The sequence below is a fragment of the Mesorhizobium sp. WSM3860 genome (assembly GCF_002294995.1).
Taxonomy (GTDB): Bacteria; Pseudomonadota; Alphaproteobacteria; order Rhizobiales; family Rhizobiaceae; genus Mesorhizobium.
In genome coordinates this window covers 1-55,854 of sequence record NZ_NSGF01000003.1, presented here as the reverse complement: position 1 = coordinate 55,854, position 55,854 = coordinate 1, and the positions used below count along the sequence as shown (strand labels likewise).

At 63.5% G+C, this 55,854-nt stretch carries 54 protein-coding genes (1 of these 54 only partly in view); 15 read left to right on the top strand and 39 right to left on the bottom strand.

Going from position 1 to position 55,854, the window contains the following annotated elements:
• From CK220_RS06745 to CK220_RS06730, 4 genes are all read right to left on the bottom strand, one after another.
• On the bottom strand, positions 1-556 hold the 5' portion of the coding sequence (locus tag CK220_RS06745; RefSeq protein WP_095810804.1) for an aldose 1-epimerase family protein. The gene continues 320 nt to the left of window position 1, outside the view; only the first 556 of its 876 coding nucleotides appear in the window; it begins with the start codon at positions 554-556; the stop codon falls past the left edge of the window.
• Between the two features lie 201 nt (positions 557-757).
• Entirely contained in the window at positions 758-1,474 is a 717-nt protein-coding gene (locus CK220_RS06740; protein ID WP_095810803.1) for a Bax inhibitor-1/YccA family protein, read from the bottom strand.
• Between the two features lie 38 nt (positions 1,475-1,512).
• Complete coding sequence (locus tag CK220_RS06735) at positions 1,513-2,286, bottom strand: anti-sigma factor (RefSeq protein ID WP_095810802.1); 774 nt, start codon at positions 2,284-2,286, stop codon at positions 1,513-1,515.
• The gene (locus tag CK220_RS06730; protein ID WP_245429012.1) at positions 2,283-2,804 is read right to left on the bottom strand and encodes a sigma-70 family RNA polymerase sigma factor; all 522 of its coding nucleotides are present in this window, start codon (positions 2,802-2,804) and stop codon (positions 2,283-2,285) included. Before CK220_RS06730 ends, CK220_RS06735 begins: the two co-directional genes overlap by 4 nt.
• Before the next feature lie 186 nt (positions 2,805-2,990).
• On the opposite strand from CK220_RS06730, the gene CK220_RS06725 reads away from it, so the two are divergent.
• Both CK220_RS06725 and mazG read left to right on the top strand, forming a co-directional pair.
• Complete coding sequence (locus tag CK220_RS06725) at positions 2,991-4,172, top strand: amino acid aminotransferase (RefSeq protein ID WP_095811144.1); 1,182 nt, start codon at positions 2,991-2,993, stop codon at positions 4,170-4,172.
• Positions 4,173-4,254: 82 nt separating this feature from the next.
• Positions 4,255-5,079, top strand: a complete 825-nt coding sequence (gene mazG, locus CK220_RS06720; protein ID WP_095810800.1) for a nucleoside triphosphate pyrophosphohydrolase — start codon at positions 4,255-4,257, stop codon at positions 5,077-5,079.
• Positions 5,080-5,087: 8 nt separating this feature from the next.
• Here mazG and hflX read toward each other — a convergent pair whose 3' ends face one another.
• The 8 genes from hflX to dusB all read right to left on the bottom strand — a co-directional run bounded on the left by hflX (position 5,088) and on the right by dusB (position 15,273).
• Positions 5,088-6,476: a GTPase HflX gene (gene hflX, locus CK220_RS06715; RefSeq protein WP_095810799.1), complete on the bottom strand. Its 1,389-nt coding sequence runs from the start codon at positions 6,474-6,476 to the stop codon at positions 5,088-5,090.
• Entirely contained in the window at positions 6,477-6,722 is a 246-nt protein-coding gene (gene hfq, locus CK220_RS06710) for an RNA chaperone Hfq (RefSeq protein WP_066989720.1), read from the bottom strand.
• A gap of 143 nt (positions 6,723-6,865) precedes the next feature.
• Positions 6,866-7,729, bottom strand: a complete 864-nt coding sequence (locus tag CK220_RS06705) for a D-amino-acid transaminase (RefSeq protein ID WP_095810798.1) — start codon at positions 7,727-7,729, stop codon at positions 6,866-6,868.
• A 158-nt stretch (positions 7,730-7,887) separates the two neighbouring features.
• On the bottom strand, positions 7,888-9,249 hold the full coding sequence (locus tag CK220_RS06700; RefSeq protein WP_095810797.1) for a sigma-54 dependent transcriptional regulator: 1,362 nt from the start codon (positions 9,247-9,249) through the stop codon (positions 7,888-7,890).
• The gene (locus tag CK220_RS06695; protein ID WP_095810796.1) at positions 9,239-11,530 is read right to left on the bottom strand and encodes a PAS domain-containing sensor histidine kinase; all 2,292 of its coding nucleotides are present in this window, start codon (positions 11,528-11,530) and stop codon (positions 9,239-9,241) included. The genes CK220_RS06700 and CK220_RS06695 overlap by 11 nt, the downstream gene beginning before the upstream one ends.
• A 118-nt stretch (positions 11,531-11,648) precedes the next feature.
• Complete coding sequence (ntrC, locus tag CK220_RS06690; RefSeq protein ID WP_066989709.1) at positions 11,649-13,109, bottom strand: nitrogen regulation protein NR(I); 1,461 nt, start codon at positions 13,107-13,109, stop codon at positions 11,649-11,651.
• Positions 13,106-14,248, bottom strand: coding sequence for a nitrogen regulation protein NR(II) (locus CK220_RS06685; protein WP_095810795.1), 1,143 nt, complete (start codon positions 14,246-14,248; stop codon positions 13,106-13,108). The genes ntrC and CK220_RS06685 overlap by 4 nt, the downstream gene beginning before the upstream one ends.
• Complete coding sequence (dusB, locus tag CK220_RS06680) at positions 14,245-15,273, bottom strand: tRNA dihydrouridine synthase DusB (RefSeq protein ID WP_095810794.1); 1,029 nt, start codon at positions 15,271-15,273, stop codon at positions 14,245-14,247. The genes CK220_RS06685 and dusB overlap by 4 nt, the downstream gene beginning before the upstream one ends.
• 139 nt (positions 15,274-15,412) lie before the next feature.
• Between dusB and CK220_RS06675 the strand changes: the two genes are divergently transcribed.
• On the top strand, positions 15,413-16,630 hold the full coding sequence (locus tag CK220_RS06675; RefSeq protein ID WP_095810793.1) for a bifunctional 2-C-methyl-D-erythritol 4-phosphate cytidylyltransferase/2-C-methyl-D-erythritol 2,4-cyclodiphosphate synthase: 1,218 nt from the start codon (positions 15,413-15,415) through the stop codon (positions 16,628-16,630).
• Positions 16,627-17,109 carry a CinA family protein gene (locus CK220_RS06670; protein WP_095810792.1) on the top strand — a complete coding sequence of 161 codons (483 nt, stop codon included), beginning with the start codon at positions 16,627-16,629 and terminating at the stop codon, positions 17,107-17,109. The genes CK220_RS06675 and CK220_RS06670 overlap by 4 nt, the downstream gene beginning before the upstream one ends.
• A 12-nt stretch (positions 17,110-17,121) precedes the next feature.
• Here the strand turns inward: CK220_RS06670 and CK220_RS06665 are convergent, their stop codons facing one another.
• The 16 genes from CK220_RS06665 to CK220_RS31805 form a co-directional block, all read right to left on the bottom strand.
• Positions 17,122-17,577, bottom strand: a complete 456-nt coding sequence (locus CK220_RS06665) for a type II toxin-antitoxin system RatA family toxin (protein WP_095810791.1) — start codon at positions 17,575-17,577, stop codon at positions 17,122-17,124.
• 7 nt (positions 17,578-17,584) lie between these two features.
• On the bottom strand, positions 17,585-18,550 hold the full coding sequence (gene lipA, locus CK220_RS06660; RefSeq protein WP_095811143.1) for a lipoyl synthase: 966 nt from the start codon (positions 18,548-18,550) through the stop codon (positions 17,585-17,587).
• A 130-nt stretch (positions 18,551-18,680) separates the two neighbouring features.
• Positions 18,681-18,938 carry a GlsB/YeaQ/YmgE family stress response membrane protein gene (locus CK220_RS06655; RefSeq protein WP_067321367.1) on the bottom strand — a complete coding sequence of 86 codons (258 nt, stop codon included), beginning with the start codon at positions 18,936-18,938 and terminating at the stop codon, positions 18,681-18,683.
• Positions 18,939-19,040: 102 nt separating this feature from the next.
• Positions 19,041-20,489, bottom strand: a complete 1,449-nt coding sequence (gene lpdA, locus CK220_RS06650) for a dihydrolipoyl dehydrogenase (RefSeq protein WP_095810790.1) — start codon at positions 20,487-20,489, stop codon at positions 19,041-19,043.
• A 27-nt stretch (positions 20,490-20,516) separates the two neighbouring features.
• Complete coding sequence (locus CK220_RS06645) at positions 20,517-21,155, bottom strand: SGNH/GDSL hydrolase family protein (protein WP_095810789.1); 639 nt, start codon at positions 21,153-21,155, stop codon at positions 20,517-20,519.
• Positions 21,152-21,574, bottom strand: coding sequence for a hypothetical protein (locus tag CK220_RS06640; protein ID WP_095810788.1), 423 nt, complete (start codon positions 21,572-21,574; stop codon positions 21,152-21,154). Before CK220_RS06640 ends, CK220_RS06645 begins: the two co-directional genes overlap by 4 nt.
• Before the next feature lie 15 nt (positions 21,575-21,589).
• Entirely contained in the window at positions 21,590-22,963 is a 1,374-nt protein-coding gene (locus CK220_RS06635) for a pyruvate dehydrogenase complex dihydrolipoamide acetyltransferase (RefSeq protein WP_095810787.1), read from the bottom strand.
• An 18-nt stretch (positions 22,964-22,981) separates the two neighbouring features.
• A complete protein-coding gene (locus CK220_RS06630; RefSeq protein ID WP_095810786.1) occupies positions 22,982-24,400 on the bottom strand; it encodes a pyruvate dehydrogenase complex E1 component subunit beta in 1,419 nt (472 codons plus the stop codon).
• Between the two features lie 13 nt (positions 24,401-24,413).
• Positions 24,414-25,460: a pyruvate dehydrogenase (acetyl-transferring) E1 component subunit alpha gene (pdhA, locus tag CK220_RS06625; RefSeq protein ID WP_095810785.1), complete on the bottom strand. Its 1,047-nt coding sequence runs from the start codon at positions 25,458-25,460 to the stop codon at positions 24,414-24,416.
• A gap of 176 nt (positions 25,461-25,636) precedes the next feature.
• Positions 25,637-25,960, bottom strand: a complete 324-nt coding sequence (locus tag CK220_RS06620) for a septum formation initiator family protein (RefSeq protein WP_095810784.1) — start codon at positions 25,958-25,960, stop codon at positions 25,637-25,639.
• A gap of 158 nt (positions 25,961-26,118) precedes the next feature.
• Positions 26,119-27,393: a phosphopyruvate hydratase gene (gene eno, locus CK220_RS06615; RefSeq protein ID WP_095810783.1), complete on the bottom strand. Its 1,275-nt coding sequence runs from the start codon at positions 27,391-27,393 to the stop codon at positions 26,119-26,121.
• A 390-nt stretch (positions 27,394-27,783) separates the two neighbouring features.
• On the bottom strand, positions 27,784-28,149 hold the full coding sequence (locus CK220_RS06610; protein WP_066989666.1) for a PRC-barrel domain-containing protein: 366 nt from the start codon (positions 28,147-28,149) through the stop codon (positions 27,784-27,786).
• Between the two features lie 78 nt (positions 28,150-28,227).
• Entirely contained in the window at positions 28,228-29,070 is an 843-nt protein-coding gene (gene kdsA / locus CK220_RS06605) for a 3-deoxy-8-phosphooctulonate synthase (protein WP_095810782.1), read from the bottom strand.
• Positions 29,067-29,942 carry a VOC family protein gene (locus CK220_RS06600; RefSeq protein WP_095810781.1) on the bottom strand — a complete coding sequence of 292 codons (876 nt, stop codon included), beginning with the start codon at positions 29,940-29,942 and terminating at the stop codon, positions 29,067-29,069. Before CK220_RS06600 ends, kdsA begins: the two co-directional genes overlap by 4 nt.
• A 70-nt stretch (positions 29,943-30,012) precedes the next feature.
• Positions 30,013-30,303, bottom strand: coding sequence for a Dabb family protein (locus CK220_RS06595; RefSeq protein WP_095810780.1), 291 nt, complete (start codon positions 30,301-30,303; stop codon positions 30,013-30,015).
• Positions 30,304-30,407: 104 nt separating this feature from the next.
• Positions 30,408-30,548, bottom strand: a complete 141-nt coding sequence (locus CK220_RS31805; RefSeq protein ID WP_176479007.1) for a hypothetical protein — start codon at positions 30,546-30,548, stop codon at positions 30,408-30,410.
• Positions 30,549-30,797: 249 nt separating this feature from the next.
• Here CK220_RS31805 and CK220_RS06590 point away from each other — a divergent pair, with 249 nt between their 5' ends.
• Positions 30,798-31,088 carry a hypothetical protein gene (locus tag CK220_RS06590; protein ID WP_141245099.1) on the top strand — a complete coding sequence of 97 codons (291 nt, stop codon included), beginning with the start codon at positions 30,798-30,800 and terminating at the stop codon, positions 31,086-31,088.
• A 29-nt stretch (positions 31,089-31,117) separates the two neighbouring features.
• Here the strand turns inward: CK220_RS06590 and CK220_RS06585 are convergent, their stop codons facing one another.
• On the bottom strand, positions 31,118-33,091 hold the full coding sequence (locus CK220_RS06585; RefSeq protein ID WP_095810778.1) for a bifunctional 2',3'-cyclic-nucleotide 2'-phosphodiesterase/3'-nucleotidase: 1,974 nt from the start codon (positions 33,089-33,091) through the stop codon (positions 31,118-31,120).
• A 126-nt stretch (positions 33,092-33,217) separates the two neighbouring features.
• Positions 33,218-34,483, bottom strand: coding sequence for an NAD(P)/FAD-dependent oxidoreductase (locus CK220_RS06580; RefSeq protein ID WP_095811142.1), 1,266 nt, complete (start codon positions 34,481-34,483; stop codon positions 33,218-33,220).
• A gap of 174 nt (positions 34,484-34,657) precedes the next feature.
• Here CK220_RS06580 and CK220_RS06575 point away from each other — a divergent pair, with 174 nt between their 5' ends.
• On the top strand, positions 34,658-35,317 hold the full coding sequence (locus tag CK220_RS06575) for a 5-formyltetrahydrofolate cyclo-ligase (RefSeq protein WP_095810777.1): 660 nt from the start codon (positions 34,658-34,660) through the stop codon (positions 35,315-35,317).
• A gap of 90 nt (positions 35,318-35,407) precedes the next feature.
• On the opposite strand, the gene CK220_RS06570 is transcribed toward CK220_RS06575, so the two are convergent.
• Complete coding sequence (locus CK220_RS06570; protein WP_059188527.1) at positions 35,408-35,881, bottom strand: Lrp/AsnC family transcriptional regulator; 474 nt, start codon at positions 35,879-35,881, stop codon at positions 35,408-35,410.
• Positions 35,882-36,093: 212 nt separating this feature from the next.
• Between CK220_RS06570 and ald the strand changes: the two genes are divergently transcribed.
• Complete coding sequence (ald, locus tag CK220_RS06565) at positions 36,094-37,209, top strand: alanine dehydrogenase (RefSeq protein ID WP_095810776.1); 1,116 nt, start codon at positions 36,094-36,096, stop codon at positions 37,207-37,209.
• Positions 37,210-37,688: 479 nt separating this feature from the next.
• Here ald and CK220_RS06560 read toward each other — a convergent pair whose 3' ends face one another.
• Entirely contained in the window at positions 37,689-38,156 is a 468-nt protein-coding gene (locus tag CK220_RS06560) for a DUF1203 domain-containing protein (protein ID WP_095810775.1), read from the bottom strand.
• A gap of 256 nt (positions 38,157-38,412) precedes the next feature.
• Here CK220_RS06560 and CK220_RS31325 point away from each other — a divergent pair, with 256 nt between their 5' ends.
• Complete coding sequence (locus CK220_RS31325; RefSeq protein WP_176479008.1) at positions 38,413-38,838, top strand: hypothetical protein; 426 nt, start codon at positions 38,413-38,415, stop codon at positions 38,836-38,838.
• Here CK220_RS31325 and CK220_RS06550 read toward each other — a convergent pair.
• Genes CK220_RS06550 through CK220_RS06535 form a run of 4 tightly spaced genes read right to left on the bottom strand, consistent with a single transcriptional unit; the run spans position 38,742 to position 41,986 of the window.
• Complete coding sequence (locus tag CK220_RS06550; RefSeq protein ID WP_095811141.1) at positions 38,742-39,305, bottom strand: GNAT family N-acetyltransferase; 564 nt, start codon at positions 39,303-39,305, stop codon at positions 38,742-38,744. The genes CK220_RS31325 and CK220_RS06550 overlap by 97 nt on opposite strands.
• Positions 39,306-39,310: 5 nt before the next feature.
• Entirely contained in the window at positions 39,311-40,162 is an 852-nt protein-coding gene (gene sseA, locus CK220_RS06545; protein WP_095810773.1) for a 3-mercaptopyruvate sulfurtransferase, read from the bottom strand.
• 46 nt (positions 40,163-40,208) lie between these two features.
• Complete coding sequence (locus CK220_RS06540; RefSeq protein WP_095810772.1) at positions 40,209-40,952, bottom strand: alanyl-tRNA editing protein; 744 nt, start codon at positions 40,950-40,952, stop codon at positions 40,209-40,211.
• Complete coding sequence (locus tag CK220_RS06535; RefSeq protein ID WP_095810771.1) at positions 40,952-41,986, bottom strand: cysteine synthase A; 1,035 nt, start codon at positions 41,984-41,986, stop codon at positions 40,952-40,954. Before CK220_RS06535 ends, CK220_RS06540 begins: the two co-directional genes overlap by 1 nt.
• 194 nt (positions 41,987-42,180) lie before the next feature.
• Here CK220_RS06535 and CK220_RS06530 point away from each other — a divergent pair, with 194 nt between their 5' ends.
• Positions 42,181-43,026: an SDR family oxidoreductase gene (locus tag CK220_RS06530; protein ID WP_095810770.1), complete on the top strand. Its 846-nt coding sequence runs from the start codon at positions 42,181-42,183 to the stop codon at positions 43,024-43,026.
• 165 nt (positions 43,027-43,191) lie between these two features.
• Positions 43,192-44,181 (top strand): alpha/beta fold hydrolase, encoded by a 990-nt coding sequence (locus CK220_RS06525; RefSeq protein WP_095810769.1) that lies wholly within the window; start codon positions 43,192-43,194, stop codon positions 44,179-44,181.
• Between the two features lie 62 nt (positions 44,182-44,243).
• On the opposite strand, the gene CK220_RS06520 is transcribed toward CK220_RS06525, so the two are convergent.
• Positions 44,244-45,692, bottom strand: a complete 1,449-nt coding sequence (locus CK220_RS06520; protein ID WP_095810768.1) for a DEAD/DEAH box helicase — start codon at positions 45,690-45,692, stop codon at positions 44,244-44,246.
• 396 nt (positions 45,693-46,088) lie between these two features.
• Between CK220_RS06520 and CK220_RS06515 the strand changes: the two genes are divergently transcribed.
• The 3 genes from CK220_RS06515 to waaF all read left to right on the top strand — a co-directional run bounded on the left by CK220_RS06515 (position 46,089) and on the right by waaF (position 49,909).
• The gene (locus CK220_RS06515; RefSeq protein WP_095810767.1) at positions 46,089-47,621 is read left to right on the top strand and encodes an acyl-CoA carboxylase subunit beta; all 1,533 of its coding nucleotides are present in this window, start codon (positions 46,089-46,091) and stop codon (positions 47,619-47,621) included.
• A gap of 449 nt (positions 47,622-48,070) precedes the next feature.
• Complete coding sequence (locus tag CK220_RS06510; RefSeq protein ID WP_245429009.1) at positions 48,071-48,847, top strand: glycosyltransferase; 777 nt, start codon at positions 48,071-48,073, stop codon at positions 48,845-48,847.
• A 12-nt stretch (positions 48,848-48,859) separates the two neighbouring features.
• A complete protein-coding gene (waaF, locus tag CK220_RS06505; RefSeq protein WP_245429006.1) occupies positions 48,860-49,909 on the top strand; it encodes a lipopolysaccharide heptosyltransferase II in 1,050 nt (349 codons plus the stop codon).
• Positions 49,910-49,930: 21 nt separating this feature from the next.
• Here the strand turns inward: waaF and CK220_RS06500 are convergent, their stop codons facing one another.
• Positions 49,931-51,937: a hypothetical protein gene (locus tag CK220_RS06500; protein ID WP_095810765.1), complete on the bottom strand. Its 2,007-nt coding sequence runs from the start codon at positions 51,935-51,937 to the stop codon at positions 49,931-49,933.
• Entirely contained in the window at positions 51,934-53,460 is a 1,527-nt protein-coding gene (locus tag CK220_RS06495) for an NAD(P)H-hydrate dehydratase (RefSeq protein ID WP_095811139.1), read from the bottom strand. The genes CK220_RS06500 and CK220_RS06495 overlap by 4 nt, the downstream gene beginning before the upstream one ends.
• A gap of 344 nt (positions 53,461-53,804) precedes the next feature.
• Between CK220_RS06495 and CK220_RS06490 the strand changes: the two genes are divergently transcribed.
• Both CK220_RS06490 and glnA read left to right on the top strand, forming a co-directional pair.
• Positions 53,805-54,143, top strand: a complete 339-nt coding sequence (locus CK220_RS06490) for a P-II family nitrogen regulator (RefSeq protein ID WP_006205430.1) — start codon at positions 53,805-53,807, stop codon at positions 54,141-54,143.
• A gap of 60 nt (positions 54,144-54,203) precedes the next feature.
• Positions 54,204-55,613 (top strand): type I glutamate--ammonia ligase, encoded by a 1,410-nt coding sequence (gene glnA / locus CK220_RS06485; protein WP_095810764.1) that lies wholly within the window; start codon positions 54,204-54,206, stop codon positions 55,611-55,613.
• Positions 55,614-55,854 lie beyond the last annotated feature (241 nt).

Sequence of the window (55,854 nt, the reverse complement as noted above, 5' to 3'; positions counted from 1 at the left end):
GCGTCGGCTGCGGCGTCGGCAGCATGAGTCCATCCTTAAGGCGTCGTATCGGCGCCGGCTCGTCGTCGGCAAAAGTCAGCGTGTAGGCTTCCTTGGGCAGTTCCGGCAATAGCGGCCAGTTGAAGGCCGGGTGGGCGCCGATCGAGGCCGGCAGCATCTCATCGCCTGTGTTGGCGACCTCGAAGGTGACGCCAAGCTGGCGGGCACCTAGGTTGTAGCTTACGGCCAGCCGAAAGGCGAATGGGTAGCGGGTGCGGGTCTCGGTGTCATCGCTCAGGACCAGCGTGCAGGAGGAAGGCCCCTGCTCCGCCCAGGCAAAGCGCCTGTCGCGGGCGAAGCCATGCTGCGTCATCGGATAGGCTTTGCCGCCATGGCGCAACCGGTCGCCTTTCAGCCGACCGACGATCGGAAACAGCACCGGCGAATGACGCCGCCATTCAGGCCCCGCCTGCCACAGAAGTTCCGTGCCTTCGGCATCGCGCAAGGAAACCAGCTCGGCCCCCTGCCCGACGATGGTCGCCGAGATGCCGTCACCGTGAAGCGTCAGCTGTTCCATGCGTCCTCGCGACTTGCTGGTCGGGCCGGAAGGCTAGCAAAAGGCTTCGCCTGAACTCAAGGGCAGCAGGCGGTGCGCCCCCCTCAAGCGCCGTGAACGACCGACAGCGCTGCCACGCCAGACGCGATGCCGAAAGAAAAACCGTGGCCAGCGGTTTACCGTCGGCCACGGTTCGAAGCTGTTGCCTGCTACGGTCCGGACTTATTCACGCTCGCCGGTGAAATTCAGCAGCAACTGGAAGATGTTGATGAAGTTCAGATAGAGCGAGAAGGCGCCGAAGACGGCGAGCTTCTGTTGGGATTCCGCGTCGAAGTTCTCGGCATACTGCTCCTTGATCGTCTGCGTGTCCCAGGCGGTCAGGCCGATGAAGACGGCGATGCCGATCACGGAGATGGCGAACTGCAGCGCGGTCGAGCCGAGGAACAGGTTGACGAGGCTGGCGATCACCACGCCGATCAGGCCCATGATCAGGAAGGACGAGAACTGCGTCAGGTCGCGCCTGGTCGTGTAGCCGTAGAGGCTGGTGGCGCCGAACATGGTGGCGGCGATGAAGAAGGTGCGCGCGATGCTGGTGCCGGTGAACACCAGGAACACGGAAGCGAGCGACAGGCCCATGACCGCGCAGAAGGCCCAGAACATCGCCTGCGCGCTAGCGGCGGACATCGTCTGCATCTTGAAGGACAAGAGCATGACGAAGGCGAGCGGCGCCAGCATCACCACCCATTTCAGCGGGCTGGAGAAGATCGGGACATAGAGCGCCGGCGTCGAGGCCACAAAGAGGGCGACGAGGCCAGTCACCACGAGCCCGAAGCCCATATAGTTGTAGACGCGCAGCATGTGCCGGCGCAGGCCCTCGTCATAGACGGCACCGGCCTGGACGCCGGTGCCCATTCGGTATCCGAGATTAGGGCTGTTCATCGGGGTTCTCCTTGGTTTGGTCGGTTCGATTGGCTGTTTCAGTAGAGCGTCCGGGCGAGCTTTTCGGCGGCCCGGTCGAGATCGCCGGCATCGCCTTGTCCGACGACGGCGTAAGCGACCTCGCCGATCTGGAAATAGGCGGACGAGATATCGCCCGAAGGCGCGACGGCGGGCTTCACTACGTCGAAGGTGCCTGGCCTGATCGCAAACAGCGACACCAGCCCGAGGTCCTTCGTTTCGAGTGCCATCTCGACGCTCGGCCCGAACCGCGACGGATAGATCTGGACATCGCGGATCCGCCAGTCGTCGGGCAATGACGGCATGACGATCGCGGTCGCGGCGCGGATCTCGTCGGCATTGTAATTTGGCGCTTCGGCCTGGGACGGCATCGTCTCACGCACCAGCGTCGTCCGGTGCGCGCTCACCGCCTCCTCGACATAGGCGGGCGGCTGCGTCGAGGCGACCACCTCGCTGACAGCGATCGGGCCGAAGACGCCGTTCGCAAGCCACCCTGCCGCCACCAGCACGGCGGCGGCCGCGGCGCGCTGCAGCACGGAAAAGGCACGGTCCCTGGCAAGCGCCCTCTCCAGCCGCCGCGCCGCCTCGGTCGTCGCTGGGCGCGCCACTGCGCCTGGCCCGGCCAGCGCCACGCGCAACTCGTCGCGCGTTCTGAGATCCGACATCACACGCGCAGCCACTTCGGGACGAGCGGACAGGAACGCCTCGACCTCGATGCGGCGGGCGACGTCGAGCTGATCGTCGACATAGGCGTCGAGATCGGCATCGGTGACCGGATCGACGATAGCGGTCATGATTCACCTCCCACGATCCTCAGGTGATTTTTGCCGCGCGCCGCGGCGCCCTCCTCCATCTCGCGCAGCGCCGCACGAGCGCGGCCGATGCGCGACATCAGGGTTCCAAGCGGGACGCCGCTGACCTCGGCGGCCTCTGCGTAGCTCAGCCCTTCGATGGCGACGAGATGCAGCGCGGAGCGCTGCTCTTCCGGCAGAAAAAGGAAGGCTTCGCGCACCTGCGAAAGGCGCACCGAATGGTCCTGGGACGCCGGTGCGCTCTGATCGGCGAGATGACCGGCCTGCTCGATGCGCGCTGTCTCCGACCGCCGCGAGCGCATGCGGTCGATGAAGATGTTGTGCAGGATCGCAAGCAGCCAGGCGCGCGGGTTGCCGCCCGAGCGGAAGGTGGCGCGCCGCTCATAGGCGCGCACCAGGGCATCATGGACCAGATCCTCGGCATCGGCGCTGTCGCGCGTCAGCGAGCGCGCGTAACGCCGCAGCGATCCCAACTGCCGGGCGATATCGAAGCGTGCCATCGACCGTTTCATGCCCTGTTTACGGAGCATGTGGGGATTTTAATCCCTGGCCGCCGTTTCTTTTTGCGATTCCACGGACGTTGCGCCGGCCTCGGGTGAGCGAGCAACCGAGCGGCATACGGAGGAAACCGCTGGCGAAGCGCGGCCGATTTGCGTATCACTCCGCCGCCATTGGAGCCCTATTCGATGTTCGAGACCCTGCAGCCCGCGCCCGCCGACAAGATCCTCGCCTTGATCGGCCTTTACCGCGCCGACACGCGCCCCGGCAAAGTCGACGGGGTCGGCGTCTACAAGGACCGCGACGGCAGGACGCCGGTGATGCGCGCCGTGCGCGAGGCCGAAAAGCGGCTGCTCGCGGGCCAGGACACCAAGACTTATCTCGGCCTCGCCGGCGACACCGGCTTCAACGCCGCCATGATCAAGCTTGCCTTCGGCGAGAAGGCCGATCATTCGCGCATCCGCGCAGCGCAGGCGCCGGGTGGATCGGGCGCGCTCAGACTGGTGGCCGAGCTTCTACAGCGCACGCGCCCGGGCGCGACGGTGTGGCTTTCCGATCCGACCTGGCCGAACCACCTGCCGGTGATGCGCGGCGCCGGCCTACAGGTGCGCGACTATCCTTATTTCGACGCTGTTTCCGGCGCTGTCCGTTTCGACGACATGCTGGCGGCGCTCAAGGCCGCCAATAGCGGGGATGTCGTGCTGCTGCATGGCTGCTGCCATAACCCGACAGGCGCCAATCTGGATGCTGCGCAATGGGCCAGGGTTGCCGACGTTTTGCTGGAGCGCGGCCTGCTGCCTTTCGTCGACATTGCTTATCAGGGCTTTGGCGAAGGGCTCGACGCCGATGCCGCTGGCCTGCGACTGCTCGCCGGCAAGGTTCCGGAGATGGTCGTCGCCTCGAGCTGCTCGAAAAGTTTCGCCGTCTATCGCGACCGCGTCGGTGCCGCCATGATCATCGCCAAGGACAGCGCACAGGCCGACGTGGCGATGAGCCAGATGCTGGCGGCGGCGCGAGCGCTCTATTCGATGCCGCCGGACCATGGCGCGGCGGCCGTGCGCATGGTGCTGGAAGAGGCCGATCTGAAGAAGGACTGGGAGACGGAACTCGAGGAGATGCGGCTGCGCATGCTCAGGCTGCGAGTCGCCTTCGCCGAGGCGTTGCGTCGGCAATCCAATTCCGATCGCTTCGATTTCGTCGCCAGCCACCGCGGCATGTTCTCCCGCCTGGGGCTAACCGAAGCGCAGGTTGAGCGGCTGCGCACCGAGCACGCCGTCTATATGGTGGGGGACAGCCGCATCAATGTGGCCGGTCTGCCTGAGGACGGCATGGACGAGCTCGCCAAGGCGATCGTTTCGGTGCTCGACTGACCGCCGGCGCAACTGTGGACAATGGGCTTTTGCCAGGCGGCGGGATTGGTCGCCCGCCGCTGCGCGCGCTAGGGTTTGTTGCATGAAACCCTCCAAAGACATCTCCCGGCTGATCGAGATCATGGCGGCGCTGAGAGCGCCGAAGACCGGCTGCCCCTGGGACATCGAGCAGAATTTTTCAACCATCGCCCCCTACACGATCGAGGAAGCCTATGAAGTGGCGGATGCGATCGCGCGCGGCGACTTCGACGATCTGCGCGAGGAACTGGGCGACCTTCTGCTGCAGGTCGTCTACCACGCGCAGATGGCGCAGGAGGTTGGCGAGTTCGCGTTCGGCGACGTTGTCGAGGCCATAACTACCAAGATGATCCGCCGTCACCCGCATGTCTTCGGCGACGAGAAGGCGCGCAGCGCCGGCATGGCCAAGGGCATGTGGGAGAAGATCAAGGCGGTGGAGAAGGCAGAGAAGCGCAACGCCCGCATCGCGCGCGGCTTCGACCCGGAAGATCACGGCAAGGGCTATCTCGACAGCGTGCCGGTTGCGCTGCCTGCATTGACCCGCGCGTTGAAGCTGCAGGAGAAGGCTGCGCGTGTCGGCTTCGACTGGAGCGAGGCAGCACCCATCCTCGACAAGATAGAGGAAGAGATCGGCGAGCTGCGCGAGGCGCTGGCCACGGGCGACGCGGCACCCATCAAGGACGAGTTCGGCGACATGCTGTTTGCCGTCGTCAATCTCGGTCGCCATTTGAAACTTGATGCCGAAGCCGCGCTGAGCGGCACCAACGAGAAGTTCCGCTCGCGCTTCCATTATGTCGAGCGGGAGCTGGAGGCTTCCGGCAGGTCGTTGGAACAGGCGACTTTGGACGAGATGGAAACCCTCTGGCAGCAGGCCAAAAACGCGAGATAAGCAGCGGTCTAGCCGTGGTTCCTGCGGTTCAGCCGGCTCTCGATCTCCTGGCGGGCGCTGTGCGTGGCCGTCAGTGAGATGGTGACGCTGCCGTCCTCATTGTCGCTCCGAGAAACGACATCGCCATTGCGGTAGAGCCAGTCGACCTGGCCGAGCTCAGCGGGGCTCAGCGTCACCGTCATCGTTTCCAGCTCACCCGACACTCTGGCCTCGATGAGCGCCTTCAGCGCATCGATCCCCTCGCCGGTCGCTGCCGATATCGCGATCGGCGGCGCCTTGCCGCCGGCGCTCTCGGCAAGCAGGCGCTCGCGGTTGCCTTCGTCGAGCAGATCGATCTTGTTCCATACCTCGATCACGCGCCTGGTGTCGGCGGCATCGACGCCGAGATCGCCAAGGATGCGCTCGACATCCTCGGCCTGCGCTGCCGTATCCGGATCCGAGATATCGCGCAGATGCAGCACGAGATCGGCCTCGACGACCTCTTCCAGCGTTGCCCGGAAGGCTGCGACCAGATGCGTCGGCAAGTCCGAGATGAAGCCGACCGTGTCCGACAAGATGATCGGCGTGCCGTGCGGCAGGCGCACGCGGCGCAGCGTCGGGTCGAGCGTGGCGAAAAGCATGTCCTCCGCCAGCACCCCTGCCCCGGTCAGCCGGTTGAACAGCGTCGACTTTCCGGCATTGGTGTAGCCGACGATCGCAACAACCGGAAATGGCACCTTCTTGCGTTTTGCGCGGTGCAGGTCGCGGGTGCGGCGAACCGTTTCCAGCTCATGTTTCAGCTTGGTGATCTTATCCTGCAGGATGCGCCGGTCGGATTCGATCTGCGTTTCGCCGGGACCGCCCAGGAAACCCGCGCCGCCGCGCTGCCGTTCGAGATGGGTCCAGCTGCGCACCAGCCGACCCTTCTGGTAGTTGAGATGCGCCAGCTCGACCTGGAGGGTGCCTTCCTTGGTCCTGGCGCGCTCGCCGAAGATCTCGAGGATAAGCCCGGTGCGGTCGAGCACCTTGGCGTTCAGTTCCTTCTCGAGATTGCGCTGCTGCACCGGCGTGAGCGGATGGTCGACGATGACCAACTCCGCCTTGCGTTCCTTCACGATGTCGGCGAATTCCGCCACCTTGCCGCTGCCGAGCAGCGTTGCCGGGCGAGGATCGGTGACCGTCACCACCGCGGTGTGGACCGGCTCGAGATCGATGGCGCTGGCAAGCCCGACCGCCTCGTAGTGGCGGGCATCCGCCGAGCGGCTCAGGCGCGGACGGCTCGAATCATCATCGCCGCGCGGCTGGCGCGCAAGCACCGGCACAATGACAACGGCCCGGGTCGGATCCTTGGCTCCCGGCCCGAGTTGATGTCCTTGTTTCCCGCGAACTCTGCGGTCCGCGTCCTGCTCACGTGCCAATCAGGCGCCCTGGCCTTCCTCGCCATCAAACATCTGAACCGGCTGGCTCGGCATGATCGTGGAAATGGCGTGCTTGTAGACGAGCTGTGAATGCCCGTCGCGCCGCAACAACACACAAAAATTGTCGAACGAAGTGACCACGCCGGTCAGCTTCACACCGTTGATGAGGAAGATGGTAAGTGGATTTTTGCTCTTGCGAACTGAATTCAGGAACAGGTCCTGAAGGTTTTGCGATCGTTCCGCCATTGTTTTTGTCTTTCGCCGATCCCCTTCGGTCTGCAGGCCAATGCGCCAAATTACGCGGCGCCTGTCAAGCGCGCAAACCCCCTCTTGCCGCCTAAACGACAAGCAGAACGAGATAGTTGAGGTTTATTCCACCTTTGCGGTTATCAGGCTGGACTTTTTTCCGCAATGTCAAAAAATGCCTGCCGCAACGAAAGTGTCATGGAGCCGGGGTGGCCGTTCGCGATCGGCGCGCCGTCGATTTCGACCACCGGCATGGCGATCGTGGTCGCGGAACTGATGAAAGCCTCGCGCGCTGTCTTGGCTTCGGCGACCGAAAACCCGCGCTCCTCGATCTTCAGACCGAGCTTTTCGGCGACGTCGAACAGTGTCGTGCGGGTGATGCCGCGCAGGATGCCGTGCTCGGCGGGCCGCGTCACCAGAACGCCGTCGCGGGTGACGATCCAGGCATTGGACGAGCCGCCTTCCTTGACCGTGCCGTCGGCATCGACGAACCAGGCCTCCTGGGCGCCGGCTTCCTTGGCCTTCTGCTTGGCGAGCACATTGGGCAGAAGGCCGGTGCTCTTGATGTCGACGCGGTCCCAGCGATTCTCCGGGACGGTGATGACCTTGATGCCGGTCTCAACCCGCTTGGCGGCAGCAGAGGGGTCGGCCTTCCTGGCGGTTATGACCAACGATGGCCGGGTGCCGGCTGCCGGAAAGACGAATTCACGGCTGGCGACGCCGCGCGTCACCTGAAGATAGACCAGGCCGTTGACGACGTGATTGCGGCGCACCACCTCGCGCAGCAGCATCGGCAGGACGCCTTCCGAGACGGGCCATGCGATCGACAATTCCTTCAGCGAGCGCTTGAGCCGGGCCAGATGGCGCGGCATGTCGACGATAAAGCCGCGCGCCACCTCGCAGACCTCATAGACGCCGTCGGCGAACTGGTAGCCGCGATCCTCGATATGGACGCGGGCTTCGGCATGGGCGACGTAGCGCCCGTTGACATAGGCAATGCGCGGCATGGGCTACCTCACGGAAATGTCCGGCTTTCTTAAGCGATTCCGCCGCTGCCGTAATGAACAATCGCGTGGGCCAACCGCCTCTGTGGGGCTACCCAATTGTCGCAAGACTAGGGCGGAGCCGCCGAGCCTAACCGCTGCGCACTTTTCCTGAATTGCTTTTATACGCCGAGCGACTTCAGCTTGCGGTGCAAGGCGGACCGCTCCATGCCGATGAACTCGGCCGTCTTGGAGATGTTGCCGCCGAAGCGGTTGATCTGGGCGATCAGATAGTCCTTCTCGAATTGCTCGCGCGCCTCGCGCAGCGGCAGCGCCATGATGTGCTGGTCCGACTGGTTGGGCGTTCGCGGCATGACGTCGCCGATCTCGGAGGGCAGAAGGTCAGCGGTGATCGGCGCGTCGACGTCGCCGCCTCGCGCCAGGATCATCAGCCGCTCGACATTGTTGCGCAGCTGGCGCACGTTCCCCGGCCAGTTGTGCGCCTGCAGCACGGCCAGCGCGTCGTCGCCGATGCGGCGCGGCTTGATACCGGCCTGGCGCGCGATCTGCTTCATGAAGTTGTCGACGAGATACGGAATATCCTCTCGCCGTTCGGCGAGACCCGGCACCATGACGGGGACCACCGCCAAGCGATGATAGAGGTCCTCGCGGAAGCGGCCATCGGAAATCATGGCCTCCAGGTTTTGCGCTGTCGAGGAGATGATGCGGACGTCGACCTTGACCCGCTTGGTGCCCCCTACCCGCTCGAACTGCTGCTCGACCAGCACGCGCAGGATCTTGTTCTGCGTCTCACGCGGCATGTCGGCGACCTCGTCGATGTAGAGGATGCCGCGATGCGCCTCCTCCAGCGCGCCGACCTTGCGTTCGGTGCCGTTCGATTCGGTGCCGAACAGCTCGATCTCCATGCGTTCCGGCGTGATGGTGGCGGCGCTCAGCGTAACGAACGGCCCGTTCTTGCGCGCCGACAGCGCGTGGATGGCGCGCGCCGCCAGTTCCTTGCCGGAGCCGGACGGACCGATGATCATGATGCGGCTGTTGGTCGGCGCGACGCGCTCGATGGTCTGCCGCAACTGGCTCATCGCCGACGACATGCCGATCAGGTCGAAGGTCTCGCCGCTGCGCAGCTTGAGGTCGGAGACCTCGCGCCGCAGTTTGGAGGTTTCCAGCGCGCGCTCGGCGATCAGGATGAGACGGTCGGCCTTGAACGGCTTCTCGATGAAATCATAGGCGCCGCGCCGGATGGCCGACACCGCCGTCTCGATGTTGCCGTGGCCTGAGATCATAACCACCGGCATGTTCGGATGCATCGTCTTGATCTCGTCCAGCAGCGCCAGACCGTCGAGGCGCGAGCCCTGCAGCCAGATATCGAGGAAAATCAGCCGTGGCGCGCGATCGGCAATCGCCGCCAGCGCGCTGTCGGCATCGTGTGCCGTGCGGGTTTCGTGACCTTCGTCGCTCAGGATACCGGCGACCAGTTCGCGGATGTCTTCCTCGTCATCGACGATGAGAATGTCAGACGCCATTACCGACCTTTTCAGTTTCTCGTTCGTGTTCGTTGCGGCCTTCGCCGCGTGGCGGCGCGGCGACGACCGCCGCCGGCGGCAGGATGATCGAGATCATCGCGCCCCGGCCGCCGTGGAAATCGGGCGGCGCGTCGTGCAATTCGAGCCGGCCGCCATGGTCCTCCACGATCTTCTTGACGATAGCGAGGCCAAGGCCGGTGCCTTTTTCGCGCGTCGTCATGTAGGGCTCGAGCAGTCTCTGCCGATTCTCGCGCGGCAGCCCTTTGCCGTTGTCGATAACATCGATCCTTATGGCGCCATCTTGGCGCCCGGCTTGAATCCGGATTGTGCCGTCGGAACGGTCTTGCGCATCAAGTCCGTCGATGGCCTCGGCGGCGTTCTTGATGACGTTGCCGAAGGCCTGCGCCATCAGGCGACTGTCGAACGTTCCCTTGAGCGGCTCGTTGCCGAAATCGCGCTGGAAAGCAATGTCGGAGCGGCTGACTTCCACCAGGAACGAAGCTTCGCGCAGCGACTCGCGCAGGTCTATCACCTTCATCTCCGGCTTCGGCATGCGGGCGAAGGCCGAGAATTCGTCGACCATGCGGCCGATGTCCTCAACCTGCCGGATGATGGTGTCGGTGCACTGATCGAAGACTTCGCGGTCCTCGGTGATGACCTTGCCGTAACGGCGCCTGATGCGCTCGGCCGAGAGCTGGATGGGCGTCAGCGGATTCTTGATCTCATGGGCAATGCGCCTTGCCACATCCGCCCAGGCCGAAGACCGCTGCGCCTGCACGAGGTCGGTGATGTCGTCGATGGTGACGACATAGGATTTTTCTTCCGAGCCGTCGTCTCCGGCCTCGACGGTGACCTGGACATTGAAAGTCCGTTCCATGCCGGCGCGGAAGAAAGTCACCTGCTCGCGATAGACCGGCTTGCCGGATTGACGCCCGATCTCGAAGACGCGGCCGACATGCGGCAGGATGGCGGACAGGTTCTGTCCAAGCGCGGCACTCGCCGAGATCGCCAGCATCGTTTCGGCCGAGCGATTGGCGATGGTGATGACGCCGTAGGGGTCGACGCCGATGACGCCGGCGGTCACGCCGGCCAGCACCGCCTCCGAAAAGCGCCGCCGCTCATCGATCAGGTCTTTGGCCGACAGCAGCTCGTTGCGCTGCGATTTGAGCTCGAGGATCATGTTGTTGAAGGTGTCGCCGAGCGAAGCGACGTCGCCGTCGGATTGACGCACGGGGACGGCGACGTCGAGATTGCCGGTGGCCACCTCGTCGGCCGCGCCGATCAGCTGGCGGATCGGCCGGACAATGCGATCCGCCACGGCGATACCGGTCCAGATCGCCGACAGGATGACGATCAGGGTCAGCGACAGATAGGGCAGCGCGAACGCGACCTGCGAAGTGCGACGGTTCTCTTCCAGTCCGCGATACTCGTCGGTGTTCGACCGAACGATCTGCCGGGCCTTGATAACGTCTGGGTCCACGAGCCGGATCGTGTAGAGGTAAAGACCTTCGATCTCGCGCAACTTGACGATGGCGCCCATGATGTTGCGGGTGCGCGGCTCGATCAGCACCGGCTTGCCGTCGGCGGCCGTGTTGACCGCGCCGGGCGGCGGCTCCGGCATGGCGAAGTCGGCGTCGGTCTTGGCGCTCATGACGAAGGAGCCGTCAGGCTTGATCAGCGCCGCATGCGCCAATCCGCGGCCAACGGCCTCCTTATTCATGAGGTCGAGGAAGCCGGTGCGGTCGAGCCCGTAGAGCGTGCGCGAGGCATCGAGGTCGTAGGCCATCGACAGGGTCGTGCCCTGCAGGTTGCGGGCATTTTCCTGGACATACGCATCGGCGATCGACAGCGACGAATTGACGATCGTTTTGGTACGGATCTCGAACCAGCGGTCGAGGCCGATATCGAGCGTGATCGAGGCGATGATCGCGACCATGATCGCCGGGATGGCGGCGACCAGCGCAAACATGGCGACGATGCGCACATGCAGCCGCGATGCTGCACGGCCGTGCCTGCGCGCCATGACGATGCGGCGGATCTCGCGGCTGATCAGGGCGATCAGGAAGAGGACGAAGACGGCGTTGAGCGCGATCAGCGCCCAGGTGGCGTTTGCATTCGGCGCGATCGGGGTTGCGCCGACCAGGATCGCAAACGAGATCGCTGCGGTGATCATGGCGCCGACGATGGCGACCACGCCGGGCAGCGCCAGCAGCCGGCGACCGTCGCGAACGCCGGCCCGGCTGAAAAGCGGTTGGTTCAGTGTCGGAGCCTCAGCAGCCATATCGCCGTCTAGAGTCGGTCATTGCGTCGGATGTATGCAACGCATTGTGGCGATTATGCAACAAGTGTGGCCGGGACGGAAATCTTTCCCCGACTTAACCCCAAAAGTGAAGACAAATTCAGGGCTGCCTGGCGGCCTTGTAGACGTTTACGCCAAGCTCGCGGATCTTCTTGCGCAGCGTGTTGCGGTTCAGGCCCAGAAGCTCGGCCGCCTTGATCTGGTTGCCGCGCGTCGCGGTCATCGAAGCCAGCACGAGCGGATATTCGACCTCGGCGAGGATGCGCTGGTAGAGCCCGGACGGCGGCAGGTCGCCGGCGAAGGACGCGAAATATCGCTGCAGGAAATGCTCGACCGCCTGGCCGATCGACAGATCGTCGGGGATCAGCGCGCCGCCGTCCGGCACGACAGACCGCTCGCCGGTCTTCAGTTCGGCCTCGATGATCTCGGCCGAAATCTCGTCCTGCGAATAGAGCGCGGCGAGCCGGCGCACCAGATTTTCCAGCTCGCGCACATTGCCGGGCCAGGGATAGCGCTTCATCAGCTCGATGCCGCCGGCGGAAATGCGCTTGGTCTGCAGTCCTTCGCTGGCGCCCTGCTTGAAGAAGTGCCGGACAAGGTCAGGCACGTCTTCAGAACGCTCTCGCAACGCCGGGAGTCGCAGCGGCACGACGTTCAGGCGGTAGAACAGGTCCTCGCGGAACAGGCCCTGGTTGATCAGGGTCCGCAAATCCTTGTTGGTGGCGGCGACGATGCGCACGTCGGTCTTGATCGGCGTGCGGCCGCCTACGGTCGTGTATTCGCCCTGCTGCAGCACGCGCAGCAGGCGCGTCTGCGCCTCCATCGGCATGTCGCCGATCTCGTCGAGGAACAGCGTGCCGCCTTCGGCCTGCTCGAAGCGGCCGGTGGAGCGGTTCTGCGCGCCGGTGAAGGCGCCCTTCTCATGGCCGAACAGTTCCGATTCGATCAGGTCGCGCGGGATCGCGGCCATGTTGATGGCCACGAAAGGCCCGCCGCGGCGGCGGCCATATTCGTGCAGCGCGCGCGCCACCAGCTCCTTGCCGGTGCCGGATTCGCCGCTGATCATCACCGTCAGGTCGGTCTGCATCATGCGGGCCAGCATGCGGTAGATGTCCTGCATGGCGGCCGAGCGGCCCACCAGTGGCATCGTCTCCGGCTGGTCGTCGGCGCGCGAATCCAGCTTCGGCCGCTTCGGCTCGGCAAGCGCGCGGTTGACGATGTTGAGCAGCTCGGTGAGGTCGAACGGCTTCGGCAGATATTCGTAGGCGCCGGTCTCGGAGGCGCGGATGGCGGTCATGAACGTGTTCTGCGCGCTCATGACGATGACCGGCAGTTCCGGCCGCGCCTTCTTGATGCGCGGCAGCATGTCGAAGGCGTTCTCGTCCGGCATCACCACGTCGGTGATGACGAGATCGCCCTCCCCGGCAGCCACCCAGCGCCACAGCGTCGAGGCGTTCGAGGTCACGCGCACCTCATGGCCGACGCGCGACAGCGCCTGGTTGAGCACGGTGCGGATCGCCGCATCGTCGTCGGCGACGAGGATATTGCCGCGAACGGTCATTTGCGGTCTCCTTCAGCTTCGTCGCCGGCGTTGGGCGAAGTCTCCTTCCAGGCCGGCATCAGGACGCGGAAAGTGGTTCCACGCTGCGTCGAATCGCATTCGATGATGCCGCCGTGCTCGCCGACAATCTTGGCCACCAGCGCCAGCCCGAGGCCCGAGCCGTTCGGCTTGGTGGTGATGAACGGATCGAAGAGGATCGGCAGGATGTCCTCGGAAACACCGGGGCCGTTGTCGTGCACGCAGAATTCCAGCGGCAGCGAGACGCGGTCTTGCGTTCCCGGTACGGAAACGCGGATGCCGGGCCGGAAAGCGGTCGACAGCACGATCTCGCCCTGCGGGTCGGCGCCGATCGCCTCGGCGGCGTTCTTGACCAGGTTGAGGAACACCTGGATCAGCTGGTCGCGGTTGGCATAGACTGGAGGAAGCGATGGATCATATTCCTCCAAGATTTTGATTTTTCTTGCAAAGCCGTTCTTGGCGATCGCTTTCACATGGTCCAGAACGACATGGATGTTGACGGGAAATCGCTCGATCGGGCGCTCGTCGGAAAACACCTCCATGCGGTCGACCAGCGAGACGATGCGGTCGGTCTCGTCGGTGATCAACCGGGTGAGCGCGCGGTCCTCATCGGAGGCCGAGAGCTCGAGCAGTTGCGCCGCGCCGCGGATACCGGAAAGCGGGTTCTTGATCTCATGCGCCAGCATGGCAGCCAGGCCGGTGACGGAACGGGCGGCACCCCGATGCGTCATCTGGCGGTCGATCTTGTCGGCCATCGACCGTTCCTGGAACATCACAACGACCGAGCCGGGAAACTCAGGCACCGGGGCGACGTATAGGTCGACCATCTTCTCGATGCCGAGGCGCGGGGAAGACACGTCGACACGGTATTCGTTGACCGGCGCGTGGCGCTCGCGCACCTGGTCGACCAGAGTGAGCAGCGGACTGCCGAACGGGACCAGCTTGGACAACGTGTTGCGGGCAAGCATGGTCGCGCTGGAGCGGAAGAAATCCTCTGCATCCGCGTTGGCGAAAGTGATGAAGCCGTCGGCATCGACCATGATCACCGGGCGGCGGATGGTGTTTAGCACGATATTGGCGGCATCCGCCGTGTCGACCGGCTGTTGGAGGTTCGCACTCATGCCGCGCTCCGCAATTCTGGCGATGCCGCGCTTTCGGTGAAGGCTTGACGCAGCCCGGCGATGACTTCAGCCGGTTCGAAGGAAGTGAGGATGTGCTTGCGCCGCTCCGCCGAAACACCGGTCGCGTGCCTGTCCAGATACCAGCCGATATGCTTGCGCGCCTGGCGCAGCCCGCTTTCGACGCCGTAGAGCGAGAGCATGTTCTCGTAATGCGCAACCACGTAGTCCGCGAGCTTCTCCGGCGTTTCGGGAATATCGGGTGCAGACATGCCAGCAGCGGCTGCCGCGATGCTGCCGGCGGTCCACGGCGCGCCATAGTGGGCGCGGCCGATCATCACCGCGTCGGCGCCCGACTGATCAAGGATCGTCGCCGCCGCTTCCGGCGAGCCGACATCGCCATTGGCCACCACCGGGATCGAGACCGCTTCCTTGACGCGCGCAATGGCGCGCCAATCGGCTTTGCCCTGATAGAACTGACAGCGCGTGCGGCCGTGCACGGTCACCATGCGCACGCCGGCCTGCTCGGCGCGGCGCGCCAGCATCGGCGCGTTGAGCGCGCTTTCGTCCCAGCCAAGCCGCATCTTGACCGTCACCGGCACCGAAACGGCATCGACCACCGCCTCGATCAGCGAGAGCGCGTGATCGAGATCGCGCATCAGCGCCGAGCCGGCATAGCCGCCAGTCACCTTCTTTGCCGGGCAGCCCATGTTGATGTCGATGATGTCGGCGCCCTCGCCCGCCGCGATTCGCGCGCCCTCGGCCATGTGCGCCGCCTCGCGGCCCGCAAGCTGCACCATATGGACGGGCAGTCCAGAATGGCGGATGCGCAGGTCGCAGCCCGCCCTGCCCTTGGCCAGTTCGCCGCTCGCAACCATTTCCGAGACGACCAGCCCGGCACCATGCGCATGGGCAAGCTGGCGGAACGGCTCGTCGGTGATGCCGGACATCGGCGCGAGGAACACGCGGTTGCGTATCCTTACGTCGCCGACATCGAGCGGCAAAGCCAATGGGTTCAATTCAGGCATGCACAAAAACCAAGCATTTTCGATTGCTGCACATTGTGTAGCCAGATGCAAGCCATTGTGCAACGCGCAATGACGTCACATTAAGGCGCATTTTGGAAAATGCTGGCCTTCCCTGCGAGCCGCGACTAAGCCTCTCGCCATGACTGAAACAAGTGAAAGACCGGACGGCAAGGTCGGCGTGGTCATTGTCGCCGCCGGCCGCGGCGCCCGTGCCGGACAGGCCGATGGGCCGAAGCAGTATCAGCGCATCGGCGGACGCGCCGTCATTGCGCATACGCTGGAACGATTCCTGTCGCATCCCGCCGTCGGGCCAGTGGTGGTTGCCATCCATGCCGACGACCGTGAGCTGTTCGAGCACGCGGCAGGAGCCAATGCCGCGCGCACCCTCGTTGTCACCGGCGGTGCGTCCCGCCAGGCTTCCGTCCGGCTGGGACTTTTGGCGCTGAGGGAGCAGGCGCCGGCAAAGGTGCTGGTGCATGATGCGGTGCGCCCCTTCGTCGACGCCGGGCTCATCGACCGAACCATCGAGGCGATCGGCGAGCGCCAGGGGGCGCTGCCGGCGCTTCCCGTCGCCGACACGCTCAAGCGGGAATCGGTCGAGGGCATGATCGAGGAGACGGTGTCGAGGGCCGGCCTTCATGCCGCGCAGACACCGCAAGGCTTTCCGTTCTGGCCGCTGCTGGCGGCGCACGAGAAGGCGCATCATCTCGGCAAAAACGAGTTCACCGACGACGCGGCGATCGCCGAATGGGCGCATATTCCGGTCAAGATCGTCCAGGGCTCGCCGGAAAACATCAAGCTCACCTGGGCAAGGGATATCGCGATGGCCGACCAGCGGCTCTCAAATGCGCTGCCGCGCTTTCCGGACATCCGCACCGGCAATGGCTACGATGTGCATGCGTTCGAAGCGGGCGACCATGTCACGCTGTGCGGGGTCACTATCCCCTATGACCGGAAACTCTCCGGTCATTCGGACGCCGATGTCGGGCTTCATGCGCTCACCGATGCGCTGCTCGCCACCTGCGGCGCCGGCGACATCGGCACGCACTTCCCGCCATCGGACCCGCAATGGAAGGGGGTTGCCTCGAAGATCTTCGTCGAGCATGCGGCGAAGCTGGTACGCGAGCTCGGCGGGCGCATCGCCAATGCCGATGTCACGCTGATCTGCGAGGCGCCGCGTGTCGGACCGCATCGCAAGGCGATGACCGCGGCGCTGGGGGCCATGCTCCGCATTGCGCCGGAACGCATTTCCATCAAAGCGACGACCAACGAGAAGCTCGGCTTTCTCGGCCGCGGCGAAGGCATTGCGGCGATCGCCACGGCCAGCGTCGTCTATCCGGGAGACGTGCCGGCATGAGCAACGCGGAATTAGCCAACGCCTTGCTCCAGGCTTGTCAGCAGCGCGGCATCATGCTGGCCACGGCCGAAAGCTGCACCGGCGGTCTGATCATTGCAGCACTGACCGACATTGCCGGCTCTTCCGCCGTGGTCGATCGCGGTTTCATCACCTATTCCAACGAAGCCAAGATGGAGATGCTCGGCGTCTCCGCGGCGACGCTTGAGGCGCATGGCGCGGTCTCCGGTGAGACGGTCAGGGAGATGGCGGCGGGCGCGCTGACGCATTCGCGCGCGAGCCTCTCTCTTGCCGTCACCGGAATTGCCGGCCCGAGCGGCGGTTCGTCGGAAAAGCCGGTGGGTCTCGTCTGGTTCGGGATAGCATTTGCCGGCCAGCCGGTCGTCGCCGAGCGTCAGCTGTTTGGTCATAAGGGGCGGGAATTCATCCGCCACGAGACGGTGCGGCACGCGTTGCGGCTTGGCCTGCGAGCGCTGGCCTAGGCTATTCGCGGATCAGGCGTGCCTTGCGCCATAGATCACGTTCGCTCGCTTCTCGAATGCTTCGGAAAACATGCGGAAGGCGCGATCGAACATTGTACCCATCAGCGCGCCGAGAATGCGGCTCTTGAACTCGTAGTCGATGAAGAAATGCACTTCGCTGCCGCCATCGGCCGGATCGAAGCGCCAGATGTTGCTGAGATATTTGAACGGGCCGTCGATGTATTTGACATCGATGGCGTTCTCGTCGGGCTTGAGCAGCACCTGGGTCGTAAAGGTCTCGCGGATCGCCTTGTAGCCGATGCTCATGTCGGCGACGAGGATGGTGCGGCCGTCGCGCTCCTTGCGCGAGCGCACCGTCAGCGCCTCGCAGAGCGGCAGGAATTGCGGATAGGCCTCGATATCCGCCACCAGCGCGAACATCTGTTCCGGCGTGTAGGCGACGCGGCGGGTGGCTTCGAATTTCGGCATGAAAGCGTCAGCTGGCTTTCTTGAGCTGCGCCTCGCGCGCCGCGCGCAGCCTGGCGAAATCCTCGCCGGCATGATGCGAGGAGCGCGTCAGCGGGCTCGAAGCCACCAGCAGAAAACCCTTCGTCTTGCCGATCGTCTCAAAGGACTTGAACTCGTCCGGCGTGATGAAGCGGATCACCGGATGATGCTTCTTCGAAGGCTGCAGGTATTGGCCGATGGTCATGAAGTCGACATTGGCCGAACGCAGGTCATCCATGAGCTGCAGCACTTCGTTCCGCTCCTCGCCGAGGCCGACCATGATGCCGGACTTGGTGAAGATCGACGGATCGAGTTCTTTCACGCGCTGCAGCAGCCGGATCGAGTGGAAGTAGCGGGCGCCCGGCCGTACCGTCAGGTAGTTCGACGGCACGGTTTCCAGATTGTGGTTGAAGACGTCGGGCTTGGCGGCAACGACGATCTCAAGCGCGCCGTCCTTGCGCAGGAAGTCGGGCGTCAGGATCTCGATCGTCGTTGAAGGCGCGACGGCGCGAATGGCGTGGATGACGTCGGCGAAATGCTGCGCGCCGCCGTCGTCGAGGTCGTCGCGGTCGACAGAGGTGATGACGACGTGGCTGAGGCCCATCTGCTTGACCGCATGGGCGACACGCGCCGGCTCATCCGCGTCGAGGGCGGTCGGGATACCGGTGGCGACATTGCAGAAGGCGCAGGCGCGCGTGCAGATCTCGCCCATGATCATGAAGGTGGCGTGCTTCTTGTCCCAGCATTCACCGATGTTCGGGCAGCCGGCCTCCTCGCACACCGTCACCAGCTTGTGCGATTTCACGATCTCGCGCGTCTCGGCATAACCCTTCGAAACCGGCGCCTTGACGCGGATCCAGTCCGGCTTGCGCAGCACTTCCTGGTCCGGCCTGTGCGCCTTTTCGGGATGCCGCGGGCGCGGCGCATTGGCGATCGTGTCGAGAACAGTGACCATTTCGAACCCTTCGCGGCCGCCCGCGTCGCGGCCGCCTGTCTGCGTCATCTAGGACTTTTCGGAGTAAAGAAAAAGGCCACGCCGACGCATGCCGCCATGGCCGTTTTCGCATAACGGACTTCGCTGGGGCTCAGCGCCGTACCAGCCGGCCGACAAAGATCAGCAGGCAGGCGCCGATGAAACCGGTGATCAGATAGGCGAACCAGCCGGCGCCGAAGGACTGGATGTTGAGAGCTTGTAAGATCGCATTGAGAACGATCGCGCCGACGATACCCAAAATGATGTTCATGAAGATTCCGGTGTTGCTCTTCATGACCATTTCGGCGAGCCATCCGGCCAAGCCTCCGATGATGATGGCTGCTATCCAGCCCACGCCATTCACGTCCATATGCCAATTCCTCCTTGATCAGGTGAAAATGCATCCGGATACGAACTGCTTTGCCCTCAGAATCCTCCGGCTGCCGCGTCTGAGTCTCGCGCAACCAGTCTATCATGCGTTCAAAGCGCGGCCATAGGCGTCGAGCACGCTTTCCTTCATCATCTCCGACAGGGTCGGATGCGGGAAGATCGTGTGCATCAGCTCTTCCTCTGTGGTCTCCAGGTTCATCGCCACGACGAAACCCTGGATGAGCTCGGTCACCTCGGCGCCGATCATATGCGCGCCCAGCAGCTGCCCGGTCTTCTTGTCGAAGATGGTCTTGATGAAGCCCTGGTCCTCGCCGAGCGCGATGGCTTTGCCGTTGGCGCCGAACTGGAAGCGGCCGACGCGGATGTCCTTGCCCTCGGCCTTGGCCTTGGCTTCGGTCAGGCCGACCGAGGCGACCTGCGGACTGCAATAGGTGCAGCCCGGGATCTTTAGCTTGTCGATGGCATGCACGCCCGGGATATTGGCGATCTTCTCGACGCAGATCACGCCCTCGTGCTCGGCCTTGTGGGCGAGCATTGGCGGCCCGGCCACATCGCCGATGGCGTAGATGCCGGGCACATTCGTCCTGCCGTAGCCGTCGACCACGACGCAGCCGCGATCCGTCTTCACGCCAAGCGCCTCGAGGCCGAGGCCCTCGATATTGCCCTGCACGCCGATGGCCGAGATCATGCGGTCGGCGGTGATCTTTTCGACCTTGCCGTCCTTCATCTCGACATGCGCGGTGACCGAGTTGGAAGATTTCTCGACCTTGGTCACCTTGGCCTCGAGCAAGATCTTCATGCCCTGCTTCTCGAACTGTTTTTGCGCGAATTTCGAGACCTCGGCATCCTCGACCGGCATCACCGCCGGTAGCAATTCGACCACGGTCACGTCGGCGCCCATGGTGCGGTAGAAGGAAGCGAATTCGATGCCGATGGCGCCCGAGCCCATCACCAGCAGCGACTTCGGCATTTCCTTCGGCACCATCGCCTCGAAATAGGTCCAGATCAGCTTGCCGTCCGGCTCGATGCCGGGCAGCGCGCGCGGCCTGGCGCCGGTGGCGAGGATGATGTGCTTGGCCGTGTAGGCACCCTCGCCCTTGACGCCTTTCGGCACCGGCGGCTGCGGCTCCATCGGCTTCTTGGCGGTCTTGGAGACGACGACCTCACCAGGCTTTGAGAGTTTCGCCTCACCCCAAATGACGTCGACCTTGTTCTTCTTCATCAGGAAGGCGACGCCGCCATTCAGCCTGAGCGAAACCTTGCGCGAGCGGTCGACGACGGCGGCCGTGTCGGGGCTGACCTTGCCGCCCTCGAGCTTCAGGCCGTAGTCCTTGAGGTGGTCGGAATAGTGCATGATCTCGGCCGAACGCAGCAGCGCCTTGGTCGGGATGCAGCCCCAATTGAGGCAGATGCCGCCAAGATGCTCGCGCTCGACGATCGCCGTCTTGAAGCCGAGCTGGGCGGAGCGCACCGCGGTGACATAGCCGCCGGGGCCAGAGCCGATAATGATAACGTCGTAGTTCTCAGCCACGGGGTTTCTCCCTGAACTTTCTCGGGGTTAGAGTGAGAGCATCACACGCACGAGCGGGGCCAGCGCGCGGCCGATCCGGCGCGTGTTTTCGGCATCGAGATGGACACCGTCGAGCGGCGTGGTCGTTGCCACGGTGCCGGCGTCGAAGAAACCGCAGCCCGCCTCGTCGGCAAGTGTGGAATATTGCGGCGCCAGCCGCTTCGAGGCGTCATCGCCGCCGGCGAACATTTCCTTGAACTCGGCATTCTCGGTGCGCGTGACCGCGGGCGGCGCGACAATGAGGATCTGCGGAGCCGGCCAGTCGAACGGATAGTCGTGGCCGCGCACGATATCGATCAGGCGCTGCATGCCCTGCTTGGCGGCAACGGGATTGCCGTGGATCCACGGCTTCATATCGTTGGCGCCCAGCATGATGATGATCAGGTCGAGCGGCGCGTGCGTCGTGAGGATCGTCGGCAGCGTCCTCGCGCCATTCCGATCCGCGCCGGCCAGGTAATCATCGAAGGCGGTGGTGCGGCCGTTCAGCCCCTCTGCGATGACCTCGATGCCGTCGCCCAGCGCCGCCTTGAGCACGCTCGGCCAGCGGTCCTCCAGCGCATGGCGCCCGAGGTTGGCGGCGTCGTAGCCCCAAGTCAGCGAGTCGCCATAGCTGAGAATTGACTTCATGCGGTTGTCCCCCTGCCGAACGCCGCCGACGAGCGCTTGAGCCGCCAGCGCACGAACAGCCATTGCACGATGATCGCCGCTGCGCCCGGCGGGATCAGCCCGGCAACGATCGAAAGGTTACCTGCGGTCGCCCGGTTCTCGGCCGGCACCGAAAACGTCCAGCCGGCGAGCGCAATCACAATGATCGCGGGGGTCGCAAGCAGCCACCGCAGCATCCGGTCGACCGCCCGCACCGGCTCGGCTCGGAACTGAACAAGGAAGAAAGCGACCGTGACCACAATGACGATCATCACCGTGGCCGCGAAAACCAGAATGTATTCCTCTGTCGCGCCAGTGATGACCGCCAGCTCTTGAACGACAAGTACGCCAGCCAGACCTGAAAGAATGAAGGCGAAAAGGCTGGTGAAGAATTTCCGCACCGCCTTTTCCTTTCCTTACACCAGCATGCCCATCGGATTCTCGATCATGCGCTTGAAGGCCCCGAGCAGTTCCGCACCGAGCGCGCCGTCGACGGCGCGGTGATCGGTCGACAGCGTCACCGACATCATGGTGGCGATCTTGATCTCGCCTTTCTTCACGATGGCGCGCTCTTCACCCGCGCCGACCGCAAGGATCGTCGCGTGCGGCGGGTTGATGACGGCGGCAAAATCCTTGACGCCGAACATGCCGAGATTGGACACGGCCGTGGTGCCGCCCTGGTACTCCTCGGGTTTCAGCTTGCGGCTGCGGGCGCGGCTTGCCAGATCCTTCATCTCGTTGGAGATGACGGACAGCGTCTTTTCGTCGGCGTGGCGGATGATCGGCGTGATCAGGCCGCCGGGGATCGACACGGCGACGCCGACATCGGCATGCTTGTGCTTGACCATGGCGTTGTCGGTCCAGGAAGCATTCGCGTCCGGCACCGCCATCAGCGCCATGGCCATCGCCTTGATCACCATGTCGTTGACCGAGAGCTTGTAGGCCGGGACCTCGCCCTTGTCGGTTTTCCGCATCGGGGCCGCGGCGTTGAGCTGCGTGCGCAGCGCCAGCAGCGCGTCGAGCTCGCAGTCGAGCGTCAGATAGAAATGCGGGATGGTGCTCTTGGCCTCGACCAGGCGGCGCGCGATGGTCTTGCGCATATTGTCGTGCGGGACGAGCTCGTAGGAGCCTTCGGCGAAGAGTTTCAACACCTGGTCGTCCGACATCGGCTTGGGCGCGGGGGCCGGAGCAGCCGGCGGCCCACCCGCCGGCGCCTTGGCGGCAGGCGCCTTGGCGCCGCCGGAAGCGATCGCCGCCTCGACATCGGCCTTCACCACGCGGCCATGCGGCCCGGAACCGCTAAGCGCCGCCACGTCGACGCCGGCATCCTTGGCGATGCGGCGCGCGAGCGGTGAGGCAAACACGCGCTCGCCGCCGGCGTGGCCGTTGGCGACCGGTGCAGGCTCGGCCTTCGCCGGCGCGGGTGCCGCAGCGGCTGCGGCCGGCTTCGGCGCTTCCATGGGCGCCTCGGCCTTCGCAGAGTCCGCTTTCGGAGCTTCCGCCTTGGGCGCACCGCCATCGCTCTTTGCGGCAGCACCGGCATCCTCGCCTTCTCCTGCCAGGATGGCGATCACCGCATTGACCTTGACGCCTTCGGTGCCTGCCGGAACGACGAGCTTGGCGACTGTGCCCTCATCGACGGCTTCGACTTCCATCGTCGCCTTGTCGGTCTCGATCTCGGCGATCACGTCGCCGGGCGAAACCTTATCGCCTTCCTTGACCAGCCACTTGGCGAGATTGCCCTCCTCCATGGTGGGCGAGAGAGCCGGCATGGTGATGTTGATTGGCATATTGTCCTCCCGACCGGCTCAGCGATAGGTGACGGCTTTGACCGCCTCGACGACTTCGCCGACATTGGGCAGCGCCAGCTTCTCGAGGTTGGCCGCATAGGGCATCGGCACGTCCTTGCCGGCGATGGTGATCACCGGCGCATCGAGGAAGTCGAAGGCGCGCTGCGAGACCTGGCTGGCGATGTGGTCGCCGACCGAGCTCTGCGGGAAGCCCTCTTCTACCACCACTAGGCGGTTGGTCTTCTTGACCGAAGCGATGATCGTATCGAAGTCGAGCGGACGGACGGTTCTCAAATCGATGATCTCGGCGTCGATGCCCATGCCGCGCAGTTCGGCTTCCGCCTTGACCGCATAGGTCATGCCGATGCCGAAGGAGACGATGGTGACATCCCTGCCCTGCTTGTGGATGCGCGCCTTGCCGATCGGCAGCACGAAATCGTCGAGCTTCGGCACGTCGAAGGATTGGCCGTAGAGGATCTCGTTCTCCAGGAAGATGACCGGGTTCGGGTCGCGGATCGCGGCCTTGAGCAGGCCCTTGGCGTCGGCGGCCGTGTAAGGCATCACTACTTTCAGGCCGGGGACGTGGCTGTACCAGGCGGCATAGCACTGCGAGTGCTGGGCGGCGACGCGGGCGGCCGCCCCGTTCGGACCGCGGAAGACGATCGGCGCGCCCATCTGGCCGCCGGACATATAGAGCGTCTTGGCGGCCGAGTTGATGATCTGGTCGATCGCCTGCATGGCGAAGTTGAAAGTCATGAACTCGACGATCGGCTTCAAGCCTGCCATGGCTGCGCCGACGCCGACGCCGGCAAAGCCGTGTTCGGTGATCGGCGTGTCGACGACGCGCCGCGGACCGAATTCCTGCAGCAGGCCCTGCGTGATCTTGTAGGCGCCCTGGTACTCGGCGACTTCCTCGCCCATGACGAAGACATCGCCGTCGCGGCGCATTTCCTCCGCCATGGCGTCGCGAAGCGCCTCGCGCACCGTGGTCGAGACCATCTCGGTGCCGGCGGGGATGTCCGGATCGGCGGCCGGTTTCGCCACCGGAGCGGCGGGAACTGCCTTCGGAGCCTCGCCGGCATCCTGCGGAGATGCCTTCGAGCCTTCCTCGGCCGCATCGGTACGCTGGCCGCCCGAGGAAACCGCGTCTTGAGTGGAAGCGGGCGCGGCCTTGCCGACATCAGCAGCGCTCTCGCCATCCTGCAACAGCACGGCGATCGGCGTGTTGACCTTGACGCCCTCGGTTCCGGCGGCGATCAGAATCTTGCCGAGCGTGCCTTCGTCGACAGCTTCGACTTCCATCGTCGCCTTGTCGGTCTCGATCTCGGCGATGACGTCGCCGGCGACGACCTTGTCGCCTTCGTTCTTCAACCACTTGGAAAGATTGCCCTCTTCCATCGTCGGCGAGAGAGCGGGCATGAGAATTTCGATCGGCATGTCCTTGCCCTCCTTAGAGTACGATGTCGGTCCAGAGCTCGGACGGATCCGGCTCGGCGTCGTGCTGGGCAAATTCGGCGGCGTCGGCGACGATGTCGCGGACCTCCTTGTCGATGGCCTTGAGATCGTCCTCGCTCGCCCACTTCTTATCCGTCAGGCGCGCCTTGACCTGTTCGATCGGGTCGTGCTCGGAGCGCATCTTCTGCACTTCCTCCTTGGAGCGATATTTCGCCGGGTCGGACATCGAGTGGCCGCGATAGCGATAAGTCTGCATCTCGAGGATCAGCGGGCCGTTGCCGGCGCGGCACCATTCGGCGGCGACATCGCCGGCTGCCTTGACCGCGCGAACGTCCATGCCGTCGACCTGGATGCCGGGAATCTTGAAGGAAGCGCCGCGGTTGGAGAAGTCGGTCTCGGCGGATGAGCGCGACACCGACGTGCCCATGGCATAGCGGTTGTTTTCGATGATGTAGATCACCGGCAGCTTCCACAGCGAGGCCATGTTGAAGCTTTCATAGACCTGGCCCTGGTTGGCTGCGCCGTCGCCGAAATAGGTCAGCGCGACATTCTTGTTGTCGCGATAGCGGTTGGCGAAGGCCAGGCCTGTGCCCAGCGACACCTGCGCGCCGACGATGCCGTGACCGCCGTAGAAATGCTTCTCCTTGGAGAACATGTGCATGGAGCCGCCCTTGCCCTTCGACAGGCCGCCACGACGCCCGGTGAGTTCGGCCATGACGCCGCGCGGCGAAAGATCCATCGCCAGCATGTGGCCATGGTCGCGATAGGCGGTGATCATCTGGTCGCCCTCAATCAGCGCCATCTTCATGCCGGTAACGACGGCCTCCTGGCCGATATAGAGGTGGCAGAAGCCGCCGATAAAGCCCATGCCGTAGAGCTGGCCCGCCTTCTCCTCGAAGCGGCGAATGAGCAGCATGTGCCGGTAGGCGGAGAGCTCTTCTTCTTTGGTGAAGTCGGCTGGCTTGGGGGTGGAAAGGGCCGACGATTTGCCGTCGGATCTGGATTTGGACTTGGCAGGCGCTTTTCTGGCGGCGGTGGCCATGCATCACTCCCTGTTGGCGTCTCTTCGCGGACATTCAGGGAGAGCGACCGTCTCCCCACCGATTTGAGCGAGGCTAACACGCAAGAATGCAATGCGCCATGCTGAAAAATGCATGGCTGACATGCATCCTAAGCGATTAGAATCATTGCGAATAAGTGTGATTAACCTAAGTTCGGTTATTTTGCCGAAGCGGGCAGCATGATGGTGATTTCGTCCGGCTGGGACAAATTGAGCGCCTTTCGGGCCTGCTCGTCAAGCATGTCCTTTTCCAGCGTGCCTTCATGCATGAGCTGGACACGACGTTCGAAGTCGATCCGGCGCGCCTTGACGGCGTCGAGCTGAGCCTGGAGTTCGGCCGCCTGGGCCTGAAGCCGATATTTGGAGTAGATGCCGAACTCGCCGTGATAGGCATGGAAGCCGAAATAGGCGAGGAACAGCACGCAGAGCGACGGAACGATCAGCTTGCCGGTGTTTCTCTGCTTGTGCTGACGTGTCCACATGACCCGAACCCTTTCGGCCGCGAGCGCAAGCGGCTGTCCGAGTCTTTTTCGCCCGATTGTGCTTAATGGACGGTTACGGTTGGCCGGAATGAGACCTGCCGAAGCAAAAAGAGGCGGGAAAAACCCGCCTCTCAACAACCAATATTAGCTTGTCCGGGTCAGCCCTTGACCACCGACTTGCCGGCGTAGCACGCCTGCTGGCCGAGCTCTTCCTCGATGCGGATGAGCTGGTTGTACTTGGCCATTCGGTCTGAGCGCGACAGCGAGCCGGTCTTGATCTGGCCGCAGTTGGTGGCGACCGCGAGGTCGGCAATGGTCGAATCCTCGGTCTCGCCCGAGCGGTGCGACATGACGGCGGTGTAGCCGGCCTTGTGCGCGGTCTCCACCGCGTCGAGCGTTTCGGTGAGCGAGCCGATCTGATTGACCTTGACCAGGATCGAGTTGGCGACGCCCATCCGGATGCCGTCGCGCAGCCGCGCCGTGTTGGTGACGAACAGATCGTCGCCGACTAATTGGGTCTTCTTGCCGATCAGATCGGTCAGGTATTTCCAGCCCTCCCAATCGTCCTCGGCAAGGCCGTCCTCGATGGTGATGATCGGATAATCGGAAGCGAGCTTGGCGAGATATTTCGCCTGCGCCTTTGGATCGCGGGTCTTCTTCTCGCCCTCATAGACGTAGTTACCGTCCTTGAAGAACTCGGTCGCCGCGCAGTCGAGGCCGAGCGCCACGTCCTCGCCCGGCTTGAAGCCGGCCTTCTCGATCGATTCCATGATGAAATCTAGGGCCGACGGCGCGCTCTTCAGGTTGGGGGCGAAACCGCCCTCGTCGCCGACATTGGTGTTGTGGCCGGCATCCTTCAGCTTCTTCCTCAGCGTATGGAAGATTTCGGAGCCCCAGCGCACGCCGTCGCGCAGCGTCGGCGCGCCGACCGGCAGGATCATGAATTCCTGAAAGTCGATCGGGTTGTCGGCATGGGCGCCGCCATTGATGATGTTCATCATCGGCACCGGCAGGATGTGCGCCTTGGCGCCGCCGACATAGCGGTAGAGCGGCAGGCCGGCCGCCTCGGCGGCGGCCTTGGCCACCGCCAGCGACACGCCGAGGATGGCGTTGGCGCCGAGCCGGCTCTTGTTCGGAGTGCCGTCGAGCTCGATCATCGTCTGGTCGATATGGATCTGGTTCTCGGCTTCCATGCCGCCGATCGCCTCGAACAGCTCGCCGTTCACGGCCTCGACGGCGCCCTGGACTCCCTTGCCGAGATAGCGCGGCCCGCCGTCGCGCAACTCGACCGCCTCATGCGCGCCGGTCGAGGCGCCCGACGGCACCGCGGCGCGGCCCATTGAGCCGTCTTCCAGCACCACGTCGACCTCGACGGTCGGATTTCCACGGCTGTCCAGGATTTCACGCCCGACAATGTCGATGATGGCGGTCATTGCGATGTCCCCGATTGATCGATTGAAGCGTCGCGCCCCTCTTAGCCAAAGCCCGGCAAAAGGCAATCGGGCGGTCCCCAATTATTGCCGGCGGCAAGAGTCACGAAGCGCAAATCTTTGTCATCATTAGTCATGCACGTGACTCGCCCTTCTGATTTATGGTCGTGTTTGCGCGGGGCGAAACACGAGGAGTTTCGCCATGTCCCAGTTGAGCGGTATCGTGAGTTTGTTCCTGATCGCGGCGGCGTTCCTGACGTCCTGTGACACCCAGAAGCCTCAGCAGAGCTCCACGGAGCTATCCACCCTTCGGGCCGCTGAATAGGTTCCTCAACGCTCGAAGGCCCCCGGATATCCGGGGGCCTTCTCGATTCTGGCAGCCGCTCAGGCCGATCAATGCCAGTAGGGCTTCACGTGGTAGTATTCGAAGGATGCGTCGCGGGCCGCTTCACCATCGGCGCCGGTCAATTCTTCGATCGAGTAGGCCGGTGCTGCCTTGAGCTGCTCCTTCGTGAAAGGCACGACGTAGCCGCCCATGTTTTCATCATAATCGAGGCTTGCCCACGGAATGGCGTGATACTTCTCGCCCATGCCGAGGAAACCGCCGAAGCCGATGACCGCGAACATGATGCCGTTCGACATCTTGTCGAGCATAACGTCCTCGATGCTGCCGATGCTGTCGCCTGCGGTGTTGTAGACCGAGGTGCCGATGACGCGCGAGGCGGCGATGGCTTCGGTGTGGCCAGACGGAGTAGTCATTGTTGTGCTCCTCTCATTTGATTGTCCGTTTTGGACAATGAGGGGAGCGGGCGAAGGTTCCAGATTTCGGCTGCCGTGCTACGGCCCCTTGGCTATCCGATCGAACGCCATCAGCCTTTCCAGCAATGCGGGAAGATTCTTCAAAGGCACCATGTTGGGGCCGTCGGAGGGGGCGTTGTCCGGATCCTGGTGGGTTTCGATGAACACGCCGGCAACGCCGATCGCCGCGGCCGCGCGCGCGAGCGTTTCAACGAAGCGTCGTTCGCCGCCGGTCGAGCCGCCCTGCCCGCCTGGCTGCTGCACGGAATGGGTGGCGTCGAAGATAACCGGCGCGCCGATCTCGGCCATAATCGGCAGCGCTCGCATGTCCGACACAAGTGTGTTGTAGCCGAAGGAGGCGCCACGCTCGGTGACCAGCACGTTGGCATTGCCGGATCCCGTGACCTTGGCGACGACATTCTTCATGTCCCATGGCGCCAGGAACTGCCCTTTCTTGACGTTCACGACCTTGCCGGTACGCGCCGCCGCAATCAGCAGATCCGTCTGCCGGCTGAGAAAGGCCGGTATCTGCAGCACATCGACATGTGGCGCGACCAATACGCATTGCTCCTCGGTGTGGACGTCGGTCAACACCGGCAGTCCGAACTCCTTGCGCAGGTCGTCGAAGATCGGCATCGCCGCCTCGAGCCCAGCGCCGCGCGCGCCGCCAAGCGAGGTGCGGTTGGCCTTGTCGTAGCTCGTCTTGTACACGAGCCCGATGCCGAGCCTTGTGGTCAGTTCCTTCAGCGCGCCGGCCATGTCGAAGGCGTGCTGGCGCGATTCAAGTTGGCAGGGTCCGGCGATCAGCGACAAGGGCGCATTGTTGGCGAAGAAGACCTTGCCGACGGTAACTGATGCATTGGGCGCCAGGGGCTCGCTCATGGGATCTCCCGAAAGATGAAGGCCGCGCCCTGACCGGGTGCCGGCGGCACGACGACATCGTCGCCGCTCATGTTGTGCGCTATGGCGTTGGCCGCAAGTAGCTGGGCGGCTGCGGCAATGCTGCGAACCGCAAAGATGACGGCCGCAAAACGCAGGTCCGAAGGCTGCCCTGCCGAAACACCAAAGCGCGCGGCGAACGCGCCGGGCGTCAGAACGATCAGGGCCGCGTTGGGCAAAACAATCCTGTCGCCGTCGCTCGCGTGCTGGCCTGCAGCAGTCGATACCAGTCCAGTCTGGCTCGAAGGCTGGTCGCTCACCGCCACGATCTCGACGATGCCGGTCACTCCATTGGCATGTGCCTGCAGGGCGGTGCGGTCGATCTGCGGCGCGTTGATGCGCTGGCAGGCGAACAGGAATGTGTCCGTTGCTTTTCGATCGGCCACGAACGCCAGTTTGAACGATGCCGTGGAGCTTTTGCCCGTGGTGTCGGTGAAGGCGCGCGAAAAGTTCAACATATTGCCTGCCGACAGCCCCGCTTCGACATAGCACGCGTGGTCGGCATCTGCATCGGCGGTCCCGAAGACGACCGCGGAGAAGCCCTCGTCGCCAAGCCTGCTGCGGTAAAGGCGGTCGCGCGCGACGAAGACATTGCCTTCGCCTATCGCCCGATCGGCCGTTTTGTCATCGCCGACGGCCAGCGGTTCCAGATAGGTGCCGTCGGCGAAAAAGACACAAGCGTTCTCGGTCCCGAAAGGATGGATGCCGGTCGGCGCGACCACGAAGCCGAGCGACGAGAGGCGCTGCCTTGCAATGTCGAGGCTCCGCGTGGGCAGAACGAGATGGTCGAGCGGATGGGGCGAAGTTTTCGTCATGCCGGCGCGGTGTGCCCCATTCCGGAAACCGGTTCAAGGCCTGGCGTTCAACGCGAGCGGACGGCGTGGCTCAGGCGGCGGCCACGACGTCGGCCGAATAGCGAAGCTCGCGCAATGGTTTAACCCTGCCGGTCGTCTCCGCATAGATCGGATGCGCCTTGTAGGCGGCGAGCGCTGCCTCGTCCTCGAACTCGGCATAGACGACCACGTCGATCGCGTTGGAGAACAGATCGACCTTGGTATTGAGCGTCACCTCGAAGTGTTTCGAATGTGGAATCTTGCTCAGTTCCTGCAGACCTGACCGCACGGCCTCGACATCCTCCTTGCGCCGGACGCTGAAGAAAACGATGTGCCGGATCAACCCAGCCTCCTTGATCGACGGATGAGCGCGTTTTGTGGGAGCAAGGCGCCTGCGTCAACCGGCAACGATGTCGCGGCCGCCGTTCGAGCGTCAGCGGCGGGGCTTCAGGCTGCGCCAGTGACGTAACGCACGATGCGCGAGATTTCCCTGACGGTCGCGTCGAGATATTGGCCCTGGTTGTAGAGGCCGTCCCAGATCAGGAAGAACGTGATGGCGACGATAACGATCACATAACGCATGGCCAAAGCTAGCGTATGTCCTCAAACGGAACCAGAGCGCCTTCACGGCAATCGTTCCAATTCACCGCTTTGTAATCGAGGCCCCTCCGGCGTCATGGCACCTTGCGCGGGCGACCTGGAGAGCTGCCGCGCGCACAAACATCTCATGCGAACGTGATGCAACCGCGAGCGGGCATCCGGCATTTTTCCGGCCGTCCGGCGCCGTCACTGAATCCTCGGGCGAGCGCCGAGCGTGCTTGGCAACAGGAGGCTTCCTTGAACCGCACCGTAACCGCCGCCGTGCTGCTGCTTGTCTCGGCAAGCGCCGCTGACGCAAAGGTATCCTTGCCCACAGTCACCAATGACCCGCTGGGCGCGTTGATTGCCCCGACGCTGACACCCGGGGCTAGCGACCTAGTCAACAACACGCCGACATCGACCATCCAGGAGATTCGGCATCCGAGAGGAATGGCGCCGCTGACCGTGCCCAGCGATCCGCTCGGCACGTCGATCCAGCCGGCCTTCCCCGGGCCGCTCACGACGCCCGCGACAACCACTTCGCCTTAGCCAAATCAGGCCGGCCTGGCAGCGCAAGATCAAAGCGTAATGCGATATTTGGCAAACCCCGCCTCAGCCTCGCCCGCCGGCTCGATCTTCAGCGATTTCACCTGACCGATGAAATCTTTTGCCCTAGGCCCGGTCTCGAAGACGACGCTGGCGCCCGCCATCGGCGCGAACGACCAGTTGTCGTCCGCCGACGGATTGATCGTGCCCTCGCTGACGACGTAGCGCACGATCACGTCGCGGTTGGTGTCGGGCGCCTCGTAGATGATCTTCGAAGCATCGATATCGGGGAAATTGCCGCCGCCGCCGGCGCGATAGTTGTTGGTGGCGACCACGAATTTCGCTGCTGGATCAATCGGCTGGCCATCGAATTGCAGATCGACGATGCGGCTGGAGCCGGCGTTGGCGAGGCCGCCCTTCGTATCGTATTTCGGCGGCTGCGACAGGTCGATCTTGTAGTTGACGCCGTCGATGACGTCGAAATTGTAGGAGGGGAAATTGGTGTTGATCAGCGGCTGATCCGCCTTCCCGGGCTCGATCCTGTTGAAGATGCCGGCCGACATCTCCAGCCATTCCTTGACTTGCGAGCCGGTGATTTCGACCGCCCGCACGGTGTTCGGATAAAGATAGAGATCGGCGACGTTCTTGATGGCGATATCGCCGACCGGAACGTCCGTATAGTAGTCGGCGCCGTTGCGGCCGCCTGCTTTGAACGGTGCCGCCGCAGACAGGAGCGGCACATCCTTCCACTCTGTGCTCTTCAAAATGTCTTTGAGATACCAGCTCTGCGCCTGATTGACGATCTGCACCGACGGATCGTCGGCGACCAAAGCGAAATAGGAATAGAGCGGCGCCGATGTCTTGCCGACGGGGCGGCGGACATAGACGAGCGTCGCCTCGTGATCCTGCTCGAGCGCCGCGATGATGCGCTTGTCGTCGCCGACAGTTGTCTTGTTCTTGTTGTCGACGCGCTCATAGATCGGCCGCGCCTCGGAGGTGGCCGAGACGACCCGCCATTTCGAGCCGTCGCGCTCCAGAAGCAGGTCTATCAGGCCCATATGCGAGCCCCAGAAGCCGCCCATCACCGCCGGCTTGCCCTGCAGCGTGCCTTTTTCGGTGTCGACGCCCTCCAGCGCCTGGAAATCCTTCTTACCGGGGAAGACGAGATGCTGGTGCCCGGTGAAGACCGCATCGATGCCTTCGACGCCGGCGACGAAGAAGGAGGCGTTCTCCATCTTCTCGCTCTGCTTGATATCGATGCCGGAATGCGAGAGCGCAATGACGATATCGGCGCCCTCCTCCCGGATTTGCGGCACCCAGGCCTTGGCCGCCTGAACGATGTCGCGAGTCTGGACGTTGCCTTCCAGGTTTTTCAGGTCCCAGACCATGATCTGCGGCGGCACGAAACCGATGATCCCGATCTTGATCGGCTGCTCGGCGCCGGAACCGTCCTTGATCTTCTTGTCGAGGATGACATAGGGCTTGAGGTAGAGCTTGTCGTCGCGCGGGTTCGTGGCGAGCGTCGTGCCCCGGATCAGGTTTGCACACACGAAGGGAAAATTGGCGCCCGCCAATACCTTGTCCATGAAGGACAGGCCGTAATTGAATTCGTGGTTGCCGAGCGTTGAGCATTCATAGCCGAGCAGGTTCATGCCCTTCATGATCGGATGCAAGTCGCCGTCCTTCATGCCCTTCTCATAGGCGATGTAGTCGCCCATCGGATTGCCCTGTAAGAGGTCGCCATTGTCGATCAGCATCGCATTGGTGGCTTGCTTGCGCACCGCGTCGATCAGAGAGGCCGTGCGCGACAGGCCCATCGTGTCGTTCGCTTTGTCGGCATAATAATCATAGGGCAGCAGGTTCACATGGATGTCGGTCGTCTCCATGATCCTCAGATGCGCCTGATTGGCTGCGGCCCGGGCGGAGAACGGATGCAGCATGATCAGTGCCCCGCTGGCGGCGGCTCCGGCCAGGAATTCGCGGCGGGAGACGGGCAAAAGTGACATTGTTTTCCTCCTCTTAGACACGCGACAAAGCCTGCCCCTGGTTCGGAACATGCCGCCGAAGGGATTTCGAGTCCATGTCTGTTGGATGCCTGTTGATCACGACAAGGTGACGCGTCGATGAAAGCATCAGCTCTTGTCGTCATCACCCTGAGTGATCAGCCGCGCACTGCGCTGTCCGGTAAAATATATCCATAGCCAGCTGAGCGACACTGCGAGCCGATTGCGGAAATCGATCAGGAAATAGATGTGCGCTATTCCCCACAGCCACCATGCGAGCCAGCCGGTGAGCTTGATCCAGCCGAAATCGATGGCGGCAGCGCGTTTGCCGATCGTCGCCAGGTCGCCGGCATGCTTGTAGCGGAAAGGGCGTGGCGTTCCGTGACCATCGAGCCTGGCTTTGATCGTCGCCGCAACATGCCTGCCCTCCTGCTTGGCGGACGGCGCCACGCCCGGTACCGGCTTGCCGTCCGGCCGCAGCAGATGCGCGGTATCGCCGATGACGAATATCTCAGGGCTGCCCGGCACAGTGAGATCGGGCTCGACCAGCACCCTCCCCGCCCGGTCGGCAGGCGCTCGCAGCCATTCCGCCGCAGGCGAAGCGGCAACGCCGGCTGCCCATAGAATCGTCTTTGCCGGCAGGTGCGTATCGCCAAAGACGACGCCCTCGGCATCCAGTTGCGTGACGGCACGGCCAAGCTCGACCGTCACGCCAAGCCGCTCCAGCGCTTTTTGCGCATAGGCCGAGAGCTCCGGTGCGAAATTGGCGAGCACCCGGTCACCGGCTTCGATCAGCACGACGCGCGCCTGCCACGTGTCGATGTTGCGGAATTCGCCGCGAAGCGTGTCACGGGCAAGCTCGACAATCGTGCCGGCAAGCTCCACGCCGGTCGGTCCGCCGCCAACAATGACCAGCGTCAGCAACGCCTGGCGCCTGGCGGGATCGGTCTCGCGCTCGGCCTGCTCGAAGGCGAGCAGGATGCGGCGCCGGATCGTCGTGGCATCTTCCAGCGTCTTCAGCCCGGGCGCGAAGGGCTCCCATTCGTCATGGCCGAAATAGGCGTGGCGCGCGCCGGTGGCGAGCACCAGCGTGTCGTAGCCGACTGCGCTTCCGTCATCGAGCAGCACGCGTTTGCCTGCGCGGTCAACACCGATGACCGTACCCAGTAGCGTCGTCACATCCTTGCGCTTGCGTAGGAGATGGCGGATCGGCCAGGCGATCTCGGAAGTCGCCAGCGCGGTGGTCGCCACCTGGTAGAGCAGCGGCTGGAACAGGTGATGATTGCGCTTGTCGATCATGGTGATGCGCACCGGTGCGTCGGCCAGCGCGCGGGTGAGTTCGAGACCGCCAAATCCGGCGCCGACGACCACGACATGATGCTTGGTTTCGTCCATTTTCATCACCTCGCCAAAACCAACCCGACTGCCCAGATGTAAGCATTTTTGTGCACCGCAACAACGGCGCCGCTGGCCATGTCACTGCCTGGGAGTCGTCGCCCGGTGTCGTGTACGCGCATGTCGTCCAGTGCCGCCGGGGTATAGCGTGGAACAGAACGATAGGAGTGAAGCATGACGGACAATCGCGATGACGACGGCCCGGCCCAATACGCCTCGCCGCCTTGTTTCATGCATGAGCTCGACCCGGCCTATCAGATGCCGCTGTCGGACTGGACCGATGTCCGGCGCTGGCGCAAGGCGGAGCGTGAGCGGCTGATCGGCGCGCGGCTTGCGGTTTCCGCCGATGCGCGCGCGGCAATGGCACAACGAATTACCGACGGCCTCGATACGTTGGTCGGCAACGTTGCCGGCCTTATGGTCAGCCTCTACTGGCCGTTCCGTGGCGAGCCGGACCTGCGCCGCTTTATGGCGTCGATCAATGCGCGCGGCGGGCGCACCGCGCTGCCCGTCGTCATCGAGAAGGGCCAGCCTCTGGTGTTCCGCGCCTATGCGCCCGGCGACCGGCTGGAGAAAGGCGTCTGGAACATCCCTATCCCGGCCGAGGGCGATCCTGTCCTGCCCGATATCGTGATCTCGCCTGTGGTCGGCATCGATCCCAGCAACTACCGGCTGGGCTATGGCGGCGGGTTCTACGATCGTACGCTTGCCGCCATGCCGTTCAGGCCGCTGGTGATCGGCGTCGGCTATGAATTGCAGCGCATTCCCACCATCTATCCGCAACCGCACGACATCCCGATGACCAGCGTGGTGACCGAGGCGGCCGGCGCCTAAAGCATTTCACTTTCCGTCCGCGATTGCGCAAAAGCAAAGAGATAGACCGGTTCGGGGTTTCCGTGAAACGCTGCAACGCTCCGACTGCAGCTAAGCCATCTCCGGCCTCAATCCCACCGCCGTCCTGTCGACGATCTCGCGCAGGGCGAAGGACGAGTTGATCTTCGTCACATGCGGCATCGCCGACAGCCATTCCTTGTGGATGCGCTCATAGTCGGCAAGGTCCTTGGCCGCTATGCGCAGGATATAGTCGTATTCGCCCGACATCAGATGGCAGGAAAGCACGTTCGGGCAGCGTTTGATCGCCGCTTCGAAATCGGACAGCGTCTTCTCGAACTGCCCCGACAGCGATATATGCACGATCGCCGTCATCTGGTGGCCGAGCGCGGCATTTGACAACCGCGCGTGATAGCCGCGGATGGTTCCTGACTTCTCCAGATTGTCCAGGCGCCTGGAGCACGCCGACTGCGACAGCCCAACCTTTTCGGCAAGCGCTGCATTGGGGATCCGGCCATCCTTCTGCAAAGTCTCCAGAATGGCGATATCGATCCTATCGAGCGGCATTTTTCGTGTTTCCTGCGAATATTCTGGCTTTTCGCGCAACGATTATCGAAGACCGGACGCTGCCGCAAGTGCATTCGCAAACACATACGGAACGATTCATGCTTCACTGCGTCTCATGCATGTCGCCCAAAACTGCGCGGCGGTTTTGAGATTGGCGGCATGCCCGCAATGTCAGGGAGAGCGCCCTTTCAAGGGCCGGACAGGAGAAGAAGATGCGCGTCGGCTGCCCCAAGGAAATCAAGAACCATGAATACCGTGTCGGTCTGACGCCCGGCTCGGTCCGCGAATATGTCGCGCACGGCCACGAAGTGCTTGTCGAGGCCGGGGCCGGCGCCGGCATAGGCGCCGACGACAACGCCTATCGCGCCGCCGGCGCCACCATCGCCAAGACGGCCGCCGACGTGTTCGCCAAGTCGGACATGATCGTCAAGGTCAAGGAGCCGCAGCCCAATGAATGGGTGCAGCTGCGCGATGGTCAGATCCTCTACACCTACCTCCACCTCGCCCCGGATCCGGAGCAGACCAAGGGCCTGCTCGCTTCGGGCGTCACGGCTGTCGCCTATGAGACAGTGACCGACGACCGCGGCGGTCTTCCCCTGCTCGCACCGATGTCGGAAGTCGCCGGCCGCCTGTCGATCCAGGCCGGCGCGACCGCGCTGCAGAAAGCCAATGGCGGCCGCGGCGTGCTGCTCGGCGGCGTTCCCGGCGTGCTGCCCGGCAAGGTCACCGTGCTCGGCGGCGGCGTCGTCGGCCTGCACGCTGCCAAGATGGCTGCCGGCCTCGGCGCCGACGTCACCATCATCGACCGCTCGATCCCGCGCCTGCGCCAGCTCGACGACATCTTCGCCGGCCGCGTCCACACCCGCTACTCGACCGTCGAGGCGCTGGAAGACGAGTGCTTCTCGGCCGACATCGTCGTTGGCGCCGTGCTGATCCCGGGCGCCGCCGCGCCCAAGCTGGTCACCCGCGAAATGCTCTCCGGCATGAAGAAGGGCTCGGTGCTCGTCGACGTCGCCATCGACCAGGGCGGCTGCTTCGAGACCTCGCATGCCACGACCCATGCCGACCCGACCTTTGAGGTCGACGGCGTGATCCACTATTGCGTGGCCAACATGCCGGGCGCGGTTCCGGTCACCTCGGCGCATGCGCTGAACAACGCCACCCTGCATCACGGCCTGCAGCTCGCCGACAAGGGCCTGAAGGCGCTGGTCGACGACCATCACCTGCGCAACGGCCTCAATGTCCACAAGGGCAAGATCACCAATCGTGCCGTCGCCGAAGCGCTCGGGTACGAGATGGTCGAACCGAAGGCGGTGCTTGCCGCTTGATACCAGGAAAAGCAGGTAACGGGTTTCCGTCCGGAAAAGCGTAAAAACAAACGGATAGACAAGGAGTTTCCTCCTGTCGCGCCCGCCGGTCCTTCCGGCGGGCTTTTTTCTTGTTTGGAAAATCCAGGCAACAAAAAAGCGGAGCCAGAGCCCCGCTTCCTCGATGTTGCGACGTACCGCCGGTTCATCCGCGGTCGGCAATCGATCAACAACTGGCTTTTAGCGCGTTTATACGACGGGAGTACGACAGTTCTTTCGAGCGCATGTGCGGCTCGGCCATGCCTGCCAATCGATGCCTTTGTGTGAAATACTTCACATTCGGCCCTTAAGAAACCTGCCTAGACAGATTTCGTTACCCGATGGCTACGGTCGCTCTCGGTTTCGGTGAAAACCGGCCCCGCTGGCGGCTCTGCCGAAGGCTTCTGTCACAGACTTCCAACGGCCCGCCAGACCATCGGCGGGCATTTTTTTGCCGGCGATCAAGCTCGTTCGATGCGGCACTGGTAGCAATTGTTCCGTGCCGAGCGGACGTGAATGTAGGCTATGGCGTCGCGCTCGAACAAAGTCTCGGCGCGGGCCGCTATATCGCCAGTCGGGACGACGGCGCCGCTGCCGTAGACGATGCGGTCGTCCTTGCTGTATCCGCGCACGATGTAATCGCTGCTTTCGAGCATCTCGGGCAGTGCGTCCGCCTCCGCGGCGCGTTGGCATTCGTCCGCATGCAGGAAGATCGGCCCGGTCTCGGCGTAAGGCTGAAGCTCCGGAAACGGCCGGTAGGCGAGGATGAGATAGCTGTCGCCGGTTGCGACGTTCTTCATGCAATGCCGGCACGGCACGCCATCACCATCGGAAATCCGTCGTTCGGGCGTATGTCCGTAAGCGTCGGGCCCTCCCCGTTGCAAGGCGCGTACGGCTTCGGTCGGCAGGGCTTTGAACTGGATGCTCATGGCGAAATTCTCCGGTGTCCTTGGCCGGAAATTATGCCGGACCGACGGCGCCTGCCACCCGATTCCTGCCAAGCGGTTCGGCGTCGCTCGAAGCTCAGTATCGAAATCTTACAAACCCGAAATCACGACACTAGAGTTACCGGACCCGCCATGTACGGCGCTCCGCGTCATGATGATCGCGGAAGGAGGGCTGTGGCGCGCGGGCGGCTGAGGTCGGCCGATGATCCGAGCATGATCACCGGGGGATGCCTGTGCGGTGCAGTCCGCTACGAGAGTCGCGCGGAGCCGCTCACCGCGCGTTCTGTGCTGGTGCCGCTTCTGCCAGTATATCGCCGCGGGCAACGCCACGGTGAGCGTCTGCTTCCTGACGGCGCACATGACGATCGCCGGCAAGACGCGCGACTACGAAGGCGTGGCCGACAGCGAAACACGATCCGAACATGATACGGCCGCAGCGACGATCTGGACGACCAAGGCGCCTCGCTGGACCTGCATCGACACGTCGCTGCCGACCTTCGAGAGCCAGCCGCCGCCGGTTGCGCAAGCGGCCTCGACGCAGCCGACTGCCCCGCGCTTCCCCTTTAGCTACGGCCGCATGACGCTTGCCGAGCGCTCGGCGAAGGTCAGCGGATGCACGATCTCTTTCTTCTGCGCAACCGGCGTAAAGCCAAGCTTCTGGTAAAGCGGCAACGCCGCCGGGTGATCGAGCGTGCAGGTCTGCACGGTGATGCGCTTCGGCCCATACGACCATGCAGCCGAGATGGCCGCTCCCAGGAACCAGCGGCCGATACCCTGGCCGTGCGCATGTTCCATCATGCCGAAATAGGCGAGTTCCACTTCCTCGGGCAGATGCGGCTTGAGGTCGAAGAAGCCGGCGGGAGAGCCGTCGAGGTAGAGCACGCTGATGTCGCGGTCCTCACGATGCAGACCGGCGGCCAGTTCCTCGTCGCTGAGTCTGAGCACGTTGACCCAGTGCCATTTGCGCCCGACGCGATCCATCAGGTAGCGGTAGAAATGCAGCGGAATGTCCTTGGTCCTCAGCAACGCGATCTGCCGGTTGTAGGGCAGCGGGGGAGATGAGGCCGGCGGTGTGTGCATTTCAAGGAATGTGACCGTGACATCGATATCCTTCGGTACACCGTTTTCCATCGCCGTCATTCCTTGCCCGTCACCACGGGCGTGTCGCTCAGCCCACCCCATTCGGTCCATGAGCCGTCGTACAGCCTGTTGTCGGTATGGCCAAGCGTTTCCAGCGCCAAGGTGATCGCCGCCGCGGTAATGCCAGATCCGCACGACGTGACGACCGGCTTTGTAAGGTCGATTCCGGCTTCCTCAATGACCTTGCGCAAGCGATCTTTGGTCAGCAGCTCGCCATTCTCGGCGAGCGCGGCAACCGGAACATTGCGAGCGCCGGGCATATGGCCGGAACGGACGCCGGGACGCGGCTCGGGATCGGTTCCGGCGAAACGCCCGGGTGAGCGCGCATCGGCGATCTGGCTTTCTCCGCTTCCGACGATCCGGCGCATTTCGTCGAGGCTGACAACCCGGCTTGCATCGAAATCGGCATAAAAGACGCAAGGCGCGATCCGGGTCTGCTCCGCCGTTACCGGCCGACCTTCCGCCTTCCAGCGGTCGAAGCCGCCATTCAGGATATAGACCTGGAAGACACCCATGACGCGGAACATCCACCAGGCGCGCGGCGCCGAGAAATAGCCTGGACCATCATAGATGACGATCGTGTCGTCGGCCGAAACGCCCATCGAGCCGACATATTGCGCGAAATATCGGGGCGACGCCAATGTGTGCGGCAGCTTGGAATCCGGGTCCGAAACGGCGTCCTGATCGAGGAAGCGGGCACCGGGAATATGGGCGTCGTCATACTCGGCGCGGGCGTCGCGTTTCTGCGCCGGCAAGTACCAGGACGCGTCAATGACGGTCAGTCCTGGCGTTCCCAACCGCTTCTCGAGCCAATCCGCGTCGACGATGAATGGGCTGTCTTCGGCCATTTTCCTCTCCTGCCCGCTCCTCGCGACTTTGGTAGGTGTTGCTTCGTCAATTCGCCGGCATCGGCCCGAAGCGGATGCGGAAGCGCCGGTTCTCGCGGCCCTTCTTTTCGATCTTGCCGATATGGATCTCGCCGATTTCGCCGGTGCTCTTCACATGGGTACCGCCGCAAGGCTGACTGTCGATTGAGGCATTCTCGCCGATGCAGACCAGGCGAATCCTGCCGGTGCCGACGGGCGGCCGCACGTTCTTCGATTTGACAAGCCCGGGATTGGCCGAAAGTTCCTCGTCGGTGATCAGCCGCGTGAAGATGGGATGGTTGGCCCGCACAAGCTCCATCAACCTCGCTGTCACGTCCTCCTTGCTGAAGCCGGCATCGGGAATGTCGAAATCGACGCGGCTGTCGTCCTCGGCGACCGCTGCCCCGGTGATCGGAAACGGGCAGACCACGGTGAGCAGATGGCAGGCGGAGTGCATACGCATCAGAAGATGCCGCCGCTGCCAGTCGATGGCGAGCTTCAGCTTTTCACCGACGGCCGGCAGGGCCTGCTCAGGCGCCGGCACATGGATGATCTCGTCCTTGGTCTCGCCGGTGATGGTGGCGGCGATCGCGATGCGGCTGCCGTCGACGCGCTCCAACATGCCCGTATCGCCTGGCTGCCCGCCCGATGTAGCGTAGAAGATCGTGCGGTCGAGAAGGATGCCGCCGCGATCGTTGATGGCGACAACTTGCGCCTCCGCCGTGCTCAGATAGGCGTCGTCGCGAAACAGCGCTTCGGTCCTCTGCGCCATCAGGCCACCTTTTCGAACGGCACCGGGATGTTGGCTTTTTCTTCCATCCAGCCAGGCACCGGCAGGTTCTTGCCGCGCAGGAACTCGGGATTGAACAGCTTCGACTGGTAGCGCGTGCCGTAGTCGGCGAGGATCGTCACGACGGTATGGCCGGGGCCGAGCTCGCGCGCCAATCGGATGGCGCCGGCGATGTTGATGCCCGTCGAGCCACCGACGCAGAGACCCTCTTCCTGGATCAGGTCGAAGATGATCGGCAACGCCTCCTCGTCCGGTATCTGGTAGGAGAAGTCCGGCGTGAATTCGTCGAGATTGGCGGTGATGCGACCTTGGCCGATGCCTTCGGTGATCGAGCTGCCCTCGGCTTTCAGCTCACCGCTGGTATAGAAACTGTAGAGCGCGGCACCCAACGGATCGGCAAGCGCGATCTTGACTTGCCTGCTCTTGGCCTTGAGTCCGAGCGCAACGCCGGCGAGCGTGCCGCCGGATCCGACGGCTGACACGAAGCCGTCGACCTTGCCGCCGGTCTGGGTCCAGATCTCCTCGGCAGTCGTGCGGATGTGGCCGTCGCGATTGGCGACATTGTCGAACTGGTTCGCCCAGATCGCGCCGTTCGGCTCCGACCGCGCCATCTGCTCGGCGAGCCGCCCGGAAAGCTTCACATAGTTGTTCGGGTTCTTATAGGGCACCGCCGGCACTTCGATCAGCTCGGCTCCCAGGATCTTGATCGTGTCCTTCTTCTCCTGGCTTTGCGTGTCGGGGATGACAATGACGGTCCGGTAGCCGAGCGCCTTGGCGACCAGGGTGAGGCCGATGCCGGTGTTGCCGGCGGTCCCTTCGACGATGACACCACCGGGCCTCAGCAATCCGCGCTGTTCGGCGTCCCTGATGATGAAGAGGCCTGCACGGTCCTTGACCGATTGCCCCGGATTCATGAATTCGGCCTTGCCCAGGATCTCGCAGCCGGTCGCGTCCGAAGCCTTGTTGAGCCGGATCAAGGGGGTGTTGCCGATCGCTTCGATCACATTACGGGGCATGGAGATTCCTTTATGCGTGCGGCGAGACCCTAAAAACCGGAAGCCGCGGTTTCAAGGCAAGATTTTACCTGGTCCAGTCGCATTCCGGGCGCTGCAATGCTCCCGAGCATTTCAACGATGCATTCAAAAAGCGCTCTTTTCATCCCATTTCTTCGCCGCTAGAGCACTAGCCCAGACAATTCGCAGGACTTTCAATGACACTCTACCGGGCCAACCCGAAAGACGGTGTCGCTTGGATCACGGGCGGCAGCAGCGGCCTCGGCCGGGCGCTGGCCAAGGATCTGGCGAGGCAAGGCTATGCCGTCGCGGTGACGGCGCTGGCCAGCGACCCAGCCGATACGCTGCTGGTCGAGACCGCGCAGATGGCCGGCCACGTGAAATCCTTTCCCTGCGATGTGACCGACGAAGAAGGGATGGCACGCACTGTCGCGGCGATCGAGAAAGACATGGGGCCGATCGTGCTCGCCGTCTTCAACGCCGGCAACTACATCGCCACCCCCGGTGAGCATCTCGTGGTGCGCGATTTTCATCGTTCCTTCGCTGTCAATTATTTCGGCATCGTCAACGGACTGGTGCCTGCCGTCGATTATATGCGCATGCGAGGGCGCGGGCATGTCGTCCTGGTCGGGTCGGTCACGGCCTATTCCGGCTGGCCGACCACCGCCGCCTATGGCGGTACCAAGGCGGCAATCAACATTCTGGCGGAATCGCTGAAATACGACTTCGACAAGATGAACATCCGCATCCAGGTGATCAATCCGGGCTTCGTCGACACGCCGCTGACTGAGAAGAACATGCTGCCGATGCCGAGCCTGATGCCTGTTCACCGGGCATCGCGCCGCATGGCGCGGGGCATCCGCAAGGGAGGCTTCGAAGTCACCTTCCCTTATCACATAAGCTGGCCGCTGAAGCTGCTCGGCCTGCTGCCGCGACCCGTAGGCCGACTGGTGATCGGGCTGACCACCAGCTGGCGGGGACGGCCGTTGTATTTCGACCGCAAGATGCCGGGCGAAAAAAGCCCAACGGACAAAGCGGCGTAAAGCGCCTCGCGCTGAAACGGAGCCAGGCGACGCGTTTGAGCCTTTCTATGCACGTCGTTTCCTAAAACCGTCGCACGCTTTTGCACGACAGCGACTGATCCGGCGGGAGAGATTGCCTCTCGGCGGGCACCGCCATAGGTTGAGAATTGTTGCTTGGAGTCGGTCATGGGGCGACGGATCTTGCTTACGGTACTGGGTTTCGTCGTTATCCTCCTCTCAGGTTTCTACCTCGGCCCACGCGTAGCGGTCGACACGATGATCCGTTTCGATCCTTCGGTGATCGGCGACGATCCTCAGGCCTATCTGGCGCGCGAAGAAGCGGCTGTGCCCAATATCCGTGACGGGTTGGACAAGGAGATCATCTGGGCGAACCCGTTGGTTCACGCCAAGACCAAGCTTGCGATCGTCTACATCCACGGATTTTCGGCATCCAAGGGCGAGATCCGGCCGCTGCCGGACGATGTCGCCGAGGAGCTCGAGGCCAATCTCTTCTACACCCGCCTGACCGGCCACGGGCAGGGCGGCGAGGCCATGGCCGAAGGCAGCGTGAATGCCTGGATCAACGACTATGAGGAGGCGCTGGCGATCGGCCGCGCGATCGGCGACCAGGTGATCGTTATCTCCACCTCGACCGGCGCCTCACTGGCGACATGGGCTGCAACCCAGCCTGGTGCTTCCGACGGCGTCGCGGCAATCGCATTCATCTCGCCCAATTTCGGCGTCAAGGCGTCCGGCGCCGAGGTGCTTACCCTGCCTTGGGGCAGAGAGATTGCCGAGCTCGTCGGCGGCAGGGAGCGCAGTTTTGCAGCGCGCAACGCGCTGCACGAAAAATTCTGGACCACCAAATATCCGATGGCCGCGACCTTGCCGATGGCTGCGCTGACCGAGCTCGCCTATCGCGCGCCGGTCGAGAACACGACCATCCCGGCCCTGTTCATCTTCTCGGATGCCGACAAGGTGGTGCGGCCGGACCGCACGCGCGAGGTGGCCGGCCGCTGGGGCGGTCCGCACGAGCTGGTGCCGGTCGACGATACGGGCGACCCGGACAACCACGTCATTGCAGGCGATGCGCTGTCGCCGCAGACCACGGGCTTTCTGACAGAGCGGATCGTGGTGTGGGTGAAGGCGCTGATGCAGCAGCAATCGAGCCTGTGAAACGAGAAACGGCCGGAGCGTTGCTTCCGGCCGTTGCCTATTTCAATCAAACCTTGGTGGCTTTAAGCGGCCCGGTTCGCCGGCCGCTTGCCGCCGAAGCGGCGCTTGTTGTTGCCCTTGAAGGGCTTGAAGCCGTCAGGCTTGCGCTCGCCATTCGGCTTGGCGCCCGCAGGACGTTCGCCTTGCGGCTTCGGCGCGAATTGGCGCTCACCACCAGGCTTGCCGCCGAAGCGCTTCTTGCCGTTGTTGCCGCTGCCGGGACGGCGGCCGTCACGACGGCCGCCATGGTGCTCGCGGTCATTGGCCGGCTCGAAATGACGCTCGGTCCTTTCCTTCGGATCGCGCTGCGGGTCGGGGCTGCCGAGATGATCGGCAATGACCGGAAGTTTCATGCGGATGATGCGCTCGACCTGCCGCAGCTTGCCGTTCTCCGATGGATCGCAAAGCGTGATCGCGATGCCGTCCCTGCCGTTGCGGCCGGTACGGCCGATACGGTGCACATAGCTCTCCGCTTCGTCCGGCAGGTCGAAATTCACGACATGGCTGATGCCGGGCACGTCGATGCCTCGCGCGGCGATATCGGTCGCCACCAGAATACGCACCGAGCCGTCGCGGAAATCGTTGAGCGCCTTCTGGCGCGCGTTCTGCGACTTGTTGCCATGGATCACGGCGGCGTCGAATCCGTCGCGGGCAAGGTCCTTGGTGACGCGATCGGCGCCATGCTTGGTGCGCGAGAACACGATGACCGAGCGCATCGCCTCGTCGGCCAGCATCTTGGACAGCACCTGGCGCTTCTGCTTGGTACGAGCGAGCACCACGCTTTGCACGATCTCGGCCGCCGTCGTGCTCTGCGGAGAGACTTCGATGCGGACGGGATCCTTAAGCAAGCCCTTGGCGAGCTCCGCGATCTCGTTTGGCATGGTGGCCGAGAACAGCGCGGTCTGGCGGTTCGGCGCGGTCGCCTTGGCGATGCGCTTGACGTCGTTGATGAAGCCCATGTCGAGCATGCGGTCGCCCTCATCGAGCACCAGCCACTTCGTGTCGGCAAGGATGAGGTCGCCTTCGCGCACGAGGTCGGTCAGCCGGCCGGGCGTGGCGATCAGAATATCGACGCCGGGCGCGATCTTCTTCACCTGGCTGTAGCGGGAGACGCCGCCGAGCACGAGCGCGGTCGAGATGTGCGCGCCCTTGGCGAGCAGCTTGATAGTGTCCTCGATCTGTACGGCTAGCTCGCGTGTCGGCGCCAGGATCAGCGCGCGCGCCGTCTTCGGCCGGCGCTTCGTGCCCAGCCCGATGATCTTCGACAGGATCGGCAGTGCGAAAGCCGCCGTCTTGCCGGAACCGGTCTGGGCGATGCCGAATATGTCGCGGCCTTCGAGCTGCGGCGGGATCGCCTGGACCTGAATCGGCTTCGGATCGGTGAAGCCGGCGGCATTGGCGGTCTTAAGCAGCGCGCCGGTGATTCCAAGGGTGGCGAAACCGTTCTGGTCCGCCTGATTTTCGTTGGTCAAAATTGTCTTCTTTCACGCGGCCCTGTGACCGCAAACATCGATGGCGGCAGGGCGCAACCTGCCGTCGAAAAATTGTCAGGAAACGACAAGGCGGCGGACGGGGAGCGTCCGCGCGGCTGCGCTGTCGTGCCCGCGGGCGTCATGCCCCGGGGCTCTTTCGCCGGCTTGCCGATCGGCGGGAGGCCAACCGGAAAGAGGGAAAACAGACGCAACCAGTCTCAATTAGTGGAGAAAGCCGAAGTTCGGCCCAAGCGCCTATGCAGCCGCATATGGCCGAGTCCGCCGCAAAATGCAAGGGTCGATGTTGCAGCGCAACAAAATGGCGGAAGAAAAGCGACGCTTGCGCTGCGCTGCCCTCGCGATTACCACAAACCACCTTTCTATGTGGGGGCAGCGATGAAGGACGTGCTGAAGGAACTCGAGCGCCGCCGCGAGATCGCCCGGATGGGCGGCGGCAAGCAACGGATCGAGGCCCAGCACAAGAAAGGCAAGCTCACCGCCCGCGAGCGCATCGACGTCTTCCTCGACGAGGGTTCGTTCGAAGAGTTCGACATGTATGTCGAGCACCGCTCAACCGACTTCGGCATGGAGAAAACCAAGATCGCGGGCGACGGCGTCGTCACTGGCTGGGGTACCGTCAATGGGCGTCCCGTCTATATCTTCGCCAAAGATTTCACCGTTTTCGGCGGCTCGCTGTCGGAAGCGCACGCCGAGAAGGTAATCAAGGTGCAGGAGATGGCGCTACGCAACCGCGCGCCGATCATCGGCCTCTACGACGCCGGCGGCGCACGCATTCAGGAAGGCGTCGCCGCGCTCGGCGGCTATGCCGAGATTTTTCAGCGCAACGTGCTCGCCTCCGGCGTCATCCCGCAGATTTCGCTGATCATGGGCCCGTGCGCCGGCGGCGATGTCTATTCGCCGGCCATGACCGACTTCATCTTCATGGTGCGCGACACTTCCTACATGTTCGTCACCGGGCCGGACGTGGTGAAGACCGTGACCAACGAGACGGTGACCGCCGAAAGCCTCGGCGGCGCCACGGTGCACACGACCCGATCCTCAATCGCCGACGGTGCGTATGACAACGACGTCGAGGCGCTGCTGCAGATGCGCCGACTGATCGACTTGCTGCCGGCGTCCAACACGGGAGAGATTCCCGAGATCGAATGCTACCAGTCGGTGACGGACCATGACCTGTCGCTTGACCGGCTGATCCCCGACAACGCCAATAAGCCCTACGACATCAAGGAACTGATCCTGAAGGTCGCGGACGAAGGCGATTTCTTCGAGATCCAGGCGAGCTTCGCCAGGAACATCGTCACCGGCTTCGGCCGTGTGGAGGGGCGAACCGTCGGCTTCGTCGCCAACCAGCCGATGGTTCTCGCCGGTGTGCTCGACTCTGACGCCAGCCGCAAGGCGGCGCGCTTCGTGCGCTTCTGCGACTGCTTCTCAATCCCGATCGTTACCTTCGTCGACGTTCCAGGCTTCCTGCCGGGCACCGCGCAGGAATATGGCGGGCTGATCAAGCATGGCGCAAAACTGCTGTTCGCCTATGCCGAAGCCACCGTGCCGAAGATCACCGTGATCACCCGCAAGGCCTATGGCGGCGCCTATGACGTGATGGCCTCGAAGCACCTGCGCGGCGACATGAACTATGCCTGGCCGACGGCGCAGATCGCGGTGATGGGCGCAAGGGGCGCGGTCGAGATCATCTACCGCATGGACATCGGCAACGCGGAGAAGATCGCCGCCCACACCAAAGCATACGAGGATCGCTTCCTGTCGCCCTTCGTCGCGGCCGAACGCGGCTATGTCGACGAGGTGATCATGCCGCATTCGACGCGCCGCCGTATCGCGCGGGCGCTGCGCATGCTGCGCAACAAAGATATGCAGAACCCCTGGAAGAAGCACGACAACATTCCGCTATGAGGCGGTGATGTCGCGACTGGTCCTACTAGCTGGCGAGCATTTCGGCAGGGCCGCCGTTATTCCCTTTGCTTAGCCGCTCTTCGCAGCGAGACGGCTGGCCGACGAGTCCGTCATTTCGATGACGAATGGACGTCGAGAGTCGCCGAGCATCTCGATCGGTGGATCTTGTTTGGCCAAAGCGGCCGGCAGCACCTGGAACTCTGCCTACGCAATCCGTCGTCGGAGGTTGACAACTAGCAACCTCTAATCACATTAAAATCACAGCAATGTGATGGCGGTGATGAATGCTAATAACCCTTGCAACAAAGGGCGTTGTTCCGTGCAAAGGCTACGGCGGGATAGAACGTCAGGTCGACTGGCTGGCCACTGAACTGGTCAGGCAGGGTCACCGTGTCTCTCTCGTGGCAGGCCCTGGATCGTCACATCCACTGTGCGAAGTCCGGCATGCGGTGAGCGACGCCGAATGCCGCGCGGCGATCCCCAAGGACACCCAAATCGTCCACCTTCATGCGTGGAAGGTCGAGGTTCCCTTCCCGACCCTCAACACCGAACGCGGCCATTTGCCGGACTATCCACGGCCGCAACCGAACTGGAGCTTCATCAGCGCACGGCACGCCCAGCTGCACGGCCGCAAGACCTTCGTCTACAACGGCTTTCCGGTGGATGATTATCGGCTGGCCGAATCGAAGAGCGATCGCCTCCTCTTCATGGCGGCCATCGCACGCGCCGGAAAGGGCTTGAACCGGGCGGTCGAGCTCGCCAGGAAATTCGACTTTCCCCTCGATATCGCCGGCGGCTCGCGGTGGAAGCTGCTCGGCCGAAGTCGGACCCGTCGCGAGGGCGTCTTCTTCAAAAGCCTATCCCGGCGCTATCGCTTCAACGGCGTCGTCGACGGCGACGACAAGCTGCGCCTGCTGGGCGCATCGAAGGCTTTCCTCAATCCGATCGCCTGGGAAGAGCCTTTCGGCAATGCGCCGATCGAGGCCATGCTGTGCGGCACGCCCGTTCTTACCACAGCGCGCGGCGCCTTGCCGGAGACGGTGGACACGGATACGGGCCGATTCTTCGAGAGCGACGAGGAGTTCGCCGAAGGCCTGGCCGAGATAGCGGACCTGTGCATGCGCAAATGCCGTGAATCTGCCGCCGACAGATTTCCGATCGCGAAAACCGCGAAGGCCTATTTGGAACTCTATGCCCGCATCCTTGATGGCGAAGCGCTTCCATGACAAGGAACCGGCATGCTCGCCGTTCGCGGCGACTGTGTCGGATCGAAAAGGTTTCGCGCGTTGCGCCCCATTCTCGTGTTCTGCTTGCCGGCAATCGGCGACTTCATCCGCTGCCATTCGGCAATTCAAATCATAGCGGCGACGTTTCCCGGACAGCCGATAGACGTCATCACCTCGCCGCTCGCCGCGCCGCTGGCGCGCCTGATGCCGCATGTCCGGAAGGCCTGGACCGTTGAAAGGCATTGGAACCCCGGTCTCAAAGAGCGGGCGCGGCTGGCGCGCGAACTCCGCCAGGAGAACTATCAGGCAGCCTATCTGCTCACCAGCAGCACCAAGGCGGCCCTGGTGCCGTGGTTGGCGGGCATTCCCGAGCGCATCGGCTATCCGCGCGAGCTCCAGTTCGGCATCGTCAACCGGCTGCCGGCGGGATGGCTGAAAACCTTCGCGGCCTTCGGCCCGCGCAAGACAAGGCTCGTCGAACAAGTCTGCGCAATCGCGCTCCTCGGCAGGCAGCCCGCCGAAGAAAAACAGCTGCCGGCCCCGCGGCTGGCGGTTTCGGCCGAAGACGTTGCCAAGTGGCGCCGGCGCAACGGCATCGATCCGGCAAGGCCGGTGCTTTCCCTCTATACATCCGATTTCCAGAACATGCGCTCCTGGCCGCCCGAGCGCTTCGTCTCGGTCGCACGGAAGCATATTGAACGGGGCTGGTCCGTCTGGCTCGTCGGCGGTCCGCGCGAACGCCAGGCTGCCGCCCAGATTCGCGCCTTGTTGCCTGAGGCGATCGACTTCACCTCGACGCCCGACATTGCCGAGGCCATGCACCAAATCGCGGCCTCCACCGTCTTTCTCGGCGTCGATGGCGGTGTCTCCCATGCAGCCGGCGCCTTGGGCATTCCAAGCGTGCTTATCTTCGGCTCGAACCGATCCTACGTGCACGGACCATTGAACGAGCAGGTAACCTTCATCGAGCCTCCGATCTCAATACCGAGCTGGGTCCTGAACACGCGCGGTATCAGTGAGCAGCGTGTGCTCGAAGCGCTGGCGGCAACCGTCAAAAAATAGGCATCCAGCCGGCATGACCGATTATTCCTCGGCGGCGGCGCCAAAGCCCGCGCTCATGCCGGCACGGGCGATGTTCGCCCACGGCGTCGCATGATTGTCGATGCGCATCTGGAACAGGAAATAGGTCGGCGAGCAGAAGCCGATGCCCTTGACCCTGGCGGCACCCGGCGTGTTGGACGGCAGCGACTGGCACATATAGTCCTCGCGGCAGAAATGATCGGCTGAGCAGGCCGGGCGATTACCGCGGTTGACGGCGCCGCCGAGACATTGGTCGAAATTGTTGGTCGCCACGCAGAGGTCGAACTTCTTGCCGCCGACCAGGCCGCAGATTTCGCTCGGCATCGGTTTGCCGCTCCTGAAGGCGGAGAAGGCCAGATCCTTGGCGTCGCAGCCGCGATAGACGAAGCCGCCTGGAACGCCGATCTTGGGCGGCCGGCAGGTATAGGCGGTGCGTGAAATGGCGGGCGCGAAGGCCGCGAACTGGCCGGTGATCTTGTAACGGTCGTTGAAGGGCTGCGCGGCATCGCTGGCAATCGTGCCGGTCAGGCAGGGATGGCCGGAAAAGATTTTCCGGCTATCCTTAGGCAGCAGGCATTGCGCTAGTTTCGTCTTAACCCCTGTAGCGGTAGCGATCGGGGTGCAGACCGTGCCGGCTCCGCATTGCCAGCTGTTGCCGAAGCGGGCGGCGTCTTCCGGCACCAAGCACGGCATCGCCGTCTCGGCCGGCCTATAGGCGATCTCGCCGGTCTCTTTCCACGCGGCGGGTGGTGCGAAGGACAATGGGCGAAACCCGTTCGCTTCTCTGTCTTCCGCAGTCGCCTGCAGCCACGCTTCGCGGCGCGGAATCTCGGCATGGAGATGCGGCGAGATGCCGACCTCGATGCGGTTGAGCGGCGAGGTCGTGCTATCGTCGAGGCCGATGAAATGGAATCCGGCGGTCGAACCCGCCTGATGGCAACCCTGGCACGCGCCGTTGTCGAGCCGCTCGATCAGGGCTTCAGCTGTCCGCGCCAATGTCAGTTTCGAATAGTCGAGCCCGGCAAACGCCTTCGGCTCGAACAGCGGTGTGAATGGATGATTGGCCTGCCTGGCACTGCCGAAGGTCGACCAGGAGATGACCTTCTTCGCCAGGAATTCATCCGGGATTTCGTAGACGCCGAGATCGATTGCGCCGGCGTTGGCGCGGACATAGTCCGCAAGTCTCGCCTTCAACTGCGCGTCTTGCGCAAGGCGGGCAGTGTTCGGCGTATTTTCCAGCGGCTTCTCGCTGATTGTGGTGCCGTCGATACCGAAGATGCGCATGAGATAGGCGGCCTGACCGCCAAATTCGGTTTCCTGGCCGGAAGGAAAGCGCACCACCTGAGCGTTCAGTTCGAGATGCTTGAAGGAGAGGCTCGCTCTGTCCAGCGGTCCGCCGGACAGCCACCCGGCATCCGCCGCTTCGTCGATCTGCGGTGTCCAGCGCCCGGCGACGCCGGTGCAGCCGCCGTCGGCGTCCGGAGCTGCGCGGTAGACGGCATTGAAATTGAACGGCAGCCGCGAGGCCAACACCTTGCCGTTCTTCCTGAAACTATAGGCAAGGCGGTAGATGAAGCGCACCTCGCCGCAGCTCGCTTCCCCACCGAGCTTTGCGAAGTCACGCCGGTCGAGCCGATTGACGACGCCGACCAGCCGGAAGCGCGCCGCGTCGGTCTTCAGCCAGCGCAGATCGATGATGCGGCCGACATTGCCGTCGGTCACTTCATAGAGCGGGCGGCCGCCTGCTTTCATTTCCGCGCGCAGTGCTGCGACATCAGCTGCTACAGTTTCGACGATGGCGTGGTAGGCCGGCGCCGCGTCATAAAGCGTTTTCAGATCGACTTTGCCGCTGACACCGAAAATACCGGCGAAGCCGAAGCCATCGGCGTCGAGCTTGGCGAGCACCTGCGGATCGTCCACGACCGTGACCGGGCGACCGGCGGCATCAGCCGCCCGCACGCCAAGTACAGTGATGGCGGCGACCGCGACAAGCATCGCCAGCCTCATCATCGAGCAGCCATCCCATCTTCGACCAACGCGTGCAGCACAGGCACCATGGCCAAAGGCAAATCCTCGGCGATCAGGCCGGGTCCGAACCGGCTGCCGGCTTCGGCGTGTATCCAGACAGCGGCGCAGGCCGCTTCGAACGCTGACATGCCTTGCGCCAGCAGCCCGGCGATGATGCCCGCCAGCACGTCGCCCGAGCCCGCGGTGGCAAGCCATGGCGCGCCATTGCCGTTGATCGCAGCGCGGCCTTCTGGTGCTGCGATTACCGTGTCGGCGCCTTTGTAGACGATGACGGCGTTGGCTCGCGCCGCCGCCGCGCGGGCGTTGGTGAGTTTGGAAAGCGCCTTGTCGCGCGCGACCTCAGGGAACAACCTGCCGAACTCGCCTTCATGCGGGGTCATCACCAGCGCTGGGGCGCCGGACTTCCGGGCAGCCTGGAAGAGCGTCTCAGGCTCGTCGCGAAACGAGGTGATGCCGTCGGCGTCGAGCACCAGTCCTTCAACGCCGGTGTCCTGTGCGTGCCCGGCGCCGAGCAGCGCAACGGCAAAATCGCGCGCCTTTTCGCCGACGCCAAACCCCGGGCCGAGCACAAAGGACGAGGGGCGGCGATCGGCAAGGAACGCACCAAGATCGGCAACCGCGTCGACCTTGCGCAGCATGATCGATGTCAGATGCGCGGCATTGACCTGCATGGCGTTCGCCGGCGACAGCACCGTCACTGCCCCTGCCCCGCTTCTTGCGGCTGCGAGCGCCGACAGGCGCGCGGCACCAGTGGCCGCAGGACCACCCGAAAAGACACTGGCATGACCGCGCTTGTATTTATGCGCATCGACAGCCGGAACCGGAAAGGCAGGCAGCCAGAGCGCCGGCGCATTCTCGAAGGTGCGCGGCGCGACTCGAGCGATGATACCGTCACCGATGCCGATATCGGCGAGCACGATCTCGCCGCTCATTTCCCGCCCCGGCAGTAGCAAATGCCCGGGCTTCTTTCGCGCGAAGGTCACCGTAACGGCCGCACGAAATGCGCTGCCGAGGATGGCGCCGCTTTCGCCGGAAACGCCCGATGGCAGGTCCACGGCGACGACCGCCAAGCCGAGATTCGTGACGACCTCGACCGCCCGGGCGGCATCGCCCGATAGTGCTTTCGAGAGCCCCGCTCCGTACAGCGCGTCGACCACCAGCGATCCCGGTTCGGCTGCGAAGGCAGATAGCGGCCGTGGCTCCAACGGGCAATCGGCTGCAGCCAGCGCGGCATCGCTGCCTGCGCGCGGTTCGCTCGATCGCCACAACGCAACGTCGACGCCGCTCTTCCGGAGCAGGCTCGCCACGACATAGCCGTCGCCGCCATTGTTGCCGGGTCCGCACAGCACGTGCACCCGTGGCGCAGCCGGATAACGCGCTAGCAGCACGGCCGCCACGGCCCGGCCGGCCCGGCGCATCAATCCGTAGCCGTCGAGCGGACCTTGTGCGATCGCCAGCCGGTCGGCTTCGGCCATTTCGGACGGCGAAAGAAGATCATTGCGCATGGGATTGCCGATCTCCATCCGATCAAGCATTGTCCGATTTGCGGTTCGAAGCAACAGCGGCGGCCGAATGCATCCCAAAGCGGTGGCGCCCGGAGGGGAATCTGCCTGCAAATTGCGCTATCTGCTCAAATTTTGCGCAGACGGATGGAGGAGCGATGTATAGGCTTTGGGCGTCGATGACGCATCCAATGCAGCGGATGACGCGGATTTGCATTCGGGTGCGGCAAGGCATGGAAATCGCCCGATACCGCCCTCAACCTCTGGTAATTGGCACGCTTCGTGCTTGATGAAGGCGCAAGCGGGGCGCGCAACCCGTCTCTTTGGCAGTGGAGGCCACTTTCTACATGAAAAAGATCGAAGCGATCATCAAGCCATTCAAGCTGGACGAAGTGAAGGAAGCGCTTCAGGAGGCCGGGCTGCAAGGCATCACCGTCACCGAGGCCAAGGGTTTCGGTCGGCAGAAGGGCCATACCGAGCTTTATCGGGGCGCCGAATATGTCGTCGACTTCCTGCCCAAGGTGAAGATCGAGGTCGTGCTCGGCGACGACGCCGTCGAAGGCGCCATCGAAGCCATACGCAAGGCGGCGCAGACCGGCCGCATCGGCGACGGCAAGATCTTCGTCTCCAATATCGAGGAAGTCGTCCGCATCCGCACCGGCGAGACCGGCATGGACGCGGTCTGACTCCACCCGTCTTCCTGAACCGTCATCATCAAAAAACGTCAGCACACAGGGATACATGACATGACGACAGCCAAAGACATCATGAAGCAGATCAAGGACAACGATGTAAAATTCGTCGACCTGCGCTTCACCGATCCGAGGGGCAAGCTGCAGCATGTGACGATGGACGTCGTCGAGGTCGAGGAAGACATGTTCGCCGACGGCGTCATGTTCGACGGCTCTTCGATCGCGGGCTGGAAGGCGATCAACGAGTCCGACATGGTGCTGATGCCGGACACGGATACCGTCCATATGGATCCGTTCTTCGCCCAGTCGACCATGGTCATCCTGTGCGACATCCTCGATCCGATCTCGGGAGAGGCCTACAATCGCGACCCGCGCGGCACCGCCAAGAAGGCCGAAGCATACATGAAGTCGGAAGGCGTCGGCGACACCATCTATGTCGGCCCGGAAGCCGAGTTCTTCGTGTTCGACGACGTCAAGTACAAGGCCGATCCCTACAACACCGGCTTCCGCCTGGATTCGACCGAACTGCCGTCCAACGACGACACCGACTACGAGACCGGCAACCTCGGCCATCGACCGCGCATCAAGGGCGGCTACTTCCCTGTGCCGCCGATCGACTCCTGCCAGGACATGCGATCCGAGATGCTGACAGTGCTCGCCGAAATGGGCGTGCGCGTCGAAAAGCATCACCACGAGGTCGCGGCCGCCCAGCACGAACTCGGCATCAAGTTCGACACGCTGGTGCGCAACGCCGACAAGATGCTGATCTATAAGTATGTCGTGCACCAGGTCGCCAACGCCTATGGCAAGACGGCCACCTTCATGCCGAAGCCGGTGTTCGGCGACAACGGCTCGGGCATGCACGTGCACCAGTCGATCTGGAAGGGCGGCAAGCCGACCTTTGCCGGCAACGAATATGCCGGCTTGTCGGAAACCTGCCTCTTCTACATCGGCGGCATCATCAGGCACGCCAAGGCGATCAACGCCTTCACCAACCCGCTCACCAACTCCTATAAGCGTCTGGTGCCGGGTTACGAAGCGCCGGTGCTGCTCGCCTATTCGGCGCGCAACCGTTCGGCCTCCTGCCGCATTCCGTTCGGCTCCTCGCCGAAGTCGAAGCGCGTCGAGGTCCGCTTTCCCGATCCGGGCGCGAACCCCTATCTCGGTTTCGCAGCCATGCTGATGGCGGGTCTCGACGGCATCAAGAACAAGATCCATCCCGGACAGCCGATGGACAAGGATCTCTACGACCTGCCGCCGAAGGAATTGAAGAAGATCCCGACGGTCTGCGGCTCCCTGCGCGAAGCGTTGCAGAACCTGGACAAGGACCGCGGCTTCCTGAAGGCCGGCGGCGTCTTCGACGACGACCAGATCGACAGCTACATCGAGCTCAAGATGGCCGAGGTGATGCGCTTCGAAATGACCCCGCACCCGGTCGAGTACGACATGTACTATTCGGTCTAAGCGACTGCATTTCCGACAGAAAAGAACCCCGGCGAAAGCCGGGGTTTTTCGTGAATAGCTCGCTAGAGGACGGAGAGGCCGCAGGATGCGCCTCGTCAGACAGCAGGCCTGCACTGTCGCGAGATCCATCGCCGCCTAAAAAAAGCCCCGGCATTCGCCGGGGCTCAGACCGCTGACAAACCCCGTCGAATTTCGGCGGGGTTTTGTTTTTGCGTATTGATTGAGCTGAGTAAATTGGTGT

What these genes read in the sequence shown, in the direction of transcription:
- CK220_RS06705 (WP_095810798.1), bottom strand. Translation starts at nt 7,729, where the DNA reads ATGCCGCGCATTGCCTATGTCAACGGGCGCTACGTCGCCCATGCCGAA.
- hfq (WP_066989720.1), bottom strand. Translation starts at nt 6,722, where the DNA reads ATGGCGGAACGATCGCAAAACCTTCAGGACCTGTTCCTGAATTCAGTT.
- CK220_RS06695 (WP_095810796.1), bottom strand. Translation starts at nt 11,530, where the DNA reads ATGGCTGCTGAGGCTCCGACACTGAACCAACCGCTTTTCAGCCGGGCC.
- CK220_RS06525 (WP_095810769.1), top strand. Translation starts at nt 43,192, where the DNA reads ATGGGGCGACGGATCTTGCTTACGGTACTGGGTTTCGTCGTTATCCTC.
- CK220_RS06490 (WP_006205430.1), top strand. Translation starts at nt 53,805, where the DNA reads ATGAAAAAGATCGAAGCGATCATCAAGCCATTCAAGCTGGACGAAGTG.
- CK220_RS06580 (WP_095811142.1), bottom strand. Translation starts at nt 34,483, where the DNA reads ATGGACGAAACCAAGCATCATGTCGTGGTCGTCGGCGCCGGATTTGGC.
- waaF (WP_245429006.1), top strand. Translation starts at nt 48,860, where the DNA reads ATGCTCGCCGTTCGCGGCGACTGTGTCGGATCGAAAAGGTTTCGCGCG.
- CK220_RS06630 (WP_095810786.1), bottom strand. Translation starts at nt 24,400, where the DNA reads ATGCCGATCGAAATTCTCATGCCCGCTCTCTCGCCGACGATGGAAGAG.
- ald (WP_095810776.1), top strand. Translation starts at nt 36,094, where the DNA reads ATGCGCGTCGGCTGCCCCAAGGAAATCAAGAACCATGAATACCGTGTC.
- CK220_RS06515 (WP_095810767.1), top strand. Translation starts at nt 46,089, where the DNA reads ATGAAGGACGTGCTGAAGGAACTCGAGCGCCGCCGCGAGATCGCCCGG.
- mazG (WP_095810800.1), top strand. Translation starts at nt 4,255, where the DNA reads ATGAAACCCTCCAAAGACATCTCCCGGCTGATCGAGATCATGGCGGCG.
- CK220_RS06655 (WP_067321367.1), bottom strand. Translation starts at nt 18,938, where the DNA reads ATGGACGTGAATGGCGTGGGCTGGATAGCAGCCATCATCATCGGAGGC.
- pdhA (WP_095810785.1), bottom strand. Translation starts at nt 25,460, where the DNA reads ATGGCCACCGCCGCCAGAAAAGCGCCTGCCAAGTCCAAATCCAGATCC.
- CK220_RS06730 (WP_245429012.1), bottom strand. Translation starts at nt 2,804, where the DNA reads ATGGCACGCTTCGATATCGCCCGGCAGTTGGGATCGCTGCGGCGTTAC.
- kdsA (WP_095810782.1), bottom strand. Translation starts at nt 29,070, where the DNA reads ATGAGCGAGCCCCTGGCGCCCAATGCATCAGTTACCGTCGGCAAGGTC.
- CK220_RS06620 (WP_095810784.1), bottom strand. Translation starts at nt 25,960, where the DNA reads ATGTGGACACGTCAGCACAAGCAGAGAAACACCGGCAAGCTGATCGTT.
- CK220_RS06550 (WP_095811141.1), bottom strand. Translation starts at nt 39,305, where the DNA reads ATGGAAAACGGTGTACCGAAGGATATCGATGTCACGGTCACATTCCTT.
- lipA (WP_095811143.1), bottom strand. Translation starts at nt 18,550, where the DNA reads ATGGTCACTGTTCTCGACACGATCGCCAATGCGCCGCGCCCGCGGCAT.
- CK220_RS06585 (WP_095810778.1), bottom strand. Translation starts at nt 33,091, where the DNA reads ATGTCACTTTTGCCCGTCTCCCGCCGCGAATTCCTGGCCGGAGCCGCC.
- CK220_RS06570 (WP_059188527.1), bottom strand. Translation starts at nt 35,881, where the DNA reads ATGCCGCTCGATAGGATCGATATCGCCATTCTGGAGACTTTGCAGAAG.
- dusB (WP_095810794.1), bottom strand. Translation starts at nt 15,273, where the DNA reads ATGCCTGAATTGAACCCATTGGCTTTGCCGCTCGATGTCGGCGACGTA.
- CK220_RS06575 (WP_095810777.1), top strand. Translation starts at nt 34,658, where the DNA reads ATGACGGACAATCGCGATGACGACGGCCCGGCCCAATACGCCTCGCCG.
- CK220_RS06670 (WP_095810792.1), top strand. Translation starts at nt 16,627, where the DNA reads ATGAGCAACGCGGAATTAGCCAACGCCTTGCTCCAGGCTTGTCAGCAG.
- CK220_RS06700 (WP_095810797.1), bottom strand. Translation starts at nt 9,249, where the DNA reads ATGGCGTCTGACATTCTCATCGTCGATGACGAGGAAGACATCCGCGAA.
- sseA (WP_095810773.1), bottom strand. Translation starts at nt 40,162, where the DNA reads ATGGCCGAAGACAGCCCATTCATCGTCGACGCGGATTGGCTCGAGAAG.
- CK220_RS06610 (WP_066989666.1), bottom strand. Translation starts at nt 28,149, where the DNA reads ATGACTACTCCGTCTGGCCACACCGAAGCCATCGCCGCCTCGCGCGTC.
- eno (WP_095810783.1), bottom strand. Translation starts at nt 27,393, where the DNA reads ATGACCGCCATCATCGACATTGTCGGGCGTGAAATCCTGGACAGCCGT.
- CK220_RS06540 (WP_095810772.1), bottom strand. Translation starts at nt 40,952, where the DNA reads ATGGCGCAGAGGACCGAAGCGCTGTTTCGCGACGACGCCTATCTGAGC.
- CK220_RS06735 (WP_095810802.1), bottom strand. Translation starts at nt 2,286, where the DNA reads ATGACCGCTATCGTCGATCCGGTCACCGATGCCGATCTCGACGCCTAT.
- CK220_RS06600 (WP_095810781.1), bottom strand. Translation starts at nt 29,942, where the DNA reads ATGACGAAAACTTCGCCCCATCCGCTCGACCATCTCGTTCTGCCCACG.
- CK220_RS06635 (WP_095810787.1), bottom strand. Translation starts at nt 22,963, where the DNA reads ATGCCAATCAACATCACCATGCCGGCTCTCTCGCCCACCATGGAGGAG.
- ntrC (WP_066989709.1), bottom strand. Translation starts at nt 13,109, where the DNA reads ATGACCGTTCGCGGCAATATCCTCGTCGCCGACGACGATGCGGCGATC.
- CK220_RS06500 (WP_095810765.1), bottom strand. Translation starts at nt 51,937, where the DNA reads ATGATGAGGCTGGCGATGCTTGTCGCGGTCGCCGCCATCACTGTACTT.
- CK220_RS06685 (WP_095810795.1), bottom strand. Translation starts at nt 14,248, where the DNA reads ATGAGTGCGAACCTCCAACAGCCGGTCGACACGGCGGATGCCGCCAAT.
- CK220_RS06645 (WP_095810789.1), bottom strand. Translation starts at nt 21,155, where the DNA reads ATGAAGTCAATTCTCAGCTATGGCGACTCGCTGACTTGGGGCTACGAC.
- CK220_RS06530 (WP_095810770.1), top strand. Translation starts at nt 42,181, where the DNA reads ATGACACTCTACCGGGCCAACCCGAAAGACGGTGTCGCTTGGATCACG.
- CK220_RS06495 (WP_095811139.1), bottom strand. Translation starts at nt 53,460, where the DNA reads ATGCGCAATGATCTTCTTTCGCCGTCCGAAATGGCCGAAGCCGACCGG.
- CK220_RS06740 (WP_095810803.1), bottom strand. Translation starts at nt 1,474, where the DNA reads ATGAACAGCCCTAATCTCGGATACCGAATGGGCACCGGCGTCCAGGCC.
- CK220_RS06725 (WP_095811144.1), top strand. Translation starts at nt 2,991, where the DNA reads ATGTTCGAGACCCTGCAGCCCGCGCCCGCCGACAAGATCCTCGCCTTG.
- CK220_RS06535 (WP_095810771.1), bottom strand. Translation starts at nt 41,986, where the DNA reads ATGCCCCGTAATGTGATCGAAGCGATCGGCAACACCCCCTTGATCCGG.
- CK220_RS06665 (WP_095810791.1), bottom strand. Translation starts at nt 17,577, where the DNA reads ATGCCGAAATTCGAAGCCACCCGCCGCGTCGCCTACACGCCGGAACAG.
- CK220_RS06560 (WP_095810775.1), bottom strand. Translation starts at nt 38,156, where the DNA reads ATGAGCATCCAGTTCAAAGCCCTGCCGACCGAAGCCGTACGCGCCTTG.
- CK220_RS06675 (WP_095810793.1), top strand. Translation starts at nt 15,413, where the DNA reads ATGACTGAAACAAGTGAAAGACCGGACGGCAAGGTCGGCGTGGTCATT.
- glnA (WP_095810764.1), top strand. Translation starts at nt 54,204, where the DNA reads ATGACGACAGCCAAAGACATCATGAAGCAGATCAAGGACAACGATGTA.